51 protein-coding genes (1 of these 51 cut by a window edge) are annotated in these 57,253 nt (G+C 70.1%); 33 read left to right on the forward strand and 18 right to left on the reverse strand.

What is annotated here, in order from left to right; all coding sequences use genetic code 11:
* Positions 1-1,237 precede the first annotated feature (1,237 nt).
* Positions 1,238-2,116 (forward strand): eCIS core domain-containing protein, encoded by an 879-nt coding sequence (locus ABTZ59_RS29200; RefSeq protein ID WP_351419636.1) that lies wholly within the window; start codon positions 1,238-1,240, stop codon positions 2,114-2,116.
* 93 nt (positions 2,117-2,209) lie between these two features.
* On the opposite strand, the gene ABTZ59_RS29205 is transcribed toward ABTZ59_RS29200, so the two are convergent.
* Positions 2,210-3,577: a COG1470 family protein gene (locus ABTZ59_RS29205; protein ID WP_351419637.1), complete on the reverse strand. Its 1,368-nt coding sequence runs from the start codon at positions 3,575-3,577 to the stop codon at positions 2,210-2,212.
* Between the two features lie 215 nt (positions 3,578-3,792).
* Here ABTZ59_RS29205 and ABTZ59_RS29210 point away from each other — a divergent pair, with 215 nt between their 5' ends.
* The 4 genes from ABTZ59_RS29210 to ABTZ59_RS29225 all read left to right on the forward strand — a co-directional run bounded on the left by ABTZ59_RS29210 (position 3,793) and on the right by ABTZ59_RS29225 (position 9,914).
* Positions 3,793-4,422 carry a helix-turn-helix transcriptional regulator gene (locus ABTZ59_RS29210; RefSeq protein WP_030353099.1) on the forward strand — a complete coding sequence of 210 codons (630 nt, stop codon included), beginning with the start codon at positions 3,793-3,795 and terminating at the stop codon, positions 4,420-4,422.
* A 237-nt stretch (positions 4,423-4,659) separates the two neighbouring features.
* A complete protein-coding gene (locus tag ABTZ59_RS29215; protein WP_351419638.1) occupies positions 4,660-6,804 on the forward strand; it encodes a VWA domain-containing protein in 2,145 nt (714 codons plus the stop codon).
* A gap of 100 nt (positions 6,805-6,904) precedes the next feature.
* Complete coding sequence (locus ABTZ59_RS29220) at positions 6,905-7,717, forward strand: Pvc16 family protein (protein WP_351419639.1); 813 nt, start codon at positions 6,905-6,907, stop codon at positions 7,715-7,717.
* Entirely contained in the window at positions 7,710-9,914 is a 2,205-nt protein-coding gene (locus ABTZ59_RS29225) for an ATP-binding protein (protein ID WP_351419640.1), read from the forward strand. Before ABTZ59_RS29220 ends, ABTZ59_RS29225 begins: the two co-directional genes overlap by 8 nt.
* Positions 9,915-10,127: 213 nt before the next feature.
* On the opposite strand, the gene ABTZ59_RS29230 is transcribed toward ABTZ59_RS29225, so the two are convergent.
* Together ABTZ59_RS29230 and ABTZ59_RS29235 are read right to left on the reverse strand one after the other, a co-directional pair.
* Positions 10,128-10,796 (reverse strand): leucine-rich repeat domain-containing protein, encoded by a 669-nt coding sequence (locus ABTZ59_RS29230; protein WP_351419641.1) that lies wholly within the window; start codon positions 10,794-10,796, stop codon positions 10,128-10,130.
* A 19-nt stretch (positions 10,797-10,815) separates the two neighbouring features.
* On the reverse strand, positions 10,816-14,880 hold the full coding sequence (locus tag ABTZ59_RS29235; protein ID WP_351419642.1) for a hypothetical protein: 4,065 nt from the start codon (positions 14,878-14,880) through the stop codon (positions 10,816-10,818).
* Positions 14,881-15,146: 266 nt separating this feature from the next.
* Between ABTZ59_RS29235 and ABTZ59_RS29240 the strand changes: the two genes are divergently transcribed.
* The 15 genes from ABTZ59_RS29240 (at position 15,147) to lnt (ending at position 29,887) form a co-directional block, all read left to right on the forward strand.
* The gene (locus tag ABTZ59_RS29240; RefSeq protein WP_351419643.1) at positions 15,147-16,679 is read left to right on the forward strand and encodes a phage tail sheath family protein; all 1,533 of its coding nucleotides are present in this window, start codon (positions 15,147-15,149) and stop codon (positions 16,677-16,679) included.
* Between the two features lie 105 nt (positions 16,680-16,784).
* Positions 16,785-17,228, forward strand: a complete 444-nt coding sequence (locus ABTZ59_RS29245; protein WP_249948601.1) for a phage tail protein — start codon at positions 16,785-16,787, stop codon at positions 17,226-17,228.
* The gene (locus tag ABTZ59_RS29250; RefSeq protein ID WP_351419644.1) at positions 17,228-17,680 is read left to right on the forward strand and encodes a hypothetical protein; all 453 of its coding nucleotides are present in this window, start codon (positions 17,228-17,230) and stop codon (positions 17,678-17,680) included. Before ABTZ59_RS29245 ends, ABTZ59_RS29250 begins: the two co-directional genes overlap by 1 nt.
* Positions 17,677-17,823 carry a DUF6760 family protein gene (locus tag ABTZ59_RS29255; RefSeq protein ID WP_249948599.1) on the forward strand — a complete coding sequence of 49 codons (147 nt, stop codon included), beginning with the start codon at positions 17,677-17,679 and terminating at the stop codon, positions 17,821-17,823. Before ABTZ59_RS29250 ends, ABTZ59_RS29255 begins: the two co-directional genes overlap by 4 nt.
* 1,446 nt (positions 17,824-19,269) lie before the next feature.
* The gene (locus ABTZ59_RS29260; protein ID WP_351419645.1) at positions 19,270-19,698 is read left to right on the forward strand and encodes a hypothetical protein; all 429 of its coding nucleotides are present in this window, start codon (positions 19,270-19,272) and stop codon (positions 19,696-19,698) included.
* 33 nt (positions 19,699-19,731) lie between these two features.
* Complete coding sequence (locus tag ABTZ59_RS29265) at positions 19,732-20,169, forward strand: phage tail protein (protein ID WP_351419646.1); 438 nt, start codon at positions 19,732-19,734, stop codon at positions 20,167-20,169.
* A 5-nt stretch (positions 20,170-20,174) separates the two neighbouring features.
* A complete protein-coding gene (locus tag ABTZ59_RS29270; RefSeq protein ID WP_351419647.1) occupies positions 20,175-20,978 on the forward strand; it encodes a CIS tube protein in 804 nt (267 codons plus the stop codon).
* Between the two features lie 6 nt (positions 20,979-20,984).
* Positions 20,985-22,937 (forward strand): VgrG-related protein, encoded by a 1,953-nt coding sequence (locus ABTZ59_RS29275; protein ID WP_351419648.1) that lies wholly within the window; start codon positions 20,985-20,987, stop codon positions 22,935-22,937.
* Between the two features lie 118 nt (positions 22,938-23,055).
* Positions 23,056-23,337, forward strand: coding sequence for a PAAR domain-containing protein (locus ABTZ59_RS29280; RefSeq protein ID WP_351419649.1), 282 nt, complete (start codon positions 23,056-23,058; stop codon positions 23,335-23,337).
* Between the two features lie 5 nt (positions 23,338-23,342).
* Entirely contained in the window at positions 23,343-23,753 is a 411-nt protein-coding gene (locus ABTZ59_RS29285) for a GPW/gp25 family protein (RefSeq protein ID WP_249948594.1), read from the forward strand.
* A complete protein-coding gene (locus ABTZ59_RS29290) occupies positions 23,750-25,702 on the forward strand; it encodes a putative baseplate assembly protein (RefSeq protein ID WP_351419650.1) in 1,953 nt (650 codons plus the stop codon). The genes ABTZ59_RS29285 and ABTZ59_RS29290 overlap by 4 nt, the downstream gene beginning before the upstream one ends.
* 3 nt (positions 25,703-25,705) lie before the next feature.
* The gene (locus ABTZ59_RS29295) at positions 25,706-26,284 is read left to right on the forward strand and encodes a phage tail protein (protein ID WP_351419651.1); all 579 of its coding nucleotides are present in this window, start codon (positions 25,706-25,708) and stop codon (positions 26,282-26,284) included.
* Positions 26,285-26,601: 317 nt separating this feature from the next.
* Positions 26,602-27,495, forward strand: coding sequence for an NADase-type glycan-binding domain-containing protein (locus tag ABTZ59_RS29300; protein ID WP_351419652.1), 894 nt, complete (start codon positions 26,602-26,604; stop codon positions 27,493-27,495).
* Positions 27,496-27,576: 81 nt separating this feature from the next.
* Positions 27,577-28,071: a nuclear transport factor 2 family protein gene (locus ABTZ59_RS29305; RefSeq protein WP_351419653.1), complete on the forward strand. Its 495-nt coding sequence runs from the start codon at positions 27,577-27,579 to the stop codon at positions 28,069-28,071.
* Between the two features lie 238 nt (positions 28,072-28,309).
* On the forward strand, positions 28,310-29,887 hold the full coding sequence (gene lnt / locus ABTZ59_RS29310) for an apolipoprotein N-acyltransferase (RefSeq protein WP_351419654.1): 1,578 nt from the start codon (positions 28,310-28,312) through the stop codon (positions 29,885-29,887).
* Here lnt and ABTZ59_RS29315 read toward each other — a convergent pair.
* Positions 29,808-30,716, reverse strand: a complete 909-nt coding sequence (locus ABTZ59_RS29315) for a Gfo/Idh/MocA family protein (RefSeq protein ID WP_351419655.1) — start codon at positions 30,714-30,716, stop codon at positions 29,808-29,810. The genes lnt and ABTZ59_RS29315 overlap by 80 nt on opposite strands.
* A gap of 230 nt (positions 30,717-30,946) precedes the next feature.
* On the opposite strand from ABTZ59_RS29315, the gene ABTZ59_RS29320 reads away from it, so the two are divergent.
* Both ABTZ59_RS29320 and ABTZ59_RS29325 read left to right on the forward strand, forming a co-directional pair.
* A complete protein-coding gene (locus ABTZ59_RS29320) occupies positions 30,947-31,513 on the forward strand; it encodes a DinB family protein (protein ID WP_351419656.1) in 567 nt (188 codons plus the stop codon).
* A 215-nt stretch (positions 31,514-31,728) separates the two neighbouring features.
* Positions 31,729-32,178, forward strand: coding sequence for a hypothetical protein (locus ABTZ59_RS29325; protein ID WP_351419657.1), 450 nt, complete (start codon positions 31,729-31,731; stop codon positions 32,176-32,178).
* A 26-nt stretch (positions 32,179-32,204) separates the two neighbouring features.
* Here ABTZ59_RS29325 and ABTZ59_RS29330 read toward each other — a convergent pair whose 3' ends face one another.
* The 7 genes from ABTZ59_RS29330 to ABTZ59_RS29360 all read right to left on the reverse strand — a co-directional run bounded on the left by ABTZ59_RS29330 (position 32,205) and on the right by ABTZ59_RS29360 (position 38,545).
* Complete coding sequence (locus tag ABTZ59_RS29330) at positions 32,205-32,813, reverse strand: hypothetical protein (RefSeq protein WP_503003771.1); 609 nt, start codon at positions 32,811-32,813, stop codon at positions 32,205-32,207.
* A 161-nt stretch (positions 32,814-32,974) separates the two neighbouring features.
* Positions 32,975-33,667, reverse strand: coding sequence for a uracil-DNA glycosylase (locus tag ABTZ59_RS29335; protein ID WP_351419659.1), 693 nt, complete (start codon positions 33,665-33,667; stop codon positions 32,975-32,977).
* Between the two features lie 97 nt (positions 33,668-33,764).
* Positions 33,765-35,345 (reverse strand): ABC transporter substrate-binding protein, encoded by a 1,581-nt coding sequence (locus ABTZ59_RS29340; RefSeq protein WP_351419692.1) that lies wholly within the window; start codon positions 35,343-35,345, stop codon positions 33,765-33,767.
* A 121-nt stretch (positions 35,346-35,466) separates the two neighbouring features.
* Positions 35,467-36,264 carry an SDR family oxidoreductase gene (locus ABTZ59_RS29345; RefSeq protein WP_351419660.1) on the reverse strand — a complete coding sequence of 266 codons (798 nt, stop codon included), beginning with the start codon at positions 36,262-36,264 and terminating at the stop codon, positions 35,467-35,469.
* A gap of 17 nt (positions 36,265-36,281) precedes the next feature.
* Positions 36,282-37,043: a 3-oxoacyl-ACP reductase FabG gene (fabG, locus tag ABTZ59_RS29350; RefSeq protein ID WP_351419661.1), complete on the reverse strand. Its 762-nt coding sequence runs from the start codon at positions 37,041-37,043 to the stop codon at positions 36,282-36,284.
* A 252-nt stretch (positions 37,044-37,295) separates the two neighbouring features.
* The gene (locus ABTZ59_RS29355) at positions 37,296-37,679 is read right to left on the reverse strand and encodes a DUF3037 domain-containing protein (protein WP_351419662.1); all 384 of its coding nucleotides are present in this window, start codon (positions 37,677-37,679) and stop codon (positions 37,296-37,298) included.
* Entirely contained in the window at positions 37,676-38,545 is an 870-nt protein-coding gene (locus ABTZ59_RS29360) for a HipA family kinase (protein ID WP_351419663.1), read from the reverse strand. The genes ABTZ59_RS29355 and ABTZ59_RS29360 overlap by 4 nt, the downstream gene beginning before the upstream one ends.
* A 213-nt stretch (positions 38,546-38,758) precedes the next feature.
* Here ABTZ59_RS29360 and ABTZ59_RS29365 point away from each other — a divergent pair, with 213 nt between their 5' ends.
* The 4 genes from ABTZ59_RS29365 (at position 38,759) to ABTZ59_RS29380 (ending at position 42,840) form a co-directional block, all read left to right on the forward strand.
* Positions 38,759-39,535: a MerR family transcriptional regulator gene (locus ABTZ59_RS29365; protein ID WP_351419664.1), complete on the forward strand. Its 777-nt coding sequence runs from the start codon at positions 38,759-38,761 to the stop codon at positions 39,533-39,535.
* 45 nt (positions 39,536-39,580) lie between these two features.
* The gene (locus ABTZ59_RS29370; RefSeq protein ID WP_351419665.1) at positions 39,581-39,916 is read left to right on the forward strand and encodes a YnfA family protein; all 336 of its coding nucleotides are present in this window, start codon (positions 39,581-39,583) and stop codon (positions 39,914-39,916) included.
* A gap of 216 nt (positions 39,917-40,132) precedes the next feature.
* The gene (locus ABTZ59_RS29375) at positions 40,133-42,238 is read left to right on the forward strand and encodes a S9 family peptidase (RefSeq protein ID WP_351419666.1); all 2,106 of its coding nucleotides are present in this window, start codon (positions 40,133-40,135) and stop codon (positions 42,236-42,238) included.
* 83 nt (positions 42,239-42,321) lie between these two features.
* The gene (locus tag ABTZ59_RS29380; protein WP_351419667.1) at positions 42,322-42,840 is read left to right on the forward strand and encodes a Rieske (2Fe-2S) protein; all 519 of its coding nucleotides are present in this window, start codon (positions 42,322-42,324) and stop codon (positions 42,838-42,840) included.
* 239 nt (positions 42,841-43,079) lie between these two features.
* On the opposite strand, the gene ABTZ59_RS29385 is transcribed toward ABTZ59_RS29380, so the two are convergent.
* Positions 43,080-43,997, reverse strand: a complete 918-nt coding sequence (locus tag ABTZ59_RS29385) for a LysR family transcriptional regulator (protein WP_351419668.1) — start codon at positions 43,995-43,997, stop codon at positions 43,080-43,082.
* Between the two features lie 73 nt (positions 43,998-44,070).
* Here ABTZ59_RS29385 and ABTZ59_RS29390 point away from each other — a divergent pair, with 73 nt between their 5' ends.
* Positions 44,071-45,120, forward strand: coding sequence for a DMT family transporter (locus ABTZ59_RS29390; RefSeq protein WP_351419669.1), 1,050 nt, complete (start codon positions 44,071-44,073; stop codon positions 45,118-45,120).
* A gap of 65 nt (positions 45,121-45,185) precedes the next feature.
* Here ABTZ59_RS29390 and ABTZ59_RS29395 read toward each other — a convergent pair whose 3' ends face one another.
* A complete protein-coding gene (locus tag ABTZ59_RS29395; RefSeq protein ID WP_351419670.1) occupies positions 45,186-46,517 on the reverse strand; it encodes an aminotransferase class I/II-fold pyridoxal phosphate-dependent enzyme in 1,332 nt (443 codons plus the stop codon).
* A gap of 35 nt (positions 46,518-46,552) precedes the next feature.
* Between ABTZ59_RS29395 and ABTZ59_RS29400 the strand changes: the two genes are divergently transcribed.
* A complete protein-coding gene (locus ABTZ59_RS29400; protein WP_351419671.1) occupies positions 46,553-47,254 on the forward strand; it encodes a pyridoxamine 5'-phosphate oxidase family protein in 702 nt (233 codons plus the stop codon).
* 94 nt (positions 47,255-47,348) lie between these two features.
* Here ABTZ59_RS29400 and ABTZ59_RS29405 read toward each other — a convergent pair whose 3' ends face one another.
* From ABTZ59_RS29405 to ABTZ59_RS29420, 4 genes are all read right to left on the reverse strand, one after another.
* On the reverse strand, positions 47,349-48,329 hold the full coding sequence (locus ABTZ59_RS29405; protein WP_351419672.1) for a DMT family transporter: 981 nt from the start codon (positions 48,327-48,329) through the stop codon (positions 47,349-47,351).
* A gap of 186 nt (positions 48,330-48,515) precedes the next feature.
* Positions 48,516-49,499, reverse strand: a complete 984-nt coding sequence (locus ABTZ59_RS29410; RefSeq protein WP_351419673.1) for an EamA family transporter — start codon at positions 49,497-49,499, stop codon at positions 48,516-48,518.
* A gap of 196 nt (positions 49,500-49,695) precedes the next feature.
* Positions 49,696-50,247 carry a Clp protease N-terminal domain-containing protein gene (locus tag ABTZ59_RS29415; protein WP_351419674.1) on the reverse strand — a complete coding sequence of 184 codons (552 nt, stop codon included), beginning with the start codon at positions 50,245-50,247 and terminating at the stop codon, positions 49,696-49,698.
* A gap of 272 nt (positions 50,248-50,519) precedes the next feature.
* Positions 50,520-51,149, reverse strand: a complete 630-nt coding sequence (locus ABTZ59_RS29420) for a PadR family transcriptional regulator (protein ID WP_351419675.1) — start codon at positions 51,147-51,149, stop codon at positions 50,520-50,522.
* Between the two features lie 297 nt (positions 51,150-51,446).
* Between ABTZ59_RS29420 and ABTZ59_RS29425 the strand changes: the two genes are divergently transcribed.
* The 4 genes from ABTZ59_RS29425 to ABTZ59_RS29440 all read left to right on the forward strand — a co-directional run bounded on the left by ABTZ59_RS29425 (position 51,447) and on the right by ABTZ59_RS29440 (position 55,479).
* Positions 51,447-51,800, forward strand: a complete 354-nt coding sequence (locus tag ABTZ59_RS29425) for a VOC family protein (RefSeq protein WP_351419676.1) — start codon at positions 51,447-51,449, stop codon at positions 51,798-51,800.
* A 302-nt stretch (positions 51,801-52,102) separates the two neighbouring features.
* Positions 52,103-54,496, forward strand: coding sequence for an ATP-binding cassette domain-containing protein (locus ABTZ59_RS29430; protein WP_351419677.1), 2,394 nt, complete (start codon positions 52,103-52,105; stop codon positions 54,494-54,496).
* A gap of 181 nt (positions 54,497-54,677) precedes the next feature.
* A complete protein-coding gene (locus ABTZ59_RS29435) occupies positions 54,678-55,052 on the forward strand; it encodes a helix-turn-helix transcriptional regulator (protein WP_351419693.1) in 375 nt (124 codons plus the stop codon).
* Between the two features lie 10 nt (positions 55,053-55,062).
* Complete coding sequence (locus ABTZ59_RS29440; protein ID WP_351419678.1) at positions 55,063-55,479, forward strand: VOC family protein; 417 nt, start codon at positions 55,063-55,065, stop codon at positions 55,477-55,479.
* A 94-nt stretch (positions 55,480-55,573) separates the two neighbouring features.
* On the opposite strand, the gene ABTZ59_RS29445 is transcribed toward ABTZ59_RS29440, so the two are convergent.
* Positions 55,574-56,374, reverse strand: coding sequence for a CPBP family intramembrane glutamic endopeptidase (locus tag ABTZ59_RS29445; RefSeq protein WP_351419679.1), 801 nt, complete (start codon positions 56,372-56,374; stop codon positions 55,574-55,576).
* A 182-nt stretch (positions 56,375-56,556) separates the two neighbouring features.
* Between ABTZ59_RS29445 and ABTZ59_RS29450 the strand changes: the two genes are divergently transcribed.
* On the forward strand, positions 56,557-57,253 hold the beginning of the coding sequence (locus ABTZ59_RS29450) for a substrate-binding domain-containing protein (protein WP_351419680.1). The gene runs 1,112 nt beyond the window's last position; the window shows 697 of its 1,809 coding nt (coding positions 1-697); it begins with the start codon at positions 56,557-56,559; its stop codon lies beyond the right edge, outside the window.

Genomic DNA, 57,253 nt, shown 5'->3' on the forward strand with positions numbered 1-57,253 from the left:
CCTTCGTCGCGTCGGCTGCGCCGATTGCGCTGCGCTTCACCCTTGACTCCCAACCCTCCACCGCAAGTGCTGCTTTGAGGGGGGCGGCCCGGGGGGAGGGGTCCCCGGAGGGGCTGCGTTGTTCCGGGGGCCGGATCCCGGCCTCGGGTGGGTGGGCCCTGCGGGGCTGCGCGGGAGTGGAGTGGGGCGGCCCGGCCCCGGCAAAGCGACTGACGGTCGGGAAGTGGTCGGGACTCATGCCCCGCTGTGCGGGCCCGTTGTCGGGTGACACCTGTTGTCTGGGGCGGAGGGCCTGCCACCCACCCCCTATGTTCCCTTTTGGGAGGGGCTTTGGGGAGTGCTCCGGCGGGTCATGCGTCCTGGGTTCGGTTAACCGGGCCTCATGATGCATGCCCCCTCAGACAGGCCCACTCGGCGCCTCACCAGTCACACCCGCCCCATTCCTCACGGTGCGGGGTGGGGGAGTGGCCGGGGCTGGTGCCCGGCTGCTGGGTGTGTGGGTGGTGGGGTGGGTGTGACTCATGGGGCGGCAGTGGGCCGGTCAGGGGTGGCGATGTGCCGTGGAGACGACTTAACCGAACCCAGGACGCATGACCTGCCCGGGGGCCCTGGAATGGCTCGCCAAACTGGGACATAGGGGGTGGGTGGCAGGCCCTCCGCCCCAGACAACAGGTGCACCCGCCAACGGACTGTCACCAGCGGGGCATGAGTCCCCACCACCCACTCGCATCAGCTCGCTGAGCCGGTGCCGGGCCGCCCCACTCCACTCCTGCGCAGCCCCGCAGGGCCCACCCACCCAAGGCCGGGATCCGGCCCCCGGAACAACGCAGCCCCTCCGGGGACCCCTCCCCCCGGGCCGCCCCCCTCAAAGCTGCACTTGCGGTGGAGGGTTGGGGGTCAAGGGTGGAGCGAAGCGGAATCGGCGCAGCCGACGCGACGAAGGAGCGCCCTTGACGCCCAACCCGCAACCGCGAAACTCAAACCTAGGGGCGGCCCCCACCCGTCATCAAACGCACCGGATGCCCCCGACTACCCCTCGGCACGAACCCACACCCACCCCCGGCCCCGCACCCGGCGCCGACCACCCTCCCGAGCCCCCGCCCTTGCCCCATGAGGCAGAACGCCATGCCCCCCGCCCATGAAGTCCGGGCTGGACCGTCCTCGGTGCTCGGCCCGAGAGTGGACAGTGGAGGTCCAGGCAGGGTGAGCAGCACAGTCACAGTCAGGGGAGGCAGAGATGCGCGCACACGACCAGGGGCACGAGTCGGAGCATGAACACGGGCACGAGCACGACGAGACCTTCCGGTCCACCGCGCAGGGCTCGGCCGCTGACGCGCGGGAGTCCGCGTGGACCTCGTACCTCTTCAAGGCAGCCGCCTCCGGGCGGTCCGATGTGGTCGGGGCCGCCGGGCTGAGCAGCCTCCAACGCTCCGTGGGAAACAGCGCCGTCGGGACGATGCTCAGCAGGGACGCGGCACCCGAGGAGGAACCCACGCCCGACGTCCACCAGGACCGCTCCCCCGTGCACGATGTGATCTCCTCCGGTGGCGGTTCGCCTCTGGACACCGATACCCGTACCGACATGGAGAGTCGCATGGGCGCCGACTTCTCCGACGTACGCGTGCACACCGACGCCGCGGCCCATGAGTCCGCGAAGGGAGTCGGCGCCCGCGCGTACACCGTCGGCAACCATGTCGTCTTCCAGCGCGAGAGTTACGACCCGTCCTCACCCGACGGCCGGACCACACTGGCGCACGAGCTGACGCATGTGGTCCAGCAGCGCAACGGTCCGGTGGAGGGATCCGAGGCGCCCGGCGGGATCCGCGTGAGCGATCCGTCCGACCGCTTCGAGCAGGAAGCCGTCGCGAACGCCGACCGCGTACTCTCCGAGCCGAGCCCGACACCGACGCCAACCCCATCGCCCGAGCCCACCCCCACCCCCACTCCCCCATCCGCACCCGCACCCACACCCACACCCACTACGACGGACACCGCAGCCCCCGTGCAACGCCAGGCAACAGAGGACGAGGACGAAGAGCCCGCGAACGTACAGGGATCCTTCGTCCAACGAGCCGACGAGGGTTCCGAGGAAGAGGAAGAGGCTCCGCCCACCTGACCAAGCCGGAGAACCCCTCCTTCACCCTCTCTCTCCCTCACGCCCTCGCACTACCCCTCCCTCTCCACTCCCTCGCTGCTCCCTCCCCTTCCCTCACTCCGAGCCCGACCGCAGCGTCCCTCCCAGAAACAGCGACTCCGCGCAGCGCGACGGCCTCGGCGCCTGTACCGGCCTGCCCACCTGCCGGCAGTCGACGGTCATCGTGATCTCGCCGCCCGCCGGTACCAGAATGGGGGTGACGAAGTGATAGTCGGTGTCACGGAAGTTTTCCAGCGCCAGTCGCCACAGGGGATTGTTCTGGCTGGACACAACGAGTGTTCCGGCGTCGCCCTGCGGGTTCTGGACCACGATGTCGGTGAGTTCGAAGGTGCTGCCGGCCGGCACCCGGTACGCGGACGCGCTGGTCGAGCCGCCGCCCACCGCGTCCCTGACCTCGACGCGCGCGCTGGTCGGCGCGCCCGCCCCCTGCGCACTGCCCGCGCCCGTTCCGGATCCTGAACTCGCCCCGGAGCCAGTCCCGTTCTGCCCCGCCCCACTGGTCGCGCCTCCTTCGGCACCGGCAGTGGCGCCCGCGTTCCCGCCCCCGCCCCCGGTTCCGGCCGTGGCTCCGCCGTCCGCCGTCCCGCCACCCGGAGACGCCGTCTTCGCCGCGGCGGACGCCACCGCCTCCGGGGTGATCGCCTCCCGGGCCGCCGACTTCACCGCGGGGCGCAGCAGCGCGTACCAGAGCCCGACCAACGCGATCGCCACGACCGCCGCGAGGATGAGCGCGCGGGGCAGCCAGCCGGGCAGGATCGCCTGCTGCTCGTACGATCCGTCGAGTACCACCGGTTCATACGGCTCTTGGCCCTCCTCCGCCGCCACGGGCGCGGCGAGGACCTGGAACGTGTGGGTCACCGGCGTTCCGCGCCACAGCCGCTTGGCCGGCCGTACCCACAACTTCGCGAAGTCCGCGTGTCCGGGCGGTATCAGCAGTTCGGCGGAGGCGAAGCGGACGCGGGCGCGCTCGGTACCGGTACGGCCGCTGAGGCGTACGGTCACCGGCGCGTTCCCTCTGTTGTCCACGGCGAGTTGGTGGCTGCCGCGGCGAGCGCCGCTGGAGCCGCGCGGCACCAGTTCCGAGGTCACCTCGGTGAACGGCGCCACGGTCACCCGCCCCTCGGGCACCACGGTCTCGCTCGACTCGCTCGTCGGCACCACGCGCACACCGAACGGTGTCTCGCCCGCGGGAACCGAGGGGTCGCGCGGTGGTGCCAGCCGTAGCACGACCGTGTCGGAGGCGCCGGGATAGAGGGAGAGTGTCCGCGGTTCCACGGTCGCCCACGCGGCGCAGGCGCCGACCACCTCGAAGCGGTATTCCTCGACCGTAGTACCGGAGTTGAGGATCTGTAGGGGTACGTCCGTCCGCGCGCCCGGCTCGGCAGTGACGGACGATGCGTCGAGGCTGGCCGTAAGACTCATACGTCGCACCGTAGGACCGCGCATTACCGGGAACACCGGTCGGACAGGAACACTTTCGGGCAGATGTAGTGCCCATCGGGCGGCTGCGGATTTCGCGTCCGCACTCGGTGGGAATGGAGTATCTGCCGATGCGTAAGGCAATCACCGCTCAGTTTGCCAGGTCCCATACGGCCCATGATGACGCCATCGGTTCGCATTTGCGGAGGGGGAAATTCATGACAGACCGTACGATCGTCGGTTTACGCGCACAGGATCCGATCTCCCAAGCGGGGGTGGCCAGCCAGCTGCGGACCAGGCCGGAGGTGACGCTCACCGGATGGGAGGACGGTGAACTCACCCCGCAGGTAGTCGTGGTGGTCGTGGATGTCATAGATGAGGAGGCACTACGGATGCTGCGCAATATCCAGCGCAGTGGTACGGCACGCGGAGTACTGGTGGCCACCGAGATCGACGAGCAGAAGCTGGTCAGCGCGGCGGAGTGCGGTGTCGCCGGGGTGGTCCGGCGTTCGGAGGCGACACCTGATCATCTCGTACGGGTCATTGTCGCCGTGGCGAACGGCGAGGGCCATGTGCCCGCCGATCTCCTGGGACGCCTTCTGGAGCAGGTGGGAAAGTTGCAGGGCCAGGTGCTCGGACCACGTGGCCTGCACTTCACCGGGCTCTCCTCCCGAGAGATCGATGTACTCCGACTGGTCGCGGAGGGATACGACACCGCCGATATCGCGACCAAGCTCGCGTACTCCGAACGCACGATAAAGAACGTCCTGCACGCGGTCATGACCCGGCTTCAATTGCGTAATCGCTCCCACGCGGTGGCGTACGCGCTGCGCCAGGGCCTGATCTGAGCCACAGTTCGAATAGATCCACGTACCGAGCTGATCCACTGGCCGAGCTGATCAACGGGCCGAAAAGATCAATAAGTTCGAACCGCGCCGGGTTTTGATCTTTCATCACAGCCACTCGCCGAACGGCTGCCCCAAAGGGCAGAACTCGGTACCCGCGGATATGACTCGCGCCCCGCTGCCCGCGGGGCGCGAGCACGGGAAGGTGGGTGCCCGTGCGCCGATCTGGGGGAGGGTTCCGTGCGGCGGTCTCAACGGTTCCGGCGGTCGGCACGGAAACAGCCACGGCACGACGGCAGTGCCCTGCGCGTCAGCGCCCCGCGCTTCAACGCCCTCCGCCTCGCACTGTCCTTCGCCCTCCTCCTGCTGGTCGTGACCGGCCTGCCCAGCTCCGCCGCCGAACCGCGCGCGGCCGTCCCCGTACCAGAGCCGCCGGTCACACCGGCCGTGGTGACGGAGCGGCTGGACCCGGGCGAGTCCATCGCCGTGGACAAGCTGGTCCGTACGCCGGCCATCCCGCCGAAGCCCGACATCGTGCTGCTCGTGGACGGCACCCTGAGCATGGAACCGTCGATCGCGCAGATCCAGCGGAACCTTCCCGTGATCACCGAGAGAGTGATCGAGGAACAGCCCGACTCGCGCTTCGCCGTGGCCACCTACGGCGACCAGCAGGTCGACGGCGCCCGGACCTACACCGTGCTCCAGCCGTTCACGGACGACCTCGGCAAGGTGCAGGACGGGGTGAACGCCCTCACTGTCGAACGCGGCCAGGGCAGCATGGGCCCCTCCGAGGACTGGATCAACGCGTTGTGGCAGATCGCCGACGGCAGCGGTGGCCAGACCGAGTTCCGTACGGACGCGAGCCCCGTGGTCGTCCTGGTCGGCGACGCCTCCAGCCATGACCCCAGCATGGGCCACTCCCTGACCGACACCGTCTACGCGCTCCAGGACCGGGGAATCCGGGTACTGGGCGTGGATGTCGCCACCGCCGTCGGTGATGGACTCAACGGCAACGGGGACGCCGGTGTCCCCGGCCAGATCGAGGACCCACTGCACGAGCCGGGCCAGGCCGACAAGGTCATCGAGGCCACCAGGGGCCGGCTGATACCCGGCGTCGACGCGGACGCGGTGGTGAATTCGATCGCCGAAGGCCTCGCCAACCTGCCCACCCAGGTCGGCCACCTGCTGGACAGCTGCGATCCCGCCCTGACGGTGACGCTCGCCCCGCCCACCCGTACCGTCACCAGTGGTGACCCGGCGGCCTTCGACGAGACGATCACGGTCGCCGAGGACGCTCCCCAAGGGCGAAGGCTGACCTGCACGGTCCAGTTCCTGCTGGGCACGAGCCCGCCCGGTACGGATGCCGTCGGGCCGAACGCGGCGGCCGACCCCGAGCTGACGCAGACGATCAACATCGATGTCAACGATGTGGACGCGCCGGTGGTCGTCGTGGACGACCGTACGGTGGCGACGAGGGACCCGGACGGCGCCCGTGTCGAGCTGACCGTGACCGCCGTCGACGCCAACGACGGGCGGCTGCCGGTACGTTGCACCCCCGCGTCGGGCTCGCTCTTCCCTGTCGGCCGCACCCTGGTCACCTGCTCCGCCACCGACTCGAACGGCAACACCGGCACCGACACGGCCACGGTGGAGGTGCTTGAGCTGCCGCCCGTCCCGCCCGCTCCGCCGGTTCCTCCCGCTCCCCCCGCGCCGCCCGCTCCCCCGGTGCCTCCGACGGCCGATGTCACCGTGGACGTACAGCTCACCCCGTCGCGCACGTACACCGGCCGGCCCGCACGTGCCCGCTTCCTCCTCACCAACGCCGGTCCGGACACAGCGATCGGTGTCATCGTCACCTCCGCCTGGCCGAGGACGCCGGACGCGGGCGGACGTACGCTGGCCGGGCTGTCGCGCTGCACCCCGACCGCGCCGTGCACGATCCCGGCGGGTGGGCGGGTCGAGGTCACCCAGACGGCGACGTACCGGACGGCCATCAGCGGAGACGTCCACGCGACCGCCGTCGCCACACTGCCCGACCGCCGACCGGCCAACAACACCGATCGGGGCCCGCTCCGTGTCCTCCAGCCGAAGCTGGCCGTCACACCGCAGGTCGCCACACCGGGGCAGGTGGTGCTGGCACGGGGGACGGACTTCCCGCCGGGCTCGAACGTGCGGCTGAGCTGGAGCGCGGGCATCACCGCCAACGGTCCGCCCGTGACGGTCGGCCGCGACGGCACGTTCGAGGCACAGGTGCTGGTACTGCGCAGGGACCGGCTCGGGCCACGCGATCTCCGCGCGGACGTCACCGGACTCGACCGGCTCACGAAGCCCGTCCTGGTGGTTCAACGCAAGCTCCAGCCACCGGACTTCGCGGGCCGCGGATGAGCACGACACGGATGAGCGGGACGCGGATAGGCGGGACGCGGATAGGCGGGACGCCGGTGAGATCGACGACGAGAGAGCCAGGCGTGACAGGGGCGGAGTCGTGATCCACGAAGTGGACGACGCCCTGCGCGCGCTGCTCAGGGCCGAGGTCCTCGAAGGCGCCCAGATCGCGGTGGTGTTCGACGCGCCGACCCGCGAGTGGGCCGCCAAGGTCAACGCGCCCACGGTGAATCTGTACCTCTACGACATCCGCGAGGACATGCGGCGGCGCGAACGCGGGCTGCACAACGAGTACGACGAGCGCGGCACGGTCGTCGCCCGCCGCCGACCGCCGCGGTTCTTCAAGCTCTCGTATCTGATCACCGCCTGGACGAAGCGGCCGGAGGACGAACACCGGCTCCTGTCCTCGCTGTTGGCCTGCCTGCTGCGATACGAGGCGCTGCCGTCCGAACGGCTGACGGGAACGCTTCAGGACATCGGGGTGGCCGTACCGATGACCATCGCGCTGCCACCGCCGGAGGACCGTTCCTTCGCGGACGTGTGGAGCGCGCTCGGCGGCGAACTGAAGCCGTCGCTCGACCTGGTGATCAGTGTGCCGGTCACGGCGTCGCCGACCTACGCCGCGGGTCCGCCGGTGGGTGACGAGGGGATGCACGTCCACTTCGGTGACCGCGCGGGTGACCGTGCGCGGGAGGAGCGCGCGCGTCGGCCGGCCAGACCGATGCCGGGCCGTGGGGCGCTCCCGCTGTACGGGGCGGCCACTGTCGACCGCGGCGGGGAGCCTGCGGACGAGAGCGTGGGCGAGGACGGGAGCGTCGGTGAGGACGGGCCCGGCGGCGCCGACGGGCACGAGACGGCCCGGCGGCGCCCCGGGCTGTCGCTGCGGATTACGGAGAACCGGGGCGATGCCTGAACCCGAACGGCACGACGGCAAGCGGCCGGACGGGGAGCGGCCCGATAGGAAGCGGCCGGACAGGAAGCGGCCCGATTCCGACGAGGAGAGCCGGGACCTCCGCCATGTCCTGAGCTGTGCCGTACATATCGAGCGGCGCGTACGCCGGGCGGTCGAGGCGCGCCGGCTCACGGACCCGCATCCGGACGACGAGTTCCGGGGTCTGTATCTGACCGAGGAGACGATCACACGGCTGCTGGACGAGCGCCGCGCGTTCCCCGCGCCGGACGACACGGATACGACCGGTACAACCGAGACCACCGGCACATCCGGCACAACCGATACGACCGGCACATCCGGTACGACCGATACACCTGACGAGCACAGCGCTCCACCCGCACTTGGGCCGCCGTCCCGACTCACCACACTGGCAGAGGAGTTCGACCTCAGTCCGCTGGATGTCGAGATCCTGCTCATCGCGCTCCTGCCGGATCTCGACGACCGGTTCGAGGCGTTCTACGGCTACCTCAACGACGATGTCACCCGCCGCCGCCCGACCTTCGGACTCGCCCTCGGTCTCTGCGGTCTCTCCCCGGCGGACGCGGACGCCCGCGCCAGGCTCGGCCCCGGGGCGCCGCTGCGCGCCGGCGGGCTGCTGCTGGTGGAAGAGGCGGACCGGCCGTTCCTGGGGCGCGCGTTACGGGTTCCCGACCGCGTCACCGCGCACCTGCTGGGCGACGACAGCCCCGATCCCCGGCTGTCCGGTCTGCTCGCGCCCTGGCACGCCGTACCGGGTGTGGGTGACCCCGGGCCGCTCGCCCGTACCCTCGGCTCCGGAGTCGAGCTGGCGTATCTCCGCGAGGAACAGGGCGGCGCGGGTACGGCGCTGGCCGCCACGGCGCTGAGCCTCGCCGGGCGCGCCGTACTGGGCCTGGATCTGACCCGGCTGGCCGAGGATCCGACGCCCGTCGAGGCGGTGCGGGCACTGGTGCGGGAGGGCCGGCTTACGGGGGCCGGGCTGGTCTGCGCGCCGCTGGACGCGCTGTCGCGCGATCGCCAAGGGACCCTCCGGCTGCTCACCGACACCCCGCTGCCGACGGTCCTGGTGGGCCGCACCCCGTGGGACGCGGCCTGGTCGACGCGCCCTCCACTGCTGCTGCCCGCGCCTCGGGTGGAACCGGCGGTACGGGCCGCCCTCTGGCGCGACGCTTACGCCGAGCCGGTCCCTGCCGATCTGGATGTCGGCGTTCTGCTCTCCCCGTTCCTGCTCACCCCCGACCAGATCGAGGGCGCGGCCCGCAGCGCCGCCCAGACGGCCCGACTGGACGGTGGCGCTCTCGGACCTGACCACATCCGCCGGGGCGCCCGCGCCCAGAACGCCGCGGGGCTCGACCGGCTGGCCCGCCGTATCGAACCTTCCGTGACCTGGAACGACCTGGTCCTTCCCCCGGACGCGCACGCCCAGCTCCGCGAGCTCACCGCCCGCGCCCGCTATCGCGACCAGGTCCTCGGCGCGTGGGGAATGCGCCCGGGCGGCGGCCGGGGTCGGGGCGTATCGGCCCTCTTCGCGGGCGACTCCGGTACGGGGAAGACGATGTCGGCCGAGGTGATCGCGGCGGATCTGGGTCTCGACCTCTACACGGTCGATCTGGCGACCGTCATCGACAAATACGTCGGCGAGACCGAGAAGAACCTCGAACGCATCTTCTCCGAGGCGGCCGGTGTGAACGGCGTCCTGCTCTTCGACGAGGCGGACGCGATCTTCGGCAAACGCTCGGAGGTCAAGGACGCCCACGACCGCTACGCCAACGTCGAGAGCGCGTACCTGCTGCAACGCATGGAGTCCTTCGACGGCCTCGCCATTCTGGCCACCAACCTCCGCGCCAACCTCGATGACGCCTTCACCCGCCGCCTCGATCTGGTCATCGACTTCCCCGTCCCGGACCCGCCCCAACGCCTGCTCCTCTGGGAACGCTGTCTGGGCCCCACACTCCCGCGCGCCTCCGACCTCGATCTCGCCTTCTGCGCCGCGTCCTTCGAACTGGCGGGCGGCAACATCCGCTCGGTGGCGGTAACGGCGGCCTACCTCTCGGCGGCCTCGGGCACCCCGGTGACGATGCCGATCCTGATCCACGCGATCCAACGCGAGTACCAGAAACTGGGCCGCCTGACCCTGGCCTCGGAGTTCGGCCCCTACCTGGATCTGCTCACCACCTGATGCCAAAGTCCTGACGTAGCGACAAGTCGAGCTGCTCGGTGGGTAGTTCACCCGATGGATCGCATCACCGATCTCCGCACGGCAACGGAGCCGGTGTGCCCCTGCTGCATGCCGTGCCGTACGGACGATCCGCACCATTCATCGCCAGGCGGATCTACAAAGATACGTCTCGCCGTGGGCTCTTGGGGCATAGCGGCCTTTACGGGACGGCCTTCAGGCGTCCGGCGAGGACCAGATACCCCCACGACTCTCGAACACCCTCAGCAGTTCACTCGGGTCGCGCTCCAAGAGTCCTTCTACCTCAGATATTTCGACTTCGGGGTGGTCATGATCAGGAAACTTGGTCACACCGAGGCCGGGACTGCACAGGTAATAACGTCCGCCATTTTCGTAGCAACTGAGTGGAATATTCGCGCTCCACAGGCGAAGGGTGGCTCGCCATTCACGTTCCCCGGAGCAGGAGACCTCACATCCTCGCTCCACCAATTTCGGCAGCACCTCGCCATACGACTCCTCGGACAGCGGATTCCCCGCGACCTCAAGGGTCGTAAGGGCGCATTCAAGGAGCGGAGTCAAGTCTCGGACGAAGTTCCTCTGGATGCGCAAGATACGCAAGCGTGGCAACTTCTCCGTACCTGTCACATCGCGCAATCCGCTGTCGTTGATCCTCAGCGAGAGCAGGGCCTCCAGGGGAGGAAGATCCGACGGAGAAACCGGGTCGCAGCCGGCCAGAATCAGCACTTCAAGTTGCGGGAAATTCTTGAGCCCACCCAGAGAAGCGGCATGACTCACATGCAGTTCGGTGATCACGTCACTGGTGTCACCCCTCAGCCTTTTATGCAGCCGTGCCAGCTCAAGAGCCTTTTCGATCTCTGGCTCCATAGGGTGCTCCATTGGAATTTCACTCCCTACTGAGAATCTCGCGAACCAATGCGAAGTCTGCGTGAACTCGGTCGTAGTTTATTCTCTGCAGAGCTTCCAGATCTCCCAACTCTATATTTACGCGTTCATCGGTCCGACTTACCCCATCCGCACCCACTGTAATCCTGCGATATATCGCATCGACCTTCACATTACGCATGGAGGCAGGGATGGGCTGTACTTCGGGGTCCCATATGAGACGGGCGACTTCGGGCGAACTCCCAGATTCGGGCAACTTCGCTTGAAGTACCCCAAGAAATTCCAGAGCAGTCCCTTCAGGGTTAGCAGCTACGAAGCCATCGAACAACCCCCGAAGGCCGTTGTGCCATGGATCATCCCCTTCATTGAACACAAATGTCCTGTCTGTAACGGTAATAAACGCACCCACGTGTGCACCGATCGCGCCCCTCGTGATCAGCTCCGCATCCGGCGGTATCTCAATGCGATAGATTACATCGGAAGTAAATGAACGTAATTTATGATGCAGGGTCATCCAGTCCTGTCCGGCCTTGAGCCGTCCATTCGACCTGTGCTCCACCGCGAACTCCATCACATTCTCTATGTAATTGGTGGGGATCCACTCATGCTTCCCTCCGTCCGCCTCACGGAACTTCCCCTTTACATATCTCCTTGAATTTCCGTGGTTCCGCCACAGATCTTTGAACTTGGACCAGTCGATCTTTCCGACGGTTTCCCCTTCCATTATCCTCCGAAGGAACTCGATGATCTTCTCTCTCGGCGGCGCACTGACCCCCTCAATTGCCTGCTCAAGGTCTCGGTCAGGCGATTTCTGTCCCCTGGGGAACGGATGGAAGCGTCCATAGTGTCCCTCGTCAGGCAGGAAGCGCATTTTCCGAAGGATCTTTTCGACCGCACTGTCCTGCACGCTCCCCAAGCCGGCCTTGCGAACAGTGCCGAGGGCAGCCCTGCCAAGTGCCTCAACCGTATCCCTCCGCGCATATTTCTCCGAGTTCCCGAGAACTCGGGCAAAGAAGTTGTCGTTCGTAGGATCACTTCGCCCATCGGCGTAGTAGTCCTTTGTGACCTTCTTGTGCACTTCCCTGTCATTGAGGTAATTCTTCGCCAAGACATCCGTGGGGGGCAAGATTCCACTGTCCGACCACACCTTCGCGTTCGAAACCTCAGGATGCTGAAGCTGCTTGTCCCACCAATCCGAGTGGACTTTCCCGATCAAGACGTCTCCGTGCTTGATTAAATTCCTGCCCACAAGATCGACATCGGAATCCTCCGCACTATCTGCTTCCGGATTGATTTTCGCCCGTGCACGATACGAACCATCGGCCGAGTCGATGAGGAATAGCTCATTCACTCTCCTTCGACGTCTGATTCCAGGAAGAGCCCTCTCCACAACACTTCTCGGATTGTCATCGGATCCCATTACCCTCTCGACATCACGTATGGCAGCGCGAACGGCGTCACGCTTCTCGTTCTCATTTCTCCGATCTCTCCTCCTGGGATCGCCTCCTTCCGCTCCCCGTTTCCGGTCGCCGGGATCTCCGGACGTCTTCTTGTTTTTTCTGACGAGTTTTTTGGCGGCCTTCGCGATTTTGTCGACTATTTTGTCGATGGCTCGGTTCACCGGGCGGGAGACCTTTTGGAAGGCTTGTCTGACCCTGTTGGCCAGGCCGCCGATTCCCAGGAGTGAGGCGAGGAGGCCGATGAGGAGGGGGATGCTGGCAGCCAGGGCGGTTTCCACTGTTTTGGGGACGGCGGCGGCGGCTCCGTTGGCTATGGCCACCACCGCGTCCAGGACCGCATTCACGAACTCGACTATCTGGGCGCCCTGGGTCACGATGAATGTGACGATGTCGATGATCCCCTTGACCGCCCGTATGAATGCCGAGGCGGGGTTGAGGAGGGAGAGAATCCAGGTGATGCCCGCCATGAGAACGGTCGGGATCAGATAGGACTTGAGGTCGTCCAGGATGGTCGACTTGAGATCGCCCGTCTCCGCGGTGATTTCCTGGGCGGCGCCGGCCGGGCCTTCTCGGGCCAAGGCCTGGGCTATCGGGACGGATTGTTCGGCCTTGGTCATCGCCTCGTTCGGGACGCCCTTGCGGGTGACGCGGGCTCGGATGTTGTCCCAGGTCAGGCCCAGTAACGAGGCGATGAGCTGGATGATGCCCTTGATGTCGAAGCGGGCGGGGATTTCGAGGCCCGTGCTGACCGCCGTGCCCAGGAGCCAGGAGACCAGGCCCTTCTGAAGATGGGTGGCGATGTTTCCGATGAAGAGATTCAGGCCCGAACCGACCCCGGATACCAGGTTCTTGAGGAAGCCGATCGGATCCTTGATGATCTTTCCGATGGCGCCGGCGGCCTTGGCGAGAATGCCCATCAGGAGGTTCTTCAGCTCCATGATGGTCTGGATGACGCCTGCCACGGCGTCCACGACCTTCGCTATCAGGCCCTTGTTCTCTTCCTCCAGCTTCTTGATCTCCTCGTCCACCGAGTTGAGAGCCTCGGTGTACTTCTGGGCCAGGTCCTGAACCAGTTGGGTGGACTTGTCGTTGACCTCGGATTCCAGGTCGTCGAACTTCCCGGCGAAGTCCGCCGCGGCCTCTTCGCCGAACTGCTTCAGGTCCGCGGGGAGTCTGTCGACCTCCGCCTTCAACTCCGCTCGACCCGTGGCGATACGTGCCTTGGCCCGGCCCAGCTCGGTGCCGATGGTGTCGGCGATGGACGAAATGACGGCCTGCATCTTGGTGACATAGAGCTCGCGGGACTTCTTGAAGATGTCCAGGCCCTCTTGTGGGAGTCCTTTGAACTTGTCCCTGATCCAGCGGCCCTTGCCCGTGAAGCCCGAGTAGCGCTTGTCCTTGTACTGCTTCATGCGGCGCTTGTGATCGGCGGTGAAGTCGTCGCGGGCCTTTTTCTCGCCCTCGGTGAACTGTCTGTCGACCTTCCCGTCCAGGTCGCCGAGGATCTTCTCGACATCCTTCTGCGTGGCGTCGAAAACCTTCTGGAGCTTGGCGGTGACCTGCTCGCGCTTCTTCTCGTCCGCCGACTTCGTCTCGCCCTTGCCGCCGTCGACCGCCTTGCCGGCGGCGGCACGGTCGGCGGTCATGGCGGTCATGGCCGCCGCGCCGGACGCGGCGGCGCCGGCCTGTGCCGCCGACAGTTGCCCGGCCTCGGCCGCGCGGCCCTTGGCGGGGACGCTCGCGGTGTGCTGCTCGCCCTTCTTCTTCTCCGACAGCGCGGCGTCGAACTGCGGCTCATTGCCCTTGGCCAGCTGCTCCTCGGTGACCTCGGCGTCCGCCATCTGCTGGTCGACCCGCTGGTTGCCCTCGGAGAAGTCCAGCACCTTGTCCGGCTGTTTGTCCGGCACCGCGTCCGCCGCGCTGGGCGCGCCCGGGTTGCCCGGAGGCTGGTCCGGGCCCATCGGGGTGACCTGCTTCTCCTTGGCCTGAGAGGTGTCCGGGGCGGCCGCCGTCGTGCTCTCGATCTCCTCGGCCGACGACTCCTTGCCCTCCTTGACCTTGCCGTCGACCGAGTCCTTGATGCTGTCGGCCTTACCGGAGTCGGCGAATCCGTCGGCCTCGTCGAGGTTCTTCGGCGCCTGGGCGGCGATCGCCTCGTTGACCGCGCCGACGAACGCGTTCTTGTCGAACTCCCCCGGTTTGGCCTCGTTCATCTTCTCGGCGTTGGCCGCCTTGCCCTGCGCCTGCTTGTCGTCCGGCGGAGCGACGGCCGCGTCCTGCGCCGACTTCGATTCGCTCGCCGCCGTCTTGTGCTGCTTGATCCGCTGCTTCTTCGCGGCGACGTCCTGCTGGACCTTGCGGAAACCGGGCGCCTGCGCCGGCGGAGGCTTCACCACCTCCGCGTATCGTTGTGCGACGAGCCGCGACACCGCCGCGTTGCCCGCCCTGCCCTGGAGCCTCTGGAGGCTGCGGGCGGTCAGCCGTGGGCCGGGGGCAGATGCCGTCGATACGTCAGGTGAGGGGGCCGTCTCCCTTGCGGGGGCCGAGGACCGGGGCACGTCCGCGCGTACGGCAGCCGCCGAGCTTTTCTCCGGAGCGGCCTTCACCGCCGCTCCCGGTCACGGGTCCCCGACATATCAGCCAGGGTGTGCGCGCGTGCGGTACGCCCGGCAGCGTAAGCGGGACAGCGTCGAGGGCAGGATGCGTTGCCCGATCATCTGTCCCGGCGACTCTGCCTTTTTGGGCAGTCGCCTCGGTACGACGCGGCGGCCGAATGCCCGTTCCGGATGATCTCGCCCACGGCGAGAATCGCCCACGTTCCCTGATCAACCACGTTCCCTGATCAACCACGTTCCCGGTCAAGGAGAGTCGCATGCCGTCGTATCTGTCCCCGGGCGTGTATGTCGAAGAGATCCAGTCCGGCTCACGGCCCATCGAGGGCGTGGGTACGTCCGTAGCCGCCTTTGTCGGCTTCGCCCAGCGGGGGCCGTTCAACGAACCGACCCTGATTACCAACTGGTCCCAGTTCGTTGGCCGGTTCGGCGAATTCGTCGACGGCACCTATCTCGCCTCGGCCGTCTATGGCTTCTTCGCCAATGGCGGCGGAACCTGTTACGTGATTCGCATCGGTGGCGGCGAGGCGGGCAGCGGTCCGGCGGCGGAGCTCACTTCCGGAGCGGAGGCGCGCCTCGGGCCGTACACCGTACGGGCGTTGCCCGGTGTGACCGGTGAGATCACTGTGACCGTGGCCGATCCCGAGGGCGAGGATCCGCCGCAGGACGTGTTCAGCCTGGTGGTGACCAAGAACGGCAAGGTCGTGGAGACCTATCCCTCGGTGTCGTCCAAACGCAGCAAGGACAATGTCGCCTCCCAGGTGAGGGCCCGGTCCGAGCTGATCGAGGTACGCGAGCCGGGGCGCGGGGCCGCGCCTGGCAGACCCGAGGCGCAGACCGTGACACTCCTCCCTGCGGCTGACGCGGGGACCGCGACCGGGCCGTTGTCCGCGGACGAGTACGTGGGAGATCCGGACCAGCGCACGGGCCTGGGCGGGCTGGAGGCCATCGACGAGGTCACCATGGTCGCGGTACCGGACCTCATGAGCGCCTTCGAGCGCGGAGTGCTGGACCGGGAGTCGGTGATCTCGGTGCAGCAGGCCCTGATCAGTCACTGCGAGCTGATGGGTGACCGCATCGCGATCCTGGACGCGCCCCCCGCCCTGAGCCCACAGCAGATCAAAAGCTGGCGGACGGAGACAACAGGCTTCGATTCCAGGTTCGCGACGCTCTACTACCCGTGGATCAAGGTGTTCGACCCGGCGACCGGCCGCAATACCTTCGTGCCGCCGAGCGGGCACATCGCAGGAGTATGGGCCCGGAGCGACGCCTCACGCGGGGTGCACAAGGCCCCGGCGAACGAAGTCGTACGCGGAGCGGTCTCCTTGCAGACGCAGTTGACCAAAGGCGAACACGATCTGCTCAATCCGATCGGTCTGAACTGCATCCGTGCCTTCCCCGGCCGCGGTATCCGCGTCTGGGGCGCGCGGACGCTGGCGTCGGACCACGACTGGCGTTACCTGAATGTGCGCCGGCTCTTCAATTACCTGGAGGAGTCGATTCTTACCGGCACGCAGTGGGTGGTGTTCGAGCCGAACGATGACGCGCTGTGGGCCCGTATCCGCCGTACGGTATCGGCGTTCCTGGTCAATGAATGGCGCAGGGGCGCGCTGTTCGGGCTGACGCCCGAGGAGGCCTTCTACGTCAAGTGCGACCGCGAGACGAACCCGCCCGAGAGCATCGACGCGGGACAGGTCATCTGCGAGATCGGGGTGGCACCGGTGAAGCCCGCGGAGTTCGTGGTGTTCCGGCTGTCCCAGCTGACCGGTGGAACCGGCGCGGTCGAGGAATGACCTTCGCCGGTCGGCCATCAACGCCGAGCGACGGCCGAAGACCGAAGGCCGACGATCGACGATCGACGATCGACGAACTGACCATTAGCGCAGAGGAGGCTGGTAGTGCCACTTCCCGATCTCGACAGTTCCGTCGGGCATTCCTTCGGTCTGGAATTCGACAGCGTCGTCATCAAACAGATCACCGAGGTGACGGGGCTGAAGATGGAGCAGGATGTCATCGAGCTGAAGCAGAACACCGCCGACGGCAAATACGCCATCAAAAAGCTGCCGGGTCGTCCCAAAGCGGGTGAGGTCACCGTCAGCCGTGGACTCACCGAGGACAACAGTTTCGAGCAGTGGGTCAAGGACTCGCGGTTCGGCCGGATGTCGGACGCGCGGCGCAACGGGGCGATCATCGTCTACGACTACGAGGGCATCGCGATCAAGCGCTACAAGCTGATCAACGCCTGGCCGAAGTCCTTGGAGATCGGCACGCTGAAGGCGGGCGACACCTCCGTGCTCACGGAGAAGCTGGCGATCACCTACGAAAGCATGGAAGTCGACTGATGCGGCGGGTGCTGTCCACCTCCGCGCGCGGCGAGGTGAGCGACGAGGAGCGTACTCCTGCCCGGGAGTCCCGCGAGACGCTACGGACCGAGTTCCCGTTCGAGCTGCCGCGCGGGTACGTGGACGACGACGGCACCGTCCACCGCAGCGGCGTGATGCGGCTGGCCACCGCCCGCGACGAGTTGATCCCGCTCCGGGACGACCGCGTACGGGAGAACGCCGCCTATCTGTCGGTGGTCCTGATCGCCCGCGTGGTCAGCCGGATCGGCACGGTCGACGACATCCATCCGGGCGTCATCGAGGACCTGTTCGCCTCTGATCTCGCCTTCCTCCAGGACTTCTACCGCCGGATCAACGCCGAGGGGCACACCCGCGCCGCCGTGACCTGCCCGTCCTGCCAGGAGAACTTCGCCGTGGACCTCGCCGGAGGTGGTCGCCCGGGGGAATCGTGACGTACGCGGCCGACCTGCTGTACGAGGAGGTCGCGTACCTCGCCTATCACTTCCACTGGCCACGCGACGAACTGCTCGACCTGGAGCATTCCGAGCGGCGCCGATATATCGCACAGATCGCCCGGCTCACCGGCCAGGAGTAACGGGAAGCGCCCAGCGGGACCGGAAACGCGAGGGAGGGACGAGACACCATGGGACTGCTGTCCTGGCTGCGCGGGGACCGGACCGCGGCGGACGCCGGTAAGACCGCGGCGGAGGCCGGCGCACCCGCCGAGGCGGGTCGCCCGGCGGGAGACCGACGCGAACTCCCGCCTGTGCAGCGTACGTTGACGACGCCCGGCCTGGTCACGGACCCGGACGGTTTCCGCGCATCGCTCGGTACCTGGCAGGACGCCTCGCTCACTACGCCGCTGGGCCATCTGGTCAGCCCGCAGGCACCCTCGGGGCTGGTGCACGGACTCGTCGCCTCCGCTGGTCCGACGACGACAACGGTGAGCCGACAGGCCGAGAGCGAGCGGATTCGGCAGGCCGAGAGCGAGCGCATTCGACGGGCGGACGGCAACGTGATCGCCACCCGGCCGGGGGCGACGGGGCGTGTACACGTACCGCCTCAGGCAGTTCCGCTGCAACGGAGCTATTCCCCGGGGGAGATGGTCACCTCCGGTACCTCGCCCGCCGAACTCCCCGTACGTCAACTGGTGGGTGAGCGCCCCGTGGAACCGGCGTTGCCCGTCTCGCCTCCCGACACGCCCGGCACGCCCGTCCCGGCGACCCCGGCCGTCCCGGCCGACGTACCCACTGTCCCCACCGTCGGTGCGTCGCCAACTGGCCGCGTATCTCGACCCGTTCAGCGGTCGCACGCCGCGCCCCTCCCCGTCCCGGCGGAAACGCCGCGGCCACCGTCCCGGCCGCGTATGCCGGGCCTCGGGGCGCCACTGCCCGGTCTGCCCCCCACAGCGCAACGGGCGATCGCGGCTCGCAACCCCGGGCCAGTGACCGAACCGGCCACACCCGCCACGGCTGCCCCACCCGTCCCACCGGCCACACCGTTCGCGTCTGCGCCGGATACGAGTGAGCCAATCGGGCCGCTGCTCGGCGAAGCCCCACCCCTCACCCCATCCCTCACCCCATCCCTCACCCCACAACACAGCTCGTACGCACCGGAGTCCGGGGCGGAACAACCACGCGCCGCGTCGCCGACAGCCCCCGACCCCGAACCCGCCCCCGCCCCGGTCCCGGTCCCGGTTCCGATCCAGCGCTTGAGCGGTCCTCCCGCACTCCCCCGGCCGACAGAACCGGCGTCCGGTCCGGTGGCTCCGCTCCTCGCGCAGCGGGCGGTCCCCCTCTTCGCCACCGGGCCGGACGCCCCCGCACCCACCGGCACCGGCACCGCCCCGGAGCCGCCGGCCGTGCCGGTCCGGTGGGAACCCCCTGGGCCCACGAGGACGACATCAGTCCAACGATCCTCCCTGGCAGCCGCGTTGACCACGGCCCGGGCAACCACTGCCCGAGCCGGAGAAGCAACGCCCCGGGACTCGGCGACACGTAACCCCGGGCGCGCCTCCCCCACCTTCCAGGACGCCGGTTCCGTGGCCGTCACCGCGGGGGTGGCCCAGCGGATGGCCGACGGCAGCGTCGTCTTCAGCGGTACGCGCGTGATCCAGCGTGCGACCGCGGCCGGCGAGCCCCCGGCCCCCGCGCCGCTCCCCGAACCTCCGCCGATCACCGTCCCGGACCCGGAACCGAGCGCGGACGCCCCCACGTTCCCGGACGCCACCGCCCCGGAAGTGCCCGGAGACCCCGATTCCGCCCCGCCCGGCTCCGCTGCCGCCCAAGGAGCGCGCACGGGCGCGGGAACGGACGCGGAAACGGGCACAGACACAGGTACGGGCACAGCCACCCCGCCCGTCACCGATGAACTCGTACGAGCGCTGTACGCGCCCCTGAGCAGACTCCTCAAGGCGGACCTGCGCCTGGAGCGCGAACGCGCCGGATTCCTGATCAACACCAGGCATTGACCTGATCACCACCAGCATGGAGAGGTACGTGCCATGGCCCCGACCGACAACGACGATCCGGCCGTCAGTGTCTGCTTCGTCGTCACCATCGACGGCATCGAACTCGGCTCGTTCAACACCTGCGACGGTCTCGGCTGCGAAGTGGTGCTCGAAGCACGTGAGGAGGGCGGCAACAACGGCCACGTCTGGCAGTTGCCCACCCGCCTCAAGTACTCGAACGTCAAGCTGTCCCGCCCGCTGACCCGGGAGACGGAGAAGGTCGCCAAGTGGTTCGCCGGCATGACGACCGGCTTCAGACGTAAGACCGCGCATATCGAGGCCAGGACGGGCGACGGCCGCAAGGTCGCCCAGTGGGGGCTGCTGGAGGTCGTACCGGTGCGCTGGACCGGCCCCTCCTTCACGCCCGAGTCCCCCAAGGTCGCGATCGAGACCATCGAGATCGCCCACCACGGCTATGTGATGGAGGGCTGAGCGCGATGAGCCGGCCCATCGCCTTCAGCGCCGCCGGCAGCTCGGGTACGGCCGCCTCCCGGGCGCCCGGCTCCGCGAGGCCCAAGCTGGAACACGCCTATCTGGAGCTGCGTACGCCGCCGCCCGGCGGCAGTCTGACCCCCGGCGGGCCGTGCGGCCGTATCGAGTTCCAGTTCAATCCCAAGGAGTTGAGCCTGACGAAGGCGGCGTCCTGGAAGCGCACCCCCGCCAAGGGCGCGAAGAGTTCGGGGCCGCCGGAGTACCAGGGTCCGCAGCCGAGCAAGCTGACGCTGGAGATGTTCTTCGACGCCAGCGACACCCAGGACAGCAGCGTCGTGACGTCCGTCGAGAAGCTCTTCGCCTGCTGTGTGCCGACCGACGAGACCCGTCAGCAGCAGCGCTCCTCGCCGCCATGGGTGGTGTTCCACTGGGGCGGGCTCACGGGCTTTCCCGGCTATGTGAGCCAAGTGCAGGCGAAGTACACGCTCTTCACGACCTCCGGTGTCCCCATCAGGGCGCTCTGCCAGGTGACGATGGAGGAGATCAGCGGAGAGACACCGGGGCAGAACCCGACCTCGGGTGCGCTGGCGGCGCGGCGCGTGCACCGGGTGCGCGCCGGGGATTCGCTGCCGGGTCTCGCCCACCGCGAGTACGGGGATCCGGGCGCCTGGCGGGTCATCGCCGAGGCGAACGGGATCGACGACCCGATGCGGCTGGCCGGCGGCCAGGAGCTGCTGCTGCCCGCGCTTGACGAGCTGGACCGGCTGCGCGAATCCGAGCGCGCGCGGGAACTGCCGAGGCAGGGGTGAGGGCGGATGGCCCAGCAGAGTGTCTCCAAGGCGCTGGTGATCGAGTTCGCCGGCAGTCCGCTGCCACCGGCCCTCGCCAACACACTGGTCGAGGGGTACGTGGACGACAGCCGCACGCTGCCGGACCTCTTCGTGCTTCGCTTCCGCGACCCCGGCCGGGTGCTGCTGGAACAGACGGGCCTCAAGATCGGCGGTGAGGCCCGGCTGCTGGCGTACGCGGGCGGGGGCCCCTCCGCGACGCCACTGCTGACCGGTGTGGTGACGGCCCTGGAGGTCGAGATCGACGACACCGGCACGTTCACGGTGGTGCGCGGGCTCGACGAGTCGCACCGGCTGTTCCGGGGCCGCCGCGTCGCCGGGTATCAGAACATGACGCTCGCCGACATCTGCGCGCAGGTGGCGCAGCGGGCCGGACTGCGCCCCGGGACCGTCGATGTCGCCGGGCCTGTGCTGGAGCATGTGGCCCAACCCAACATCAGCGACTGGGAGTTCGTACGCGGGCTCGCGGAGGAGGCGGGCGCCCAGGCGTATGTCACGGACGGCCGGCTGCATATCACCAGGCCCGCCGAGGCCAGTGGCGCGCCGGACAGCTCCGCGCGGGCCGAACAGGACCCGCTGGTACTGGAGATGGGGAGCAATCTGATCCGCTGCCGGGCCGGGGTGTCGTCGGCCGAGCAGGTCTCCGAGGTGGAGGTGCGCGGCTGGGACGTGGCGGCCAAACAGCCGCTGGTGGGTCGGGCACCGGCGGGGAGTGCGTCGACGCTGGCCCTCGGGCTGACGGCGGCCGAGGTGTCGGCGCCCTTCGGCGAGGCGAGTTTCGTCGTCACGGACGCCTCGTACGGGACGCAGGCGCAGGTGGATCAGGCGGCGAAGGCGCTGGCGGAGCGGATCGCCGGATCCTTCGCCGAGCTGGAGGCGGTGATCCGGGGCAATCCGCGGGTGCGGGCGGGCAGCGCCGTGGCGCTCAATGCCGTGGGCGCGCCCTTCGAGGGGCGCTATACGGTCACTTCCTCGCGGCATGTCTTCGACCCCGTGCGCGGCTACGAGACCTGGATCACCGTTTCGGGGCAGCAGGAGCGCTCGCTGTTCGGCCTGACCGGCGGCGGCGCGGGCTCGGGCGGTGGTGGCGCCGGTGCGGCTGCGGGCGGGCGCTGCTCGGGGCTGGTCAACGGAACGGTGACGGACACTCAGGACCCGCAGGGGATGGGGCGGGTGAAGGTCCGCTTCCCGTGGCTGTCGGACGAGTACGCGAGCGACTGGGCGCGTACGGCGCAGTCCGGTGGTACGGGCGGCGGCGAGGCGTTCATCCCCGAGGTGGGGGAGGAGGTACTGGTCGGCTTCGAGCAAGGCCATCTGGACCGGCCGTATGTACTGGCCGGTCTCTACAACGGTCAGGACAAGCCCTCCCAGGGCACCGCCGGAACCGGCGGTGGAAGCGGCACCAGTGGTGGAAGCGGTGGCGGTGGCGGGGAAGGCGTCGGCGGCTCCGGAGGCGGCGAGCTGATCGACCCCACCAGTGGTGCGGTCAACCGGCGTGCCTTCGCCTCCAAGGGCGGCAATCAACTGGAGCTGCTGGACGCCGCGAACGGCCCGCAGGGCGTACGACTGGTCACCGGGGACGGCAAGTTGAGGATCGATCTCGACCGCAGAGGGACCACCATCGTGGTCAACAGCGACGGCGGTGTGGAGATAGAGGCCCGGCAACAGGTCTCGATCAAGGCAGGCAACGGCGTGGCACTGGACGCCGGGCAGGGCGTACTCGAACTCAGCGGTGATTCAGTGACGTTGACGGCCCGCACAGGGGTTCAGGTGGACGGCGGAACCGGCCGGCTTCGGCTGGCCACCGGCGGAACAGTCGATATGACGGGCAGTCAGGTCGCGGTCAACGGAACCTCGCGGACCGAGATCAGGGGCGGCAGCACCTGCTCCATCAACGCACCACTGGTCAAGCTCAACTAGCAGACGAGCCGAGCCCCCTAGGACGAGCCGCCTAGGACGAGCCGCCTAGGACGAGCCGCCTGAGAAGAGCCACCTGAGAAGAGCCACGCAGCAGACGAGACGAGAGGAGCACGCGGAGATGTCGGCAGCCGCACGCGTCGGCGACCCCACCGGCCATCCCGGTACGGTCGGCCCGCCAGGCGTTCCTTCGGTGCTGATCGGCGGCCGGCCCGCGGCCACCGTCGGGACCCCGCACCAGTGCGCCGTCCCACCGCCCGCCGTACATCCGCCGTCCGCGATCGCCGGCCCCGGCAGCTCCACCGTACTGATCGGCGGGGTGCCGGCCGCCCGGGTCGGTGACCGGGCGGGCTGCGGCTCACCCGTCGTGACCGGCTGTCCGACCGTGCTGATCGGGGGCTGAACGCCATGGGAGAGCAGTTCATCGGCGCGGGCTGGGCCTTCCCGCCGCGTACGGACGCCACCGGCTCCATCGCGCTCGTGAGTGGCGAACGCGCGCTGGAGGAGTCGATCCGGCTGATCCTCGCGACCTCGCCGGGCGAGCGCCCGATGCGGCCGGAGTTCGGCTGCGCCGTCAACGACTATGTGTTCGCCCCCGCGGACGCGGGTACGGCGGGGCAACTCGCGTACGAGGTGCGTCTCGCGCTGGAGCGGTGGGAGCCCCGTATCGAGGTGGCGGAGGTGACGGTCCGGTTCGACGAGGCGGACAGCGGAGTCCTCTATATCGACATCGGCTATACGGTGCGCGGCTCCAACGACCCCCGGAATCTCGTATTCCCGTTCTATGTGATCCCCCAGCACGAGGAGGACGGCGCGTGACGCTTCCCAGCCCCGATCTGGACGACCGCCGCTTCCAGGGCCTGGTGGACGAGGCCAAGCGGCTGGTGCAGCAGCGCTGTCCCGAGTGGACCGACCACAACGTCTCGGATCCCGGCGTGACCCTGATCGAGGCCTTCGCCACCATGGTCGACCAACTCGTCTACCGGCTGAACCGCGTGCCGGAGAAGAACTATCTGACCTTTCTCGATCTCATCGGGGTACAGCTCTATCCGCCGACGGCGGCCCGTACCGAAGTGACGTTCCGGCTCTCGGCGCCGCAGCCCGAGGCGGTACGGGTCAGGGCGGGCACCGAGGTCGCCACGGTCCGTACCGAGACCGAGGAAGCGGTGGTCTTCACCACGAACCGGCCGCTGTCCATCGTTCCCTGCGCGTTCGCGTATCTGGCCACCCGGTCGGCGGACGGCGAAGCGGTCGAGCGGTCCGAGGAGTTGGCGCTCGGCCGCGAAGTGCCCTGCTTCGGCCGTACCCCCACCCCCGGAGACGCGCTCTATGTGGGCCTCTCCGCCGCGGTGCCCGCCGGGGTGGTCGTGCTGCGGCTCGACTGCCGGGTCGAGGGCGTGGGCGTCGACCCGCGGCACGCGCCGCTGCGCTGGGAGGCATGGGACGGCGCGGAGTGGCGGGCCTGCGAGATCGAGAAGGACGATACGGGCGGCTTCAACAAGTCGGGCGAGCTGATCCTCCATCTGCCGCGCACCCACGCCGCCTCGGCGGTCGTACGGCGTACCGCGGGCTGGCTGCGCTGCCGGCTGCTGGAGTCCGAACCGGGCCAGCCCAGCTACGTCGCACCGCCGACCGTCCGGCGGATCACGGCCTTCACGATCGGGGCGACGGTCGAGGCCGCGCACGCCGAGACGGTACGTGACGAGGTGCTCGGCGCCGCGGAGGGCGTTCCCGGACAGAGTTTCCTGCTCGCGAGACCACCCGTCGTACCGGGGGACTTCGTCGTCGAGGTGGCGGATCCGGACGAGGGGTCCGGCTGGGCCGACTGGACGCGGGTCGACGACTTCGCCCACTCGGGACCCGACGACCGGCACATCACCCTGGACCCCAACTCCGGCCGGGTGGACTTCGGTCCGGCCGTACGGGAGCAGGACGGCGGTCTGCGCCATTACGGCGCGGTCCCGCGCAAGGGCAGCGCGGTACGGGTGCGCGGATACCGCACGGGCGGGGGCAGACGGGGCAATGTCGCCAGGGGAGCGCTGCGCGTCCTGCGCGGCTCCCTGCCGTTCGTGGCGCGGGTGGAGAACCGGCGGCCCGCGCTGGGCGGGGTCGACGGCGAGACGGTGGAGAGCGCCCGGGTGCGCGGGCCGATGACGCTGCGGACGCTGCACCGCGCCGTCGTGCCGCACGACTACGAACTGCTGGCCCGCGAGGTGGCCCCGGACGCGGCGCGGGTGTACTGCGTACCGGCCGGCCGGGACGCGGAGGCGGGCGGGGTACGGCTGCTGGTCGTACCGGCCGGGCGCAGCGACGAACAGGGCCGGATCAGCTTCGACGAGCTGATCCCGCCGCCGGACACGATGGCGCAGATCAGCGGGCATCTGGACGAGCGGCGTCCGATCGGGGCCCGGCTGATGGTGGAGCCGCCGTTCTACCAAGGGGTCACCGTCGTCGCTTCGGTGCAGGCGCGCCGGGGCGCCGTGCCCGAGCGGCTGCGCGAGGCCGCGCTCGCCGCGCTCTACGGCTACTTCAACCCGCTGACCGGCGGCCCTGACGGACAGGGCTGGCCGTTCGGGCGGCCCATTCAGTCCGGTGAGGCGTTCGCGGTGCTCCAGCGAGTGCCGGAGGTGGATCTGGTGGAGGACGTACGGCTCTTCCCCGCGGACCCGATGACCGGGCAGCGCGGGGAGGCGACGACAAGGATCACGCTCGACCGGCACGCGCTGGCCTTCTCGTACGAACACCAGCTGCGGATACGGGAGGTGTGAGCGATGCGCGGAACCGTCGCCGGACTGCCCTCGCCGCATCCGCTGGTCGAGTTGCTGCCCGCGGTCTATCTGGAGCAGGACTTCCTGCGGCGCTTCCTCTCCGCGCTGGACGATGTGCTCGCCCCGATCCAGCTGACTCTCGACAATCTGCCCGCGCATCTGGATCCGCGCAGCGCGCCCGAGGACTTCCTCGACTGGGTGGCGCAGTGGGTGGCCGCCGAGCCGCACGGCGACGCGCCGGTCGGCGCGCGACGGACGGCGGTGACGGAGGCGGTCGCCCGGCACAGCCGCCGGGGGACGCGCGGCGGCCTGGCGGAGGCGATCCGGCGGCGCACCGGTGTGGCGCCGGAGATCACCGAGAGCGGTGGCGCGGGCTGGTCGTCGACGCCGCACACGGCGCTGCCCGGCGAGGAACTCCCCTGGGTGGCCGTACGGCTACGGGTGCCTGAGCCGGACGCGGTGGACCGGATCGGTCTGGAGGAGCTGATCGAGGGGGAGATCCCCGCGCACATCGGGTACGAGGTGGAGATCCTGCCGTCGGCCGAGCCGTCGGCTGAGCCATCGGCCGGGGAGCGGCCATGACCTGCCCCGAGTGCGGGCACCGCAACGCGCCGGGCACGGCGTTCTGCGCGTCCTGCGAGACGTTCCTGGAGTGGGCAGATCCGGAAGGGTCCGGTGGCGGGACCGGTACGGGGAGCGGCGCCGGGGATTCCGGATCGTCGCGGCGAACGCCCCCGCCGGCCCCCGCGCCGGCGCCAACAACCACGCCAACAACCACGCCCACGTCTACGCCCACGTCGGCAACAACGCCCGTCCCCGCGCCCGCCGACCCTCCGGCCCCGGAGCGCGTACGAGAGCCCGCGCCGGAAACCGCCCCGGAACCCGTGGCGGAACCTCCCATGGCGGAACCTGTACGGGAGCCCGCCCCGGAACCCGTCGCCGCGGGCCCCCGTCGCCCCGGGGACCGGCTGGACTCCCCCGTGCCCGGCCCCGGCGAGGACCCCGACGAGCCGGCCGGTCGGCCGGGCCCCGACGCCGTACCGCGCCCCCACCACGGACCCGCCGTGCGCTGCCCCAACTGCCGTACGGAGAACGCTCCCGACCGCACCCTCTGTCTGCGCTGCGGTCTGCTCCTGGATCCGGGACCACCGCCCGAACTGCCGCTGCCGTGGTGGCGCCGGCTGCTGAGCCGTCGTCGGCGCGCCCTGCCGACGGCGGGCACGCGTCCCAAGCGCCGTCTGTGGCGGCGCCCGAGCCTCGCCGTTCCGCTCACCCTCGTCATCCTGGCGGCCGCCGTCTGGTTCGCACGTCCCCACCTCTCCGACGCGTTCGACTTCACGAAGGACAGCACCGGTACACCCGAGGAGCTGCGACCGATCCGTGTCCGAGGCTCCAGCGCGCTGGCGGACCATCCGCCCCGGGACGCGTTCGACACGTACACCAATCGCTTCTGGGTCCCCGCCGAGGCCGGGCCCGGGCTCGGCGAGTATCTGGAGGCCGACTTCGAGGAGCCGGTACGGCTGCTCAAACTGGTCGTCTTCGCGGGCCGGTCGGCCAAGGCGGACGAGTTCCTCGCGCAGGCGCGGCCCGCCGCGCTGACCGTGACACTGCGCTCCGCGTCCGACGAGGTCACCGAGAAGAGGATCACGCTCAAGGACCAGCCCGGCCAGCAGACCTTCGACGTACGCGGCTCGGACGTCGTCCGGGTGCGGCTCGCGATCGACGATGTCCATGGCAAAGGTCCCGGCCGCAGACCCGCCGTCGCCGAGATCGAGTTCTTCGGACGGCGCTGAATGGGCCACGCTGGTGTCCAGAAGTCGATCCGACGACCCGTGGCCCTTGGCCTGGGGCTGCCGCTGACGGAGACTGAAGCGATGACACAGCGTGTGGATCTCGCGACCGTGATGAACCGTCTGGCGATCGATGAGGTGATCACCGACTACGCCGTGACCATGGACGACGCCGACTGGCCGGGGTTCCGCGCCCTGTTCACCCCGGACGGCCGCGCCGACTACACCGCGGCGGGCGGCATCGAGGGGTCCGCCGACGAGGTCGCCGACTGGCTGGCCGGCACGCTGCGGCCGTTCACCGTCCGTCAGCATCTGATCGTCAACCGGCGGCTGCGCATCCAGGACCTCGGAGGCTATCCGGGCGACCGCGCGGAGCTGCGGGCCGACTATCTCTGCCCGCTGCGGCACGAGTCGGGCGAGGACCTGACGAGCGGCGGCGGTTTCACGTTCGGCCTGCTGCGCGGTGAGGAGGGCTGGCGGCTGCGCACGGTGGTCGCCCACGAGAAGTGGCGCCGCGCCTCCGCGTCCGCCACATCCGCGGCCCCTGTCGTCCCCGTCGTTCCCGCCGTCGACGGCTGACCTGCGGGGTAGGCGCCGGACGCGGCTGCTCCGTATCCGCTTCAGTTCCCTCGATCGGGGGAAGGGTGTGCTGAACGGGCGGGACCTCGGACCTTCTCGCCAAAGGGCCGATCCGGGAGGCACGGTCCAGGAGGCCCGGTCCAGAAGACCCCGTCCGGGACGCGCGGTCCAGGAGGCCCGGTTCGGAAAGCGCGGTCCGCAAGGCACAGTCCGAAAGGCACGGCAGAGGAGGCGCGGAATGCGAACGGCATCGCCGTGGTGGCGCGGCGCGTCCGCCCTGGCCGCCGGCGCGCTCCCGGCCCTCGCCTTCCCCTCGCCGTCCCTGTGGTGGCTGGCGTATGTGGCACTGGTGCCCTGGATGCTGCTCGTACGGTCCGCGCCGACAGGCCGCCGCGCCGCGCTGGAGGGCTGGCTGGGCGGTCTCGGCTTCATCGTCGCCGTGCACCACTGGCTGATACCGAGCCTTCATGTGTTCATCGTGGTGCTCGCGGCGCTGCTGGGTCTGCTGTGGGCGCCGTGGGGGTGGCTGGTACGCGCCGTGCTCGGCGGCGCGCCGTCCACGGGCCGCGCCGCCGTCGCCCTGGCCGTGCTCCCCTCGGGCTGGCTGATGGTCGAACTGGTCAGGTCCTGGGAGGGACTTGGCGGCCCATGGGGTCTGCTCGGCGCCAGCCAGTGGGAGGTCTCGCCCGCGCTGCGGCTGGCCTCGGTGGGCGGAGTGTGGCTGGTGAGTCTGCTGGTGGTCGCGGTGAACACCGCGCTGACCCTGCTGGTCGCGGTGCCCCGGGCACGCGGGGCGGCGGCCCTCGGCATCGTGGTGTGCGCCATCACGGCGGGATCGGTGGGCTGGTGGGCGCCGGAGCCCGAGCGGTCGGGCCTGGCGCGGATCGCGGTCGTCCAGCCGGGCGTGGTGTCCGGCACGGGCTCGGTGGAACGGCGGTTCGCGCGCGGCGAGGAACTGACCCGCACGCTGGCCGGACAGGATCTCGATCTGGTGGTGTGGGGCGAGAGCAGCGTCGGCGCCGATCTGGCGGCGCGGCCGGATCTCGCGGCGCGGATCGCCGTACTCTCCCGCACGGTGGGCGCGGAGATCCTGGTCAATGTCGATGCGCGCAGTACGGACCCGACGGGCCGGGCGGGCATATTCAAGCGTGGTGTCCTGGTCGGGCCGAACGGTCCGACCGGCGATGTGTACGACAAGATGCGGCTGGTGCCCTTCGGCGAGTACATACCGGCCCGTGCCGCGCTGGGCTGGGTGACCTCGGTGGGCAAGGCGGCCGGTGAGGACCGTATTCGCGGCACCCGCCAGTCGGTGGTGGTGCTGCCGGGCGAGGGCAGGGGCGGGCTCCGGTTCGGTCCGCTGATCTGCTTCGAGTCGGCGTTCCCCGATATGAGCAGACGGTTGGTCAGGGACGGCGCGCAGGTGCTGGTGGCACAGTCCTCGACCTCGTCGTTCCAGGGCAGTTGGGCGCCGGAGCAGCATGCCTCACTGGCGGCCCTGCGGGCGGCGGAGACCGGCAGGTCGATGGTGCACGCCACGCTGACGGGCGTCAGCGCGGTGTTCGGCCCCGAGGGCGAACGGGTGGGCGGCGCGATCGGTGTCGACCGTTCGGCCGCCGCCGTCTTCGATCTGCCGCTGGCCGGGGGCACCACCCTCTACGCGCGGTTCGGCGACTGGGCGGTCCATGGCGCGCTGGTGGTCCTGGCGGCGTTCTTCGCGGTGGAGGGGGCCCGTTCGCTCAGGCGGCGGACTGGTCCAGCGCCTCTCGTACCACCCGCTCGCACAGCTCATGAGTCAGCAGCGCATCCCGCGCGCTGAGCGTCTTTCCGGCTCGTACGGTGTCGAGGAACGCCAGCACGCACTGCTCGATTCCGCGCTGGCGGGCCACCGGGACCCAGTCGCCGCGCCGCCGGACACTCGGCTGCCCCTTGTGGTCGATGATCGTCGCGAGATCGTGGACGGCACGCTTGCTGTCCTGTCCCGACACTTCGAGGATCTCCTCGGTGGAGCCGCTCAGCCGGTTCATCACGCCGATCGCGGTGAAGCCGTCCCCGGAGAGCTGGAGGACGACATGGTGCAGCAGTCCCCGCCGGATCCGCGCCCGTACGTCGGTGTGCTCGACCGGCCCGGGGAGCAGAAAGCGCAGCGTGTCCACGACATGGATGAAGTCGTCGAGGACGAAGGTCCGCGGGTCCTCGGGGAGACCCACCCGGTTCTTCTGAAGGAGGATCAGCTCGCGCGGATGCTCCAGGCACTGCGCGTACCCGGGCGCGAACCGCCGGTTGAAGCCGACGGCGAGGCTCACGCCCCGCTCCTCCGCGAGGCGCACGATCCGCTCGGAGTCGGCGAGTTCGTACGCGATCGGCTTGTCGACATAGGTCGGTACGCCCGCCTCCAGGAGCCGGGTCACGATCTCGGCGTGCACGGCGGTCGGGGCGTGCACGAACGCGGCGTCGAGGCCCTGGGCGAGCAGTGAGTCGAGATCCGTGTGACACCGCTCCGCCGGGATGTGGTGGACCTCGGCGGTACGCGACAGGGTGGCGGGGGTACGGGTCTGCAGATGCAGCTCGACCCCGGGCAGTGTGGTGAGCACCGGCAGATACGCCTTCCGCGCGATGTCGCCGAGCCCGATGCAGCCGATCTTCACAAGGGCCTCCCCAGCCTGTCGTTACGCGCCGTCACGGAAGCATACGTGCGCCCCGGGGGCCGCCAGTCGGCGAGCCCGGCGAAGCCGCGCGGAGTCCCGGCCCGAGGCGGGACACGGCGGCGGGCTCCAACGCCCCCGAACCGCTGCGCGGAATGCTCGGGACTCCGGACCGGCCGCGCGGGCTCTAAAGCATTCGCCACCTGGGCGGCTCATCCCTGAGTATGTCCGCCATGACATCCACCGAGGCCACACCCGAAGCCACGCCCGAAGCCACCCCCGAGGCCACACCGCAGCGCTCCGAGCCCTCCACTCTCGCCGGGGAGCGCGAGATGCTGGAGGGCTGGCTCGACTATCACCGCGAGACCCTGGCCCTGAAATGTTCCGGCCTGGACGAGAAACAGCTCAAGGAGGCATCCGTTCCGCCCTCCGATCTGACCCTGCTCGGTCTGGTACGGCATATGGCCGAGGTGGAGGGCAACTGGTTCCGCAACCGGCTGGCCGACGAGCGGAGCGCCGCGCTCTACTGCACCGACGCCGACCCGGACGGCGACTTCCACCCGAGCGAGGCCGACACCTGGGAGGAGGCGTCCGCCACCTGGCGCGCCGAGATCGCCCACGCCCGCGAACTGGCCGCGCGGTACACCCTCGACGAACTCGGCACCGGACAGCCCAGCCGCCATACCGGCGATCCGTACACCCTTCGCTGGATCTACACCCACCTGATCGAGGAGTACGCCCGGCACAACGGCCATGCAGATCTCCTCCGCGAGCGGATCGACGGCGCGACGGGCGACTGACTCGACGGCGGCTCCACGGCCTCACCGACCCACGGCCCCACCGACCCATTGAGCGATTGGCCGGGCGGCTGACCCGACGGCGCGGGCCGCGCGCGGTTCGCGCGCGGCCCGGCGTCACCCGTCCGGGCCAATCCGCGCTCTTCCGCTCCCCAACAGTGCCCCTAACCAGCAGAGTTGCCCAAGTGCACCGAACCAACCGAACGAGAAGCGCGGCGATGATCCTGATGGGGGTGGCGGTCACCGCCGTCTCCGGATGCGTGGCCGTGGAGCCGCACCCCTCGCCCGGTCCCTCGCCTCGCCCGGGAACGAGCAGCGGTATCCAGCCCCCGGGAGCGCCCGAGCCGCTGATCATCGAGGCCCCGGCCAAGGAGGCGCTGGAGGCGGCCGTCCCCCCGTCGGCCCCGAAATCGGCGCCACGCTCCTCCGTCGAAAGCCGCCCGCCGGCCCTGGACCGGCCCGCCCCGGACTCGACGAACGGCCCCGCGCGGCCCCCGGCGACGTCCCGGCCGGAGCGGCGGCATGAGGACCGCCCCGAGGAACAGCGGCATTCGGCGCCGCCGCCCGCACCGGCCATCGCCGGTGTCTGCGCGCTGGGCGAGCGTTACGGCCAGTGGCCGAAGGACAGTCCCCAGGCCCGCATCTGCCGTGACACCTACGGCGATTGACGCCCCCCGGTCCCCCGCTCTCGCTGTCAACGCTCGCGCAGCAGCCGCTCCAGCCGGTCGATCCCGGCTCCGACCCCGTTCACATCCCCCTTCTCCCCCAGGGCGTCCGCCGCCTCACGCGCCCGGTCCAGATGGAGCCGCGCCGCCTCCGGCAGCTGGAGCTTCACATAGTCGGCGGCGAGATTGAGATGGAGCGACGGATAGAAGGCCCGCACCACCGAAGAGGTCCCGGGTACACCAGCCCGGGCCTCCACCAACCGGTCATCGGCCACCCCGTCACCAGCCACCCCGTCACCGGCCACCCCGTCACCGGCTGCCCGGTCATCGGCCGCCCGGTCATCGACCACCGCGTCACCGGCCGCCCGGCCGTCGACCGCCGACTCCTCCCTCAGCCCGTCCGCCGCCGTCAGCGCCCGCAGATCCCAGGCCAGTTCATCACCCGGGTCGTCCTGCGTATCGGCCATGTAGTGCGCCAGCGCGCAGCGGTGAAACGCGTCCCCCGCCTCCCCCAGCTCCGCCCAGAGCAGGCCGAACCGGTTGCGCGCCTCCTCGCGGTCGCCGCCGTGGAGAAGCATGACCGCCTGCCCGATCCTGGTCATGAAGGCGTCCTCCGACGCCTCCTGCCGCTCCCTCACTACCGCCGCCTCCGTATGCCGTCCATGCCGTCGCCGGCCGGACTCCCTGTACCGTCCACAGGCCGTCCAGAAAATCCGACGAACACAACGCTATCCGGCATGACGGACAATGGCCTCCAGGCTCGGGCGGATGACCCGAGCCTGTCGGCCGGTCCGGCGGCTCAGCCGCGGTCGGCGAGATTCGGAATGCGCCAGTCGATGGGAGCGTGCCCCTGCGCGGCGACCGCCTCATTGATCTGGGTGAACGGCCGCGACCCGAAGAACTTCTTCGCGGAGAGCGGCGAGGGGTGCGCGCCCTTCACCACCACATGCCGCTCCGTGTCGATCAGCGGCAGCTTCTTCTGCGCGTAGGCGCCCCACAGGACGAAGACCGCCGGGTCGGGCCGCTCGGCCACGGCACGGATCACCGCGTCCGTCACCTTCTCCCAGCCCTTGCCCTTGTGCGAGTTGGCCTCACCCGCGCGGACCGTCAGCACCGCGTTGAGCAACAGCACCCCCTGCTCGGCCCACGGCATCAGATAGCCGTTGTCCGGCACCGGGTGGCCCAGCTCCTCCTTCATCTCCTTGTAGATGTTCCGCAGGGAGGGCGGGGTCCTGACACCGGGCCGTACGGAGAAGCAGAGCCCGTGCCCCTGCCCCTCGCCGTGGTAAGGGTCCTGGCCCAGGATCAGGACCTTCACCTTGTCGTACGGAGTGGCGTCGAGCGCGGCGAAGACCTCTTCACGCGGCGGATAGACCGGCCCCTTGGCCCGCTCCTCCTCGACGAACTCGGTCAGCTCCTTGAAATAGGGCTTCGCCAGCTCATCGCCGAGGACGCCGCGCCAGGACTCGGGCAGCATGTCGGTGTCGGTCACGTCAACAACCTCCGGTAAGCGATCACTTGTGCATGACTGAACCTACCGGGGACCACTGACAACGGTCTCTCGTAGCTGGTGGCAGCGGCATCGGCGGCTACCAGCCGGCCTTCCGGTGCAACTCCCACATCTGCATGACGGTCTGCGGATCGAGCGCCCGCTCGCCGCCGCCGATGTCGTCGGTCGACGCCACGTACAGCCTGCCCTGCCACAGCGGAAGGAGCCGTACGTCGTCGACGAAGATCTCCTGAGCGCGCTCGAACTGCTCGTTCACCGCCGCGCGGTCGCTCACCCGCCGGGACTGGGGCAGCAGCTTCCGGGTGATCTCGGGACTCTCGTACGGGGTGCTCAGCGCGTTGTTCGTGCCGACGAAGGGCGCGATGAAGTTGTCCGGGTCCGGGAAGTCGGGGAACCAGCCGCGGCCGAACACGGGGAACTCCCCCTTCTGGTAGCCCGCCTGGAACTGTTTCCACGGCTTGCTCCGGAGGGTGATCCTGAACAGCCCCGACGCTTCGAGCTGGTGCTTCAACTCGGTGAACTCCGCGGCCGTCCCTGACCCGTAGCGGTCCGTGGTGTACCAGAGTGTGAGAGGCACGGGCTTCCTGATGCCCGCGCCGTTGAGGATGGCCCTCGCCTCGTTCACATCGGGCTCGCCGTACTGGTCGAAGAAGCTGGTGGTGTGCGCGAAAATGCCCCTGGGGACCATCGAGTACAGCGGTTCGGCCGTGCCCGGGTAGACCTTGGCCACCAGCGCGTCGCGGTCCACGATCTGGGCCACCGCCCTGCGCACCGCGAGCTTGCCGGCCGCCGGATCGGCGGGGTTGAACACCAGATAGCGGATGTCGGCGCCGACGGCTTCGACCAGTTGCAGATCCTTGTTCCGCGCCCCCTTGCGTTCGAGTTCGACGACCTGCGCCGAGGTGAGACCCCGGTAGACGGCGTCGATGTCCTTCTTCTGCAGGGCCCGGAAGACCGTGGCGGAATCCTTGAAGTACTGGATGGTGACGGCGTCGTTCCGGTGCTTCGCGAATCCGCGGTAGTCCTTGTTCCGGGTCAGCTCCGCCCTGTCCCCGCTGGTGTACGAGGCGAGTACGTACGGCCCCGAGCCGGTGATCCGGCCGTCCTGGCGCAGCCTGTCCTGCGGATACTCGGCCGGGGGGACCAGGGACATGGCGGGTGTGGCGAGGATGAAGGGGAAGGTCGCGTCCGGCCTTCGCAGCCGGAAGACGACGGTGTCGTCCCCGCTCGTCTCCACCGTGTGGAGGGATTCCAGCAGACCGGCGGGGCCGCCCGGCACATTGATCCCGCGGATACGGTCGAAGGAGTGCTTGACGGCCGCCGCGTCGAGCGGCTGGCCGTTGGAGAACTTCAGGCCGTCACGCAGCTCGCACCGGAACACCCGGCTGGCGGTGTCGGTGAATCGGCACTCCCGCGCGGCATCGGGCCGCGGGGACGAACTGCCGGTCGGAAAGCTCAGCAAGGTCTGGAAGACATTGCGGAACATCTCCCAGGAGTTGTCCCAGGACGCCGCCGGATCGAGGGTGCTCGGCTCACTCGTCGTGCCGACGGTTATCCTCTGCTCGGCTTCCGCGTCATCGTCCGGGAACAGGCCGCATCCCGCGAGCAGAGAGAGGGCCGCCAGGGTTGTGGCGGCCCGCCGAGTCGTCCGGTTGAACACGTTCACGTCGCACACGTTCACGCTCCTTGTCCAGCCATGGATCGGCAGACCATATCGCGGCGCCCACCGGATCAATACGCTGATCCGGTGGGGCTTTTGGGGAGGTTGGGGCCGGGAATCGTCACCCCACCCCGGCGTTGAGGAAGATTCCTCCGTCGACGACCAGCGTCTGGCCGGTGATCCAGTCGGACTGGTCCGAGGTGAGGAACGCGGCGGCGCCGCCGATGTCCTCGGGCACCCCGAGCCGTCCCATCGGGTAGGCGGCCGCGGCCTCCGCCTCCCTGCCCTCGTACAGCGCCCGCGCGAAATTGGTCTTGACCACGGCGGGTGCGATGGCGTTGACCCGTACCGCCGGCGCGAACTCGTGTGCCAGCTGAAGGGTCAGATTGACCATCGCCGCCTTGCTCATGCCGTACGCGCCTATGAAGGGGGACGCCGAGACCCCGGCGACCGAGGCGATGTTCACGATCGCGCCGCCGTTCTCCTTCTGCCAGGCCCGCCAGGTCCGCTGGGCGAAGCCGAGCGCCGAGATCACATTGGTCTCGTACACCTTGCGCGCCACGTTCAGGTCCAGCTCGGCCATCGGGCCGAAGACGGGGTTCGTTCCCGCGTTGTTGACCAGGAAGTCGACCCTGCCGAACGCCTCCATGACACGTTCGACCGCGACCGCCTGGTGCCGCTCGTCGTGCGCCTTGCCCGGCACGCCGATCACCCGGTCGGAACCGAGCCTCTCCACGGCCTCCTTGAGCGCGTCCTCGCCCCGGCCGGTGATGCACACCCGGTCGCCGCGCGCGACGAACGCCTCGGCCACTCCGTATCCAATGCCCCGGCTCGCGCCCGTGATCAGGGCGACCTTCCCGCTGTCCGGTGCCCGTCGCTCCGGCTCCGGCTGCCGCGCCGCCTCCGTCGTATTCGCCATGTCCGTTGCCCCCGGCCTCAGTTGAGCGGTCCGCCGGCGACGTACATGACCTGGCCGGAGACAAAGCCGGCCTCCTCGCCCACGAAGAAGGCGATGGCGTTCGCGATGTCCTCCGGCCTGCCGACGCGCCGCACCGGGATCTGGCTCGCCGCCGCGGCCTGGAACTCCTCGAAATCCATGCCGACACGGGCGGCGGTCTGCGCGGTCATATCGGTGACGACGAAGCCGGGCGCCACCGCGTTGGCGGTGATGCCGAACTTGCCGAGTTCCTTGGCGAGGGTCTTGGTGAAGCCCTGGAGACCGGCCTTGACCGCCGCGTAGTTGGCCTGGCCGCGGTTGCCGAGCGCGGAGCTGGAGGAGAGGCTGACGATCCGGCCGAACCCGGCGTCCACCATGTACTTCTGGCAGGCCTTGGCCATCAGGAACGCGCCCTTGAGATGCACGTTCACCACGGTGTCCCAGTCGGACTCGGTCATCTTGAAGAGCAGGTTGTCCCGCAGCACACCCGCGTTGTTGACCAGGATCGTCGGCGCCCCCAGCTCGGCGGCGACCCGCGCGACGGCGGTCTCCACCCGCGCACTGTCGGAGACATCACAGCCGACGGCGAGTGCCGTGCCACCGGCGGAGGTGATCTTCTCGACGGTGTCCGCGCACGCCGCCTCGTCGAGGTCGAGTACGGCGACGGCGCGGCCCTCCGCCGCCAGTCGTAGCGCGGTGGCGGCGCCAATGCCACGCGCCGCCCCGGTCACGACGGCTACGCGCTGCTCGGTGGTCGACATCCCTGTTCTCCTCGCCCTAGGCTCCTGCGACTCCTGATCGCCACGACCACTGAGCAACCGCTTAGTAGGTCCAGCAGACAGACGCTAGAAGCCACGGCACGTGGTGTCAACGGCCGATGGCGGCGATGGCGGGATCCGGCGCCGACGTCACACCACCGGCATCACCCCGCCCCTGTCACAGCGACATGGCCAGGTCCTGTCCGGTCGATCTTCGTGGATCAGCCCGCGAGGATCGGCCGGACAGGGCGTTCGTCAGCGCACCAACAGATCGAGCAGCCGCTCGGCCTCCGCACCCGGGTCGTCCGTCAGTCCGGTGTGTACGGGACCGGGCTGTACGACGGTCGAGCGCGGCGCGATCAGCCACCGGAACCGCCGCCCCGCGTCGTCCTGCGCGGCCTGACCGGCCGCGTCACCGCCGCGGCAGACGCTCTCGACGGCACGCAGCGCCGCCCGCACCCCCACGACATCCGCGTCCGGGTCGAGGATCCTCAGCTTGGCCTCGTCCAGATGGGTCCTGGCCGAAACGTAGGACCGGGCGCGGCAGTAGACCAGCACCCCGGCGTTGAAACACTCGCCGCGCTCCACCCGCGGCACGACCCGCAGCAGCGCGTACTCGTAGACATCCTTGGTGCTCACCGGCCGCCGTCCTCGGTGCTCTGTCCGTCAGCCGTCCGCCCGCCGGTCCGCGCTCCTGGCGTCAGCCGGTCGGCCAGCCAACCGGGCGCCCGCGAGGGGCCGTTCGTGGTGGGCGCGTCGAGGGTGATGCGCTCATGGATCGTGCCGGCCCGCGCGAGCAGCGGCTCCATATACGCCTGGCGCAGCGCGTCGGTGGAGTCGAAGCCCGGCTCGTCGACCAGCCACTCGTCCGGTACGTCGGCGGTGACCTCCGTCAGCAACTCCTCGGTGACCAGCGGCGCCAGCTCGGCCGCGGCCGACGCGATGTCGGGGCCGAAGGCGGCGAGCACATGGTCGGAGGCGTTGTACGGCTTCGCCGCGGAAGCCCGCGCGCCGGGCCAGTTGTGGTGCCAGATCATCGTCGCGCCATGGTCGATGAGCCACACGTCACCGTGCCAGACGAGCATGTTGGGGTTGCGCCAGGAGCGGTCGACATTGTTGACGACCGCGTCGAACCAGACGATCCGCCCAGCCTCCTCCGGACCCACCTGGTAAGCCAGCGGATCGAAGCCTATCGATCCCGGCAGATAGTCCATTCCGAGGTTCAGCCCACCGCTCGCCTTCAGCAACTCCTGCACCTCCTGGTCGGGCTCGGAGAGTCCGATCACGGGGTCGAGTTGCATACGGACCAGCTCGGGGATTCTCAGTCCCAGCCTGCGGGCCAGCTGCCCGCAGATCACCTCGGCGACCAGGGTCTTGCGGCCCTGTCCGGCGCCGGTGAATTTCATGACGTACGTACCGAGATCGTCAGCCTCGACGATCCCCGGAAGCGAGCCGCCCTCACGCAAGGGCGTGACATAGCGGGTCGCGGTGACTTCGGTGAGCATCGCGCCAGATTACTTCGGGGCCGTGGGGCACCGCTCGGCCATTTCCGCCCGTCAGAGCCCGCCAGGTCCGTCAGAGCCCACCAGAGCCCGTCAGAGCGCCTGGCCACCTGAGGTCGCTTGGGGTCGCTTCGGCATGCCAAGTGGAACCCCGCGGTCGCCGACCGCCGACCCGCCTTGACCTTCGAGCCGAGTCGAAGGTTTACCGTGGCGGGCATGAGCGCGATGCGGATCTCCCAGCTCGCCGCACGCGGCGGCGTCCCGGCCACCACCCTGCGCTATTACGAGAGCGCCGGTCTCCTGCCCGCCGACCGGACCCCGGCCGGTTACCGCGCCTACGGCGAGGACGCCGTGGAACGACTGGCGTTCATCGGCGCCGCCAAACACCTCGGCCTGTCCCTGGACGAGATCCGTGAGCTGCTCGCCGTATGGGAAGGCGGCGCGTGCCGCGAGGTGAAGGCCGAGCTGCGGCCCCGCGTCGCCACACGCCTGGACGAGGCGGAACGGCGCGTCGCGGAACTGACCGCGTTCATCGCTTCACTGAACTCCGCGCTGGAACACCTGGACGCGCTGCCCGACTGGGCGGAACCCTGTGATCCACGGTGCGGCTTCCTCGCCCGGCCGCAACGGTCCACGGCCGCCCCGGTCGATGTGACGCTCTCCCCCGGCCCCGCGGCCGCCGAGGAGGAGGAACGGTGGCGAAGCGCGCCCGTCGCCTGCTCCCTGACCGGCGACGGCATGGCCGAGCGCGTCGAACGGTGGCACCACGCCCTCGACGGCGCCGCCCGCGTCGCAATGGCGGGCGGGCTGCGACTGACCCTGCCCGCCGACCGGTGCGGGACCATCGCCGAACTCGCCGCCGCCGAGCAGCGCTGCTGCCCCTTCTTCGACTTCCGCCTCCACCTCGACGGCCGGCGCCTCCACCTCGAAGTGCGCGCCCCCGCCGAAGGCGCCGGCCTGCTCGCCGACCTGTTCGGCACGGCCGCTCCCTGATCCCGGCATCCCCCGCAACGCCTCCCCACCAGAGAGATCCCTGACGTGCTTGTCGCCCGCTCCATCGCCCTGTTCGCTGTCGCAGCTCTGTTCGAGATCGGAGGCGCCTGGCTGGTCTGGCAGGGGATCCGCGAACACAAGGGCTGGATCTGGATCGGCGCCGGGGTGATCGCCCTGGGGCTGTACGGCGTGGTGGCCACATTTCAGAGCGACGAGAACTTCGGACGCATCCTGGCCGCATACGGCGGCATCTTCGTCGCCGGATCCATCGCCTGGGGCGTGGTCGCCGACGGCTACCGCCCCGACCGCTTCGACATCATCGGCGCCCTGATCTGCCTCGCCGGGATGGCCGTGATCATGTACGCGCCCCGAGGCCACTGACCCGACGCACACGGAGCCACGGATGCGACCGCCTTACCGGGCTTCCACGCCACCGGGTGTACAACTTCAAGACATACGCACCGGGATCGTCGGCCTCGACGATCCCCGGAAGCGGAAGCGAGCCGCCCCACGCAAGGGCGTGACAGAGCAGGTCGGTCCGTCGGAGTCCGCCTGGCGTCGCTTCGGCATGCCCCCGTGAAAGAGACCTGGAGCCCCATGGACACCACTGGCTTTCCGTTGCAGTTCGCCCGTACCCGCCGCTTCTCGCTGGGAGTCCCCCGGCAGTTCACCGTGTCACCGGACGGCGAGCGCGTGCTGTTCGTACGATCCCTTTCCGGTGTCGATCCGCGCAGCCCGCTGTGGCTGTACGAGCGGGGCGAGGAGCGGATCCTCGCCGGTCCCTCGGCCCCCGCCGACGACGCCCACGTCTCCGACGCGGAACGGATACGACGCGAACGGGCACGCGAGACCTCCGTGGGGGTGGTGGGGTACGCCACCGACCGCGAGGCGCGCGTCGTGGCGTACGCGCTGGGCGGTGCCCTCTGGATCGTACGGACGGACGGCGGTGCGCCCTGGCAGGTCCGTACCGAGGGCCCGGTCGTCGATCCGCGCCCCTCGCCCGACGGCACCCACGTCGCCTATGTCAGCGGCGGCGCGCTGCGCGTGGTGGGGACCGACGGCACGGGCGACCGGCCGCTCGCCGAGCCCGAAGCCTCCGATGTGGCCTACGGATTGGCCGATCACTCCGCCGCCGAGTCCATCGGCAGGACGCGCGGCTACTGGTGGTCGCCGGACGGGGACGCCCTGCTGGTGGCCCGGGTCGACACCTCGATGGTGCGGCGCTGGTACCTCGGCGATCCGGCCGATCCGGCGCGGGCGCCGCGCTCGGTGCCGTATCCGGCGGCGGGCACCGCCAACGCGCGGACCTCGCTGTGCGTGGTGACACTCGACGGCCGGCACACCCCCGTGCGGCTGCCGGAGCACGCTCCCGAGGACGAGGCTCCGGCGGGTGTCTGGCGGGACCCGGCCTTCGAGTATGTCGTCAGCGCCGGTTGGGAGAGCGGCGGCCCGGTGGTCGGCCTCCAGACCCGGGACCAGCGCACCTTGTGGGTCCTGCGGGTCGACCCGGCGAGTGGCGAGGTCCGGCGGCTGTTCCGGCAGACCGACGAGCACTGGGTGGAGTGGCTGCCGGGCGCTCCGCTGCACACCGCGTCGGGGGCCGCGGTCCTGCCGTGCCCGCGTGGCGATGCCCGCTCGCTGCGCGTCGGTGACGCCCTCGCGCCTGCGGGGCTCCAGGTCGACGCGGTGCTCGGCGCGGTGGGTGAGCGCGTCCTGTTCACCGCGAGCGAGGAACCGACGGAGACCCATGTCTGGTCGTACGCCCCGGACACCGGGTTCGTGAGGCTGACGGACGAGCCGGGGGTGCACACCGCGTCGGCGGGCGGCGACACCGTCGTCCTCGACAGCAGGACCCCGGACGGGCACACGGTCACGGTCGTGCGCGGCGGCGTCCCTTCGGGCCGGATCGCGGTACTCGCCGAACAGCCGCTGGTCACCCCGAGGCCGGTCCATCTCTCGCTCGGGAAGCGGGAGTTGCGCAGCCGCCTGCATCTGCCGTCCTGGTACACACCGGACGCGGGGAAGCTGCCCGTACTGCTCAGCCCGTACGCGGGCCCCGGCATGCGGGTCGTGACGAAGGGCGGCGGCTGGTACACCGCCGTGTGCCAGTGGTTCGCGGAGCACGGGTTCGCCGTACTGGCCACGGACGGGCGCGGCACCCCGGGACGCGGCGTGGAGTGGCAGCGGGCCGTCGTCGGGGACCGGCTGACGCCCGTACTGACCGACCAGGTCGACGCGCTGCACGCGGCGGCCGACCGGTACGACGCGCTGGACCTGGGGCGGGTGGGGATCCGGGGCTGGTCGTTCAGCGGTTATCTGGCGGCGGCCGCCGTACTGCACCGTCCCGATGTGTTCCACGCGGCGGTCGCGGGAGCCGCGGTGACCGACCGGCGGCTGTACGACACGTACTGGGAGGAGCGCTATCTCGGTCATCCGGGCATCCGGCCGGAGAACTACGACCGTTGTTCGCTGATTCCGTACGCGGACAGGCTGACCCGGCCGCTGATGCTCGTCCACGGGCTCGCCGACGACAATGTGTTCCCCGCCCATACGCTGCGGCTCTCCGCCGCGCTGCTCGCCGCGGGCCGGCCGCACACCGTACTGCCGCTGCCGGGGGCGGGCCATCTCGTCACCCGTGTGGGGCAGGCGGACGCACTTTTGCGCCACGAGCTCGGCTTCCTCGGAAAGAACCTCGGTATCTGAACATCGCGGCGGGTATAGCCGTACCTATGGCTGAACGGCCGACCGGCCGGCGCAGCAGAGCCCATCAGGGAACGGAGCTCGGAATGACGGGAACGCAGGGGACCGCACGGGTCGTCGCACGCCGGACCGTGGTCGCGGCGGCGGGCGCGACCGGGCTGGCGGCGGCGCTGGTCGCGTGCGGCGGTTCGGACACCGCGGCGGACTCCACCGGTTCGGACACCGGGGCGGACTCCGCGGACCCCGCGAACCCCGCGGCCTCGGATGCCTCGAACCCCGGGACGCCCGACGACGGCACGGGCGGCGGCGGGGGGCTGACCGCTGTCCTCGCGAAGACCAGCGAGATCCCGGAGGGCGGCGGGATGGTCTTCGCCGACCAGGGCGTGGTGGTCACCCAGCCCACGGCGGGCGAGTTCAAGGCGTTCTCCGCCAAGTGCACGCACCAGGGCTGCGCCGTGAAGGACATCTCCGACGGAGCCATCCACTGCCCCTGTCACGGCAGTCGGTTCAGCGTGGCGGACGGCAGTGTGAAGGCCGGACCCGCGACGCGGCCGCTGCCCGCGACGCCGATCAAGGTCGCCGGGGACTCGATCACGCTGGCGTGACTCGTCGCGTCACGTCCCGCCCGACACGGTCGCGTCGCGTCCCGTCCGACACGGTCGCGTCGCGTCCCGCCCGATCCGTCGCGTCACGGCGTCCCGTGTGGCCGACGCTCCACACACTCATGACCCGGGAGTGTCGGCACCCATGACCGGCGGCCGGTGGGCTCCACTTTTCGTCGGCAGAAGGTGAAGCCCCCGGCCGCCCCACTCCGCCCGCGGTATCGCCCGCGCTATGGCCTCGGTCAGCCGCCGACCAGCCGGTTCGCGGCCCCGGCCGCTTCCTCCAGCGCCTCGACGGCCGCCCGGATCGACGGACGCCGATCCGCGTCCGCCCGCCATGCGGCGTAGATGTGCCGGCGCATCCGCTGCCGTACGGGCACGACCGCCACGCCCTCCGGCACGGCGCCGCGTCCCAGCCTCGGCGCCACACAGACCCCGAGCCCCTCCGCGATCAGCGCGAGCTGCGTGTGGTGCTCCCCCGCGAGATGCGCGATGCGCGGTTCGAACCCCTTCGAGCGCAGCGTGAACATCAGCCAGTCGTAGCAGAATTCGCCCTCCGGCCAGGAGACCCACGGGTCGTCGGCGAACTCCTCCAGATCCACTTCCGACCGGTCCGCGAGCGGATGGTCCGCGGGCATGGCCACATCGGGGACATCGTCGAGCAGGCGCGCCGTCGCCAGCCCGCCGGGCACCGGCAGCCGCTTGTTGCTCCAGTCGAGCACCACGGCGAGATCGAGATCGCCCCTGACGACCCCGCGGATTCCGGCCTCGGGTTCCAGCTCGCGCGTCAGGACCCGCAGCTCCGGATGGCCTTCGCGCAGCGCGCGGATCGCCATCGGGAAGAGCCCGCGGGCGGCCGTGGGGAAGGCGGAGATCCGCACTTCCCCGACCACCCGGCCGCGCTGCGCCTCGATGTCGGACTGCGCGACCTCGACCTGGGAGAGGATCCGCGCGGCATGGTCGGCGAGCAGACGTCCCGCGTCGGTGAGCCGTACGCCGCGCCCGTTCCTGGCCAGCAGCCGCTGGCCCACCTCCCGCTCCAGCTTGGCCAACTGCTGGGAGACGGCGGAGGTGGTGACATGCAACCCCTCGGCGGCGCCGCTCACCGAGCCGTGGCGGGCCAGGGCATCCAGCGTGCGCAGGCGCTCCAGATTCAACATGTAAGCAATTCTAATCGGAATGGTGGACATAATCTCGCTTGTTCTACGAGGTGGTCCACGTCAGGCTGTCCGTATGAGCACCGCCACCCCGCCCCGTCCCGGGCCGGACCCCGCCTCCCCGTCCCCCGCCGTCACGACGGCGGCCCCCGCCGTCACAGCCGCGTCCGCCGCCGTCACAGCCGCGTCCGCCGCCGTCGATCCGGCGCGAGCGGACGCCCGCCGTACCCGCCCGGCCGTGGACTGGCGCATCCGGTTCGCGGTGCTCGCGCTCATCTGGGGCTTCAGTTTTCTGCTCATCAAGGTGGGCACCCATGGCTTCGCCCCCTTCCAGGTCACGTTCGGCCGGCTCTTCTTCGGTACGGCGGTGCTGGCCGTGGCGATGGCGGTGAAGCGGGACCGCCTGCCGCGCGGGCTCCGCACCTGGGGGCATCTCGCCGTCGCGGCCTTCTTCCTCAACGCGCTGCCGTTCTCGCTGTTCGCCTACGCCGAGCTGACGATTCCCTCGACGCTCGCGGGCATCTGCAACGCCACATCGCCGCTCTGGGGCATGGCCCTGTCGCTGGTCGCGCTCTCCGAGGACCGTCCCACCCGCCGCCGGGTCGCCGGGCTCGGCCTCGGCTTCCTCGGTGTGCTGACCGTGCTGGGAGCCTGGCAGGGCTTCTCCGGTCTGGATGTCACGGGTACGGCGATGGCGCTGCTCGCCTCGCTCAGCTATCCGGTCGGCTGGATTTACGTACGCCGCACCCTGGCGGGCAACAGCGGCTCCCATCTCTCCCTGACCGGAGCGCAGCTCTTCCTCGCCACGCTGCAACTCGCCGTTGTGACACCGCTGTTCACCACCCTGCCGGACGCGTTCCCGGCGGGTCCGCTGCTCGCCGTGATCGTGCTCGGTGCGCTGGGCACCGGTCTGGCGATCCTGCTCCAGTACGGTGTGGTCGCCGAAGTCGGCCCGACGACGGGCCAGATGGTCACGTACTTCATCCCGGTCATCGCCACCGCGGCCGGTGTCACCCTGCTGGGCGAACAGCTGAGCTGGAACACGCCCGTCGGCGCCCTGGTCGTGCTGGCCGGGGCCGCGCTCACCCAGACCAAGGCCAGAAGGCGGCCGACGCCTCAGCCGTAGCCCGACGCCCCGTCATCGACCGGCACCTCAGCCGTAGTGGTGCACCCCAACCGTAGGCCAACGCCTCAGCCATAGCTGCGCGCCGGCGCCGGGCCGGCCGCCGAGGCCAGCGCGTCGGCGACCGGCTCGATGTCGTCTCCGGTCAGCTCCGACACCGTCAGCCGAACGCCCGGCGGCGTGGCCACCCGGAAGCGGGCCCCCGGCGCGACCGCCCAGCCCGCGTGCAGCAGCCGTGCCACCGCCCCGGTCTCGTCCGCCACCGGCACCCAGACGTTCATTCCGCTCCGGCCGCGCGCCTCGACGCCCCGCTCCGCCAGGGCCCGTACGAGCGCGTCGCGCCGCTCGCCGTACGACCGCGCCACGGCCGGCACATCCACGGCCCCCGAGGTCCACAGCTCCACGACGGCCCGCTGGAGAAGCCGGCTGACCCAGCCGGGACCCAGCCGCTGACGCCCCGTCACCCGGTCCACGGTCAGGGCGTCCCCGGTGAGTACCGCGATCCGCAGATCCGGTCCGTACGCCTTCGCGGTGGAGCGTACGAGCACCCAGCTGCCGGTGGTCCCGGCGAGCGGATGGAGCGGCAGGTCGACCATTCCGTGGCCGTGGTCGTCCTCGATGAGCAGCACCTCGGGATGTTCGGCGAGCAGCGCGCGCAGTTCCCCGGCACGGGCCGCTCCCACCGAGGCGCCCGTCGGGTTCTGCGCGCGGTCGGTGATGACGACCGCGCGCACACCGGCCCGCAGCGCCCGGGCCAGACCGGCGGGAAGCGGTCCCTCGTCGTCGACGCCCATCGGCTCCGGCCGCAGCCCGAGCGCGGGCACCAGGTCCAGCAGCGCGCCCCAGCCCGGATCCTCGACGGCGACCGCGTCGCCCGGTCGCAGATGGGCCGCCAGTACGCGTTCGATCGCGTCCAGTGATCCGGAGGTCACGGCGACCGGTCCGGCGGGCACTCCGTCGGCGTCGAACCCCGCGCGTGCGAGCCGCGCGAACTCCGGGTCCACGGGCGCCTGTCCATACAGCCCGGGGTGTTCCGCGTTGTGCAGCGCGGCGGCGGCGAGGGCGTCGTGCAGCGGCGGCAGCAGTGCCGGATCGGGGTTGCCCTCCGACACATCGCCTACGCCAGGGGGAGCCTCGACCCGGATCGAGCCACGCACGGTACTGGCGGGGCGGGCGCGCACCCTGCTCCCCCGGCGTCCCGCGGTCTCGATCACCCCGCGGTCCCGCAGGCTCCGGTAGGCGGCGGCGACCGTATTCGGATTGACCCCGAGCGCCGTCGCCAACTCCCGCATCGAGGGGAGGAGTTGGCCCGGGGCCAGCTCTCCGGAACCCACCGCTCGCTCCACGCTGGCGGAAATCTCCGCCGCGCGCCGCCCCACAATCCGATACTCTCCTAGCACAAAGAAGATTATGCACTAGTGCAATGGAGAGCGCAATGCCGGAGAGCACCGCCGAGTATCGGCCCACCCCACGCACCGTCCCCACCCGCCTGCGGGAGCGGGCGGCATACGACCGCGAGCTGGTGCACGGAATACTCGACGAGGCGTATGTCTGCCACCTCGGTTTTGTCCGCGACGGCGCCCCGGTCGTCCTGCCGACGCTGTACGGCCGGGTGGGCGAGCGGCTGTATGTCCATGGCTCGACCGGTTCGCGACCGCTGCGTATGACGAGCCCCGGCGGTACGGAGAGCACGGAGAGCACGGACGGCGAGACCGCCCCCGGTCTCGCCGTCTGCCTGACCGTGACGCATGTCGACGGTCTGGTGCTGGCGCGCGCCGCCTTCCACCACTCGATCAACTACCGGTCCGTCATGGTCCACGGCGTCGCCCGCCCGGTGAGCGACCCCGAGGAACGGCGCACGGCGCTCGACGCGATCGTCAACCATGTCGTACCGGGCCGCTCGTACGACTCACGCCCGGCCAACGCCCGTGAACTGGCCGCGACCGCGGTGATCCGCCTCGATCTCGACGAGGTCTCCGCCAAGGTCCGTACGGGCGGCCCCCACGACGACGCCGAGGACATCACGCTGCCGCACTGGGCCGGGGTCGTCCCGCTCGTGCGCGGCTACGGCGCCCCCGTCCCGTCCGACGATCTCGACCCGGGCATCACGCTGCCGGACTATCTCGCCGGGCGCTGAGCCCACCCGACGGACGGTACGACGGATGACACGACGGGCGACCCCGCGGACGACACCACGCTGAGCACGGGCGGCGGCGGTGACCGGTCGCGCGTCAGCCGACCGCCGCCGACCGCCGGCGCCCGGCGGCGAGGCGCGCCTCGGCCACCGCGAGACCGGTCACCGCCGCGAGCAGCAGGACCGTACCCAGCAGGGTCGCCGCGGTCAGCCGCTCATCGAGCAGAACGACCGCGATCGCCGCCGCGCTCACCGGCTCAAGCAGCATGATCACCGAGACGGTCGTCGCCCGCACCACAGCGGCCCCGGCGAAGTAGAGGGCATAGGCGAGCGCGGTCGGCACGGCCGCGACATACACCAACAGCCAGACCACCCGGGCCGGTTCCGCGGTGTGCGGCAGCAGTCCCTCGCCCCAGGCGATCGGCAGCAGCAGGACCGCGCCGATGGCGAACGCCCAGGCGGTGGTGGTCATCGAGTCGCCGCCGCGGCCCTCGCGCCCGAGCCACCGGGTGAGCAGGGTGATCCCCGCGTAGCCGGCGGCGGACAGGATCGCGAGCGCGACTCCGGCCGGGCGTACGGAGCCGCCCTCGCCGCCGAGCACCAGCACCCCGAGCCCGCCGAGCGCGCCCGTCACCGCGAGCACACCGCCGCCGCCCAGCCGTTCGCCCATCGTGAGGCGGGCGCCGAGCGCGATGAGGACGGGCCCGGCGCCGAGGGTGACGACCGTACCGACCGCCAGACCGGTCGCTTCCACGGCGGCGAAGTAGGCGCTCTGGAAGACGGTGAGACCTATGCCGGTACCGAGGATCCGGATCAGCCGCCGCCGGCGCGGTTCCGCGGGCGCGGGTTCGCGGCGGCGCCGGAGGGCGAGCGCGCCGAGCAGCAGGACGAGACCGCCCAGGCAGCGCCAGAAGGAGAGCGCGAGGGGGCCGAGGTCGCTGACGCGGTAGAGCAGCGAGGCGGCGGCTCCGGCGGTTCCCCAGGCGACCCCGGCGACGATCAGAAAGAACAGACTCCGCCCCACGGGCAGGCCGGGGCCGGGCAGGCCGGAAGGAGTGGCGGAAACAGAAGAGGACACGTGACGTCTCCGTGTGAAGAAGCGGGATGGTGTGGTCGCTCAGCTCCGTCACGCGGGCAGCGACGAGCCGCTCGGGGCAGGGGCCTGTACGGCCGAGGTCCTGTCCGAGCCCGGTCTTCGTCAGCGGATGGCCGCCCGCGTTATGACGCGGGAGGCGGAAGAACGGTCAAGTGCATGATCGGCACCCTACGTCGTGGTGTGTCCGGCGGACAACCGCGCCGGGTCACCCGCCCCCGTACCGCCGGCCATCGGCCCGGAGGGCGCCTTCGGCGTCGACGACTGGGCGATGAACGCGCCGATCAGCACCACGGCCCCGCCGATGATCTGCGGTGCGGAGAGGTGTTCCCGCAGCAGCACCCAGGCCAGTGCGGTCGCGATGACCGCCTCCAGGCAGGCGACCACGCCCGCCACCTGCGGCGAGAGCCGGCGTACGGAGATCACCCCGGTCATATAGGCGAGCACGGTGGCGATCAGCACGATCCAGCCGAGCAGCAGTGCGGCGGGCACACTCGATCCGCCCATGTCGGCGCTCCCGCCGAGCAACGACCACTCCATCGCCCAGGGCCGGGCGACCACCGTCATCACGACGGCACCGACGAGCAGTCCGTACGCGATCACACCCAGCGGATCGGCGGCGTCCTCCCCGTCGGCGCCCTGGTCGGAGAGGACGAAATAGCCGACCTGGCAGCAGGCGGCGGCGAGGGCGAGAAGCACCCCCACCGGATCGAACCCCAGCCCCGCCCAGACCTCGACCACACAGGCGAGCCCGCCCACCGCGAGAACGACCCCGACCGCGGCGGCGCGGGTCACGGGCCGCCGCTGGACGAACCGGACCCAGAGGAGGACGAGCGCGGGGGCGAGATACTCGATGAGCAGCGCGACGCCGACGGGGATCCGGGAGATCGCGGCGAAGTAGAAGGTCTGTACGCCCGCCACGGCGAGCAGGCCGAACCCGGCGAGCAGCGCGGGCCGTCGCCGTATCAGCGCCCGATGGCGCCAGGCCACCGGAAGCATGACCAGGGCGGCGCCGGTGATCCGTAGCCAGACGACATGGAGCGGGTCGAGCCCCGCTTCTATGAGTGGCTTGGCCGCCACACCCGAACCGCCGAACGCGAACGCCGACGCGAGGGCAAGGCCCAGGCCGACGCTCCTCCCCTGAGACATCCGCATGGCGTCATCATGACAGCCGACGTCAGGAGCGTCATCCTCATGACACCTGTCGAGACAGCCGAGGCCCCGCGGAATCGGCCGCCGCGGCGGGCCGGATCACCCGCGATCAGAACGATCGTCATGTCCGGCCTGATCGGGGCGTTATGCGGATCGTGGTGTTCAGCCTGATCGGGGACGCTCAGACCGATCGGGGCATTCAGACCGATCGGGGTGTACCGGACAGCTTTCCGGCCAGCGACCGCGCGTCCACCCCGGCCCGTTCGAGCACGTCGACCGCGCGGCACTCCCGGTCGGCGGCGAGGGCGGCGAGCAGGTCGAGCCCGCCGGCCAGTGGCTCACCACGCCGCGCGGCCCGCTCCAGCGCGCTCGCCATGGCGGTGACGGCCGGGGGCGACCAGCCCGTCACCGCGTGTTCCCGTACGACGGGCACGGCCCCGGAGTCCTCCACGGTCCCCTGCCAGCGCAGTCCGTAGCCGATGCTCCGCTGGACGAGATAGCCGAGCACCCGGGCCAGCTGGGGGCCGCCGTCGAACGCGGCCCGTACCTCCGGGTCCGTCTCCAGCAGTGAGTGCAGCAGATGGGCCGTATCGATCTGGTGGTCACCGTCGCGGTGCGCCCTTCTGCGCGCGGCCGAGACGACGGATGCCAGCTCCGGGGTCAGCCGGGCCTCGACATCGGCGCGCACGGGCGCGGCATCGGGTCGGTTCGGTGCGGACTGTTCCGGCACCCACGGAGATGGGCTTTGCACCCTCTCACCCCATCAGTCCCGGGCTTGTGGAACATCCCCGGCGGGGAGCATTCTCGCGTCCGACGGGAGTTGGGCACATCCGGACCGGTCCTCCTCCTTACGAATGAGATCGCCCCCCTTCTCTCCCCAGGGAGGCGCGCCGCCTTGCCCCCGCGCGGCGAGCGGGGGCAGGAAGAGGCCCCGCGGCGCCTCGAACACAGGCATGGCCTACAGGCATGACCTACAGGCATCGCCGCGGGGCCTCCCCCGCCGAACGACGGGCCGAAGCGTGCTCAGTCCTCATCGGCGAGGATCAGATAGAGCTTCTTGCGCGATTCGGTGATGACCGCCAGAGCCTTCTGACGCTGCTCGGGTGTACCGGTCTTCCAGACCTGCCCGAACGCTTCCATCAGCCCGAAGCCGGCCTGACGGATCTCGTTCATCGTTTCCCAGTCGATGCCCCGGCCGGCCTCTTCCCAGGGGGCCTCGGGCCCCGATTCGGCCTCCGAGCGCCCGGTCTCGGTGAGCGTGAACAGCTTCTTGCCGCCCTCGCTCCGGCTCGTGATCAGGCCCTCGTCCTCCAGCAGCTGGAGCGTCGGGTACACCGAGCCGGGACTGGGACGCCAGGCTCCGCCGCTGCGCTCGCCGATCTCCTGGATCATCTCGTATCCGTGCATGGGCCGGTCCTTCAGCAGGGCCAGGATCGACGCGCGCACATCGCCGCGCCGCGCCCTTCCCCTGCCGCCGCCACGCCCGCGGCCGCCGCCACCGAAGGGACCGCCGAAACCGGGTCCGAACGGGCCGAAAGCCCCGCGCCGTGCCTCGAAGTCGCCCCTGCCCGGATGGCCGGGTCCGCAGCCGCCGGGCCCCGGACCGTGTCCGCGCCCACGCTCGTGTCCATGGTCATGTCCATGTGAACGCATGGCTCTCACACTCCTCACATCGTCGATCTTTCACGACATCGTTGATCCGTCGCGATGCGTCAACGATATATCGGAACACGTCGCTCGGCAAGCGATCCCTGCGCTCGGTTCCGCCGCCGGGCCGCGGGAGAGAACCGATCAGGAATCGAGAAGCGTCGATCGCGGGCCGCGGTTAGCGTGATCGCCGTGGACATCACCAGCCACGCGAGCTTCCTCTCCGGGCTGTCGTTTCCCACACATCTCGTCCGTCGCCACGGCGGACACATCCCCACCGGATCCATGACTTCAGGAGTGACCATGACCAGCTCTGCCACGCAGGGAATCAAGACCGTGCTGCATCCCGTCTCCGACCTGGCGGCGGCCAAGGCCGTGTACACCGCGCTGCTCGGCGTCGAGCCGGTGGCCGACGGGTCCTACTACGTCGGCTTCGAGGCCGGGGGCCAGCACATCGGGCTGGTGCCGGGCGGTGGGCCGCAGGGCATGACCTCACCGGTGGCCTACTGGCACGTGCCGGACATCGAGGCGAAGCTCGCCGAGGTGACCGCCGCGGGTGCCACCGTGAAGGAGCCCGCGCACGATGTCGGCGGCGGCCGCCTCGTGGCCACCTTCACCGACCCCGACGGCAACGTGCTCGGGCTGCTTCAGGACTGATGAGTGCGGCACCCGCTCCCCGGTTCCGCGTCGCCGCCGCCGGGGGCGGGGCACACACGCGACGTGTCTATCATCGAGGGCGAAATCGAGGCCCTGAGACCGACGCGTCGCCGCGGCAGTGGACGGACCGGCTGCCGCGCACCGGCTCAGGCCCGCCCGCGCCGGACGGCGGACACCCCGCATGGCCGGCCCCGCGTCTCCCCACGCCGCGTCCCGGCCTGGAACGAGGCAGACCGAGACAACGAGGCCGACGGAGACCGCGAAGGCGGCTCCGCGTCACACCCGCAACAGATGGAGACACGATGAGCATGGCCCCGAGGAAGGACACGCGGTCGCCCGCGCCGCATGTGGCCGACAGCCACGATTTGATCCGTGTGCATGGCGCGCGCGTGAACAACCTCAAGGACGTCAGCGTCGAGATCCCCAAGCGGCGGCTGACGGTGCTCACCGGTGTCTCGGGCTCGGGCAAGAGCTCTCTGGTGTTCGGCACGATCGCCGCGGAGTCGCAGCGGCTGATCAACGAGACGTACAGCGCCTTCGTCCAGGGCTTCATGCCGACGCTGGCGCGGCCCGAGGTCGACGTACTCGAAGGCCTGACGACCGCGATCATCGTCGATCAGCAGCGGCTGGGCGCCGACCCCCGCTCCACGGTCGGCACCGCCACGGACGCCAACGCCATGCTGCGCATCCTCTTCAGCCGGCTCGGGCAGCCGCACATCGGCTCGCCCAACGCGTTCTCCTTCAATGTCGCCTCGGTCCGGGCGACCGGTTCGATCACGGTCGAACGCGGCACGGGCAACAAGGCCGTCAAACAGACCTTCACCCGCACCGGCGGCATGTGCACACGCTGCGAAGGCCGGGGCACGGTCTCCGACATCGACCTCACCCAGCTCTACGACGACTCCAAGTCGATCGCCGAGGGCGCGTTCACCATCCCCGGCTGGAAGTCGGACAGCTGGTGGACGGTGCGGACCTACGCCGAGTCGGGCTTCCTCGACCCGGACAAGCCGATCCGCGAGTACACCAAGAAGGAGATGCGGGACTTCCTCTACGGGGAGCCGACCAAGGTGAAGGTCGAAGGCGTCAACCTCACCTACGAGGGGCTGATCCCGAAGATCCAGAAGTCGTTCCTCTCCAAGGACCGGGAGGCGATGCAGCCGCACATCCGGGCATTCGTGGACCGGGCGGTCACCTTCACCGCCTGCCCCGACTGCGAGGGCACCCGGCTCAGCGAGGCGGCCAGGTCCTCGCTGATCGGCAAGATCAACATAGCCGACGCCTGCGCGATGCAGATCAGCGATCTGGCCGAATGGGTCCGGGGTCTCGACGAGCCTTCGGTGGCGCCGCTGCTCGCGGTGCTGGGGCAGACCCTCGACTCGTTCGTGGAGATCGGTCTCGGCTATCTCTCGCTCGACCGGCCGTCGGGCACGCTGTCGGGCGGCGAGGCACAGCGCGTCAAGATGATCCGCCACCTCGGCTCCTCGCTCACCGACACCACCTATGTCTTCGACGAACCCACCACGGGCCTGCACCCGCATGACATCCAGCGGATGAACGACCTGCTGCTGCGGCTGCGGGACAAGGGCAACACCGTGCTCGTCGTGGAGCACAAGCCGGAGACGATCTCGATCGCCGACCATGTCATCGACCTCGGCCCCGGCGCCGGCTCGGCGGGCGGCGCCGTCTGCTTCGAAGGCACCGTCGAGGGGCTACGGGACAGCGGCACCGTCACCGGCCGCCATTTCGACGACCGGGCCGCCCTCAAGGAGACGGTGCGGAAGGCCACCGGGGCACTGGAGATCCGCGGTGCTACGGCGCACAACCTGCGGGGTGTCGACGTCGACATCCCGCTCGGTGTGCTCGCCGTCATCACGGGCGTCGCCGGCTCCGGCAAGAGCTCGCTCGTCCACGGCTCGATCCCCGCCGGCGAAGGTGTCATCTCGATCGACCAGAGCGCGATCCGCGGCTCGCGGCGCAGCAACCCGGCGACGTACACCGGACTGCTCGACCCGATACGCAAGGCGTTCGCGAAGGTCAACGGCGTGAAGCCGGCGCTGTTCAGCGCCAACTCCGAGGGTGCCTGCCCCACCTGCAATGGCGCCGGGGTCATCTACACCGACCTGGCCATGATGGCCGGAGTCGCCACACCCTGCGAGGAGTGCGAGGGGAAGCGGTTCCAGGCGGCGGTGCTGGACTACCACCTCGGCGGCCGCGACATCAGCGAGGTCCTCGCGATGTCGGTGACCGAGGCCGAGGAGTTCTTCGGCGCCGGCGAGGCGCGCACCCCGGCCGCGCACCGTATCCTCGGCCGGCTCGCCGATGTCGGGCTCGGCTATCTCAGCCTCGGCCAGCCGCTCACCACACTGTCCGGCGGCGAGCGGCAGCGGCTCAAGCTGGCCACCCACATGGCCGAGAAGGGCGGAATCTACGTCCTCGACGAGCCGACCACCGGCCTGCACCTCGCCGATGTCGAGCAGCTGCTCGGTCTGCTCGACCGGCTCGTCGACTCGGGCAAGTCGGTCATCGTCGTCGAACACCACCAGGCGGTCATGGCGCACGCCGACTGGATCATCGACCTCGGCCCCGGCGCCGGCCACGACGGCGGCCGGATCGTCTTCGAGGGCACACCCGCCGATCTCGTCGCCGCCCGCGCGACCCTCACCGGCGAGCACCTGGCGGCGTACGTCTCCACCTGACCCAGGCCCCCTCCTGCCCCAGGATCTCTCCTGACCCAGGACCCCTCCTGACCCGGGATCCCTCGCGTCCGAGCCGACCGAGCACGGTCCTCGTCACCGGTCGCGGGTGCTGTGGCAAGCTGATGAGGTGAGACGGCAGAACCTCGACGACCTCGTCCGGCTGCGACAGGCCCGTGACCGGATGGACCGCGATTACGCCGAGCCGCTCGACGTCCCCGCGCTGGCCCGCGACGCCCTGATGTCGTCGGGCCATTTCTCCCGCAGCTTCCGGGCCGCCTTCGGCGAGACGCCCTACAGCTATCTGATGACCCGTCGCATCGAGCGGGCCAAAGCGCTGCTGCGGCGCGGCGATCTCACGGTGACCGAGGTCTGCTTCGCGGTCGGCTGTACATCGCTGGGATCGTTCAGCTCGCGCTTCACCCAGCTGGTCGGCGAGAGCCCGAGCGCCTACCGCGCCCGGCGCCATGACCTCGGCGCCGCCATTCCGGCCTGTATGGCCAAGATCCATACGCGACCGGTCAGGAACGGAGAAGCGCGCCCCACCGCCCGGCCGTAGCGTGAACGGCATGGACATCAAACTTGCCCAATGCTTTATCGCCGTCGACGACCACGACAAGGCGATCGCCTTCTACCGCGATGTGCTCGGCCTTGAGGTACGCAACGATGTCGCGTTCGAGGGGATGCGCTGGGTGACCGTCGGGGCACCCTCGCAGCCGGACGTGAACATCGTCCTGGAACCGCCTCTCGCCGACCCGAACGCCTCGTCGGCCGACAAACAGGTCATGGCGGAGCTGATGGCCAAGGGCCTGCTGCGTGGCGTCATCTTCACGACGGACGACTGCGACGCCGCCTTCGAGCGCATCAGCGCCGCGGGCGGCGAGGTGCTGCAGGAGCCGATGGACCAGCCCTACGGCGTCCGCGACTGCGGGTTCCGCGACCCCGCCGGCAATCTGTTGCGCTTCACCCAGCCCCTCACGAAGTGAGCCCTCCGCGAAGTGAGCCCTTGCCGGGCCCGCCCGGCGAGGGCCGCGTCGTGTCGAGGGCCACATCGTGTCGAGGGCTACACCGTGGCGAGGGCTACACCGTGGGCAGCCAGCCCACCTTCCCGGCCAGCAGCGCGTATCCGACGAACGCCCCGATGTCGAGCAGTGTGTGGGCCACCACCAGTGGCCCGACCCGCCCCCAGCGCCGGTACAGCAGGACGAACACGACGCCCATCACCAGGTTGCCGATGAAGCCGCCGATCCCCTGGTACAGGTGGTACGAGCCGCGCAGCACCGAGCTGGCCGCCAGCGCGCCCATCGGCGACCACCCCAGCTGGTCGAGTCTGCGCAGCAGATAGCCGACGACGATGACCTCCTCCAGCACGGAGTTCTGCGCCGCGGAGAGGATCAGCACCGGAAACTTCCACCACACATCGGGCAGTGATTCCGGCTCCACCGTCAGATTGAAGCCCGCCGCCTGCATCACCAGATAGAACGCGAGCCCGGCGCTGCCGATACCGGCCGCGACCAGTGTGCCGCGGCCCAGGTCCGGCCCGGGCCGTCGGCCGTCGAAGCCGATGGCCCCCAGCCCGCTGCCCTCCCGCGTCAGCAGATGCGCGACCAGCAGGACCGGCACCAGCGCCGTACAGATCCCGAAGAGCTGCCAGCTGAGGTCGAGCCACGGCCGGCCGGGCGCGGCCGACGCGTTGAGCTTCGCCGCCTGGTCGGCCAACGCCTCGGGTCTGGTCACCGACCCGATGAAGCTGATCAGCGCGGACACCGCGCTCGCGCCGAGCGAGAGCGCCAGTACGAGTACGGTCTCGGACCGCAACGTCCGCTGTGAGATGGCCTCCCGGGGCTGAGAACCGTCCTCCTGGCCCGCCTCCGCCTGCACACCTGCCTCCAGTTGAGTAATCCCGCCTCATGCCCCACGCGGTGCCGCTAGGGTCTCGAATGCAGGTACGAAGATCGCGCGCGACAGGCCGGGGGAGCAATTCGCCGTTCGCGTGGCGAGGCTCGTTCTCGTCCACTCTCCCAGCCCTTGTACACCCTTCATGAAGGAGGGGCGCCACCGTCATGGGACGTCACAGCTTGCCCGACGCGAAGGCGGCCGGCACGGGCAGGGTCCGCTCACCGCGCCGTCGCACCGTCTCCATCGCCACCGCGCTGGTCCTGGCCGTAGCGGCGGGGACAGGGGTGGCGGCTCAGAGCGGTCTCCTCTCCTTCGCGGATGCCTGCGCCGACGCGCCGGTACGGCTGGATCTGGCGGCCTCTCCCGACATCGCCCCCGCACTGCGCGCCATCGCGGACCGCGCGCGACAGGACCGGGTGACCACCGACGGCCACTGCCTCGACGTACGGGTCGAGGCACGCGAGAACCACCAGGTCGCCGCCGCGCTCGCCGACGGCTCGGGAACATCCGGCTACCAGGTCTGGGTGCCTGATTCCGACATCTGGGTGGAGCGCGCCAAGGGACAGGGCGACGGCACGTCGCTGACACCGGCCGGTACGGTCGCCACCTCGCCGGTGACGCTGGCCGCCGTACCCACGACCGCGCGAACACTGGGCTGGCCCCGCAAGAGCTATACCTGGGCCGAGCTGGCCGCGACGGCGACCACGACCGGCGCGGACGGGCTGCTGCTCGGCTCGGCCGACCCCGCCCGCAGCGCCACGGGGCTGCTCGCGCTCAGCAGCATCGCCGAGTCCTCGCGGCGTACGGGCGCCGAGGGCGACACCCGCACCGCCGCCACCGCCGAATTCCTCACTCGGCGCG

It is taken from the genome of Streptomyces sp. NPDC094034, assembly GCF_040303865.1.
Lineage (GTDB): Bacteria > Actinomycetota > Actinomycetes > Streptomycetales > Streptomycetaceae > Streptomyces.

Coding starts and splice junctions, on each gene's coding strand:
- ABTZ59_RS29200 (WP_351419636.1), top strand. CDS start 1,238: ATGCGCGCACACGACCAGGGGCACGAGTCGGAGCATGAACACGGGCAC.
- ABTZ59_RS29360 (WP_351419663.1), bottom strand. CDS start 38,545: ATGCTCACCGAAGTCACCGCGACCCGCTATGTCACGCCCTTGCGTGAG.
- ABTZ59_RS29210 (WP_030353099.1), top strand. CDS start 3,793: ATGACAGACCGTACGATCGTCGGTTTACGCGCACAGGATCCGATCTCC.
- ABTZ59_RS29270 (WP_351419647.1), top strand. CDS start 20,175: ATGAGCCGGCCCATCGCCTTCAGCGCCGCCGGCAGCTCGGGTACGGCC.
- ABTZ59_RS29400 (WP_351419671.1), top strand. CDS start 46,553: ATGCCGGAGAGCACCGCCGAGTATCGGCCCACCCCACGCACCGTCCCC.
- ABTZ59_RS29225 (WP_351419640.1), top strand. CDS start 7,710: ATGCCTGAACCCGAACGGCACGACGGCAAGCGGCCGGACGGGGAGCGG.
- ABTZ59_RS29430 (WP_351419677.1), top strand. CDS start 52,103: ATGAGCATGGCCCCGAGGAAGGACACGCGGTCGCCCGCGCCGCATGTG.
- ABTZ59_RS29205 (WP_351419637.1), bottom strand. CDS start 3,577: ATGAGTCTTACGGCCAGCCTCGACGCATCGTCCGTCACTGCCGAGCCG.
- ABTZ59_RS29380 (WP_351419667.1), top strand. CDS start 42,322: ATGACGGGAACGCAGGGGACCGCACGGGTCGTCGCACGCCGGACCGTG.
- ABTZ59_RS29375 (WP_351419666.1), top strand. CDS start 40,133: ATGGACACCACTGGCTTTCCGTTGCAGTTCGCCCGTACCCGCCGCTTC.
- ABTZ59_RS29230 (WP_351419641.1), bottom strand. CDS start 10,796: ATGGAGCCAGAGATCGAAAAGGCTCTTGAGCTGGCACGGCTGCATAAA.
- ABTZ59_RS29275 (WP_351419648.1), top strand. CDS start 20,985: ATGGCCCAGCAGAGTGTCTCCAAGGCGCTGGTGATCGAGTTCGCCGGC.
- ABTZ59_RS29285 (WP_249948594.1), top strand. CDS start 23,343: ATGGGAGAGCAGTTCATCGGCGCGGGCTGGGCCTTCCCGCCGCGTACG.
- fabG (WP_351419661.1), bottom strand. CDS start 37,043: ATGTCGACCACCGAGCAGCGCGTAGCCGTCGTGACCGGGGCGGCGCGT.
- ABTZ59_RS29390 (WP_351419669.1), top strand. CDS start 44,071: ATGAGCACCGCCACCCCGCCCCGTCCCGGGCCGGACCCCGCCTCCCCG.
- ABTZ59_RS29305 (WP_351419653.1), top strand. CDS start 27,577: ATGACACAGCGTGTGGATCTCGCGACCGTGATGAACCGTCTGGCGATC.
- ABTZ59_RS29440 (WP_351419678.1), top strand. CDS start 55,063: ATGGACATCAAACTTGCCCAATGCTTTATCGCCGTCGACGACCACGAC.
- ABTZ59_RS29425 (WP_351419676.1), top strand. CDS start 51,447: ATGACCAGCTCTGCCACGCAGGGAATCAAGACCGTGCTGCATCCCGTC.
- ABTZ59_RS29295 (WP_351419651.1), top strand. CDS start 25,706: ATGCGCGGAACCGTCGCCGGACTGCCCTCGCCGCATCCGCTGGTCGAG.
- ABTZ59_RS29240 (WP_351419643.1), top strand. CDS start 15,147: ATGCCGTCGTATCTGTCCCCGGGCGTGTATGTCGAAGAGATCCAGTCC.
- ABTZ59_RS29280 (WP_351419649.1), top strand. CDS start 23,056: ATGTCGGCAGCCGCACGCGTCGGCGACCCCACCGGCCATCCCGGTACG.
- ABTZ59_RS29420 (WP_351419675.1), bottom strand. CDS start 51,149: ATGCGTTCACATGGACATGACCATGGACACGAGCGTGGGCGCGGACAC.
- ABTZ59_RS29300 (WP_351419652.1), top strand. CDS start 26,602: ATGGCGGAACCTGTACGGGAGCCCGCCCCGGAACCCGTCGCCGCGGGC.
- ABTZ59_RS29325 (WP_351419657.1), top strand. CDS start 31,729: ATGATCCTGATGGGGGTGGCGGTCACCGCCGTCTCCGGATGCGTGGCC.
- ABTZ59_RS29365 (WP_351419664.1), top strand. CDS start 38,759: ATGAGCGCGATGCGGATCTCCCAGCTCGCCGCACGCGGCGGCGTCCCG.
- ABTZ59_RS29385 (WP_351419668.1), bottom strand. CDS start 43,997: ATGTTGAATCTGGAGCGCCTGCGCACGCTGGATGCCCTGGCCCGCCAC.
- ABTZ59_RS29435 (WP_351419693.1), top strand. CDS start 54,678: ATGGACCGCGATTACGCCGAGCCGCTCGACGTCCCCGCGCTGGCCCGC.
- ABTZ59_RS29410 (WP_351419673.1), bottom strand. CDS start 49,499: ATGCGGATGTCTCAGGGGAGGAGCGTCGGCCTGGGCCTTGCCCTCGCG.
- ABTZ59_RS29265 (WP_351419646.1), top strand. CDS start 19,732: ATGGCCCCGACCGACAACGACGATCCGGCCGTCAGTGTCTGCTTCGTC.
- lnt (WP_351419654.1), top strand. CDS start 28,310: ATGCGAACGGCATCGCCGTGGTGGCGCGGCGCGTCCGCCCTGGCCGCC.
- ABTZ59_RS29320 (WP_351419656.1), top strand. CDS start 30,947: ATGACATCCACCGAGGCCACACCCGAAGCCACGCCCGAAGCCACCCCC.
- ABTZ59_RS29345 (WP_351419660.1), bottom strand. CDS start 36,264: ATGGCGAATACGACGGAGGCGGCGCGGCAGCCGGAGCCGGAGCGACGG.
- ABTZ59_RS29250 (WP_351419644.1), top strand. CDS start 17,228: ATGCGGCGGGTGCTGTCCACCTCCGCGCGCGGCGAGGTGAGCGACGAG.